The 55,858-nt window shown below is 66.7% G+C and carries 52 protein-coding genes (1 of these 52 cut by a window edge); 29 read left to right on the top strand and 23 right to left on the bottom strand.

The annotated features are described in order from the left end of the window. Positions 1-3,185 carry the 5' portion of a bifunctional proline dehydrogenase/L-glutamate gamma-semialdehyde dehydrogenase PutA gene (gene putA / locus AC0Z6F_RS19690; RefSeq protein WP_041864463.1) on the bottom strand. Its footprint begins 34 nt before the window's first position, so 3,185 of the gene's 3,219 nt are visible here — the first part of the coding sequence; its start codon is at positions 3,183-3,185; its stop codon lies off the left edge, out of view. A gap of 274 nt (positions 3,186-3,459) precedes the next feature. On the opposite strand from putA, the gene AC0Z6F_RS19685 reads away from it, so the two are divergent. Genes AC0Z6F_RS19685 through AC0Z6F_RS19660 form a run of 6 tightly spaced genes read left to right on the top strand, consistent with a single transcriptional unit; the run spans position 3,460 to position 8,296 of the window. Further along, positions 3,460-3,936, top strand: coding sequence for a DUF2244 domain-containing protein (locus AC0Z6F_RS19685; protein ID WP_012509832.1), 477 nt, complete (start codon positions 3,460-3,462; stop codon positions 3,934-3,936). A gap of 11 nt (positions 3,937-3,947) precedes the next feature. After that, positions 3,948-4,910 carry a cytochrome c oxidase subunit II gene (gene coxB, locus AC0Z6F_RS19680; RefSeq protein WP_012509833.1) on the top strand — a complete coding sequence of 321 codons (963 nt, stop codon included), beginning with the start codon at positions 3,948-3,950 and terminating at the stop codon, positions 4,908-4,910. A 59-nt stretch (positions 4,911-4,969) separates the two neighbouring features. After that, a complete protein-coding gene (gene ctaD, locus AC0Z6F_RS19675) occupies positions 4,970-6,577 on the top strand; it encodes a cytochrome c oxidase subunit I (protein ID WP_012509834.1) in 1,608 nt (535 codons plus the stop codon). Positions 6,578-6,585: 8 nt separating this feature from the next. Next, positions 6,586-6,819: a hypothetical protein gene (locus AC0Z6F_RS19670; RefSeq protein ID WP_004138469.1), complete on the top strand. Its 234-nt coding sequence runs from the start codon at positions 6,586-6,588 to the stop codon at positions 6,817-6,819. Further along, a complete protein-coding gene (locus tag AC0Z6F_RS19665; RefSeq protein ID WP_012509835.1) occupies positions 6,816-7,406 on the top strand; it encodes a cytochrome c oxidase assembly protein in 591 nt (196 codons plus the stop codon). The genes AC0Z6F_RS19670 and AC0Z6F_RS19665 overlap by 4 nt, the downstream gene beginning before the upstream one ends. Before the next feature lie 14 nt (positions 7,407-7,420). Then, complete coding sequence (locus tag AC0Z6F_RS19660; RefSeq protein WP_005412024.1) at positions 7,421-8,296, top strand: cytochrome c oxidase subunit 3; 876 nt, start codon at positions 7,421-7,423, stop codon at positions 8,294-8,296. A 20-nt stretch (positions 8,297-8,316) separates the two neighbouring features. Here the strand turns inward: AC0Z6F_RS19660 and AC0Z6F_RS19655 are convergent, their stop codons facing one another. After that, a complete protein-coding gene (locus AC0Z6F_RS19655; protein ID WP_010484233.1) occupies positions 8,317-8,535 on the bottom strand; it encodes a twin transmembrane helix small protein in 219 nt (72 codons plus the stop codon). Positions 8,536-8,592: 57 nt separating this feature from the next. Between AC0Z6F_RS19655 and AC0Z6F_RS19650 the strand changes: the two genes are divergently transcribed. From AC0Z6F_RS19650 to AC0Z6F_RS19630, 5 genes are all read left to right on the top strand, one after another. After that, positions 8,593-9,321 carry an SURF1 family protein gene (locus AC0Z6F_RS19650; RefSeq protein ID WP_012509836.1) on the top strand — a complete coding sequence of 243 codons (729 nt, stop codon included), beginning with the start codon at positions 8,593-8,595 and terminating at the stop codon, positions 9,319-9,321. Between the two features lie 96 nt (positions 9,322-9,417). Continuing rightward, positions 9,418-9,987: a hypothetical protein gene (locus AC0Z6F_RS19645; RefSeq protein WP_012509837.1), complete on the top strand. Its 570-nt coding sequence runs from the start codon at positions 9,418-9,420 to the stop codon at positions 9,985-9,987. A gap of 10 nt (positions 9,988-9,997) precedes the next feature. Continuing rightward, positions 9,998-11,161: a COX15/CtaA family protein gene (locus AC0Z6F_RS19640; RefSeq protein WP_004138484.1), complete on the top strand. Its 1,164-nt coding sequence runs from the start codon at positions 9,998-10,000 to the stop codon at positions 11,159-11,161. A 4-nt stretch (positions 11,162-11,165) separates the two neighbouring features. Then, positions 11,166-12,059 (top strand): heme o synthase, encoded by an 894-nt coding sequence (gene cyoE, locus AC0Z6F_RS19635; RefSeq protein ID WP_004138490.1) that lies wholly within the window; start codon positions 11,166-11,168, stop codon positions 12,057-12,059. A gap of 191 nt (positions 12,060-12,250) precedes the next feature. Further along, entirely contained in the window at positions 12,251-13,072 is an 822-nt protein-coding gene (locus tag AC0Z6F_RS19630) for a hypothetical protein (RefSeq protein ID WP_012509838.1), read from the top strand. A gap of 132 nt (positions 13,073-13,204) precedes the next feature. Here the strand turns inward: AC0Z6F_RS19630 and AC0Z6F_RS19625 are convergent, their stop codons facing one another. The 6 genes from AC0Z6F_RS19625 to rpsU form a co-directional block, all read right to left on the bottom strand. Beyond that, entirely contained in the window at positions 13,205-14,176 is a 972-nt protein-coding gene (locus AC0Z6F_RS19625) for a bile acid:sodium symporter family protein (RefSeq protein ID WP_049449416.1), read from the bottom strand. A 28-nt stretch (positions 14,177-14,204) separates the two neighbouring features. Further along, the gene (locus AC0Z6F_RS19620; RefSeq protein WP_012509840.1) at positions 14,205-14,705 is read right to left on the bottom strand and encodes a protein tyrosine phosphatase family protein; all 501 of its coding nucleotides are present in this window, start codon (positions 14,703-14,705) and stop codon (positions 14,205-14,207) included. 28 nt (positions 14,706-14,733) lie between these two features. Then, positions 14,734-16,473 carry a DNA primase gene (dnaG, locus tag AC0Z6F_RS19615; RefSeq protein ID WP_485618238.1) on the bottom strand — a complete coding sequence of 580 codons (1,740 nt, stop codon included), beginning with the start codon at positions 16,471-16,473 and terminating at the stop codon, positions 14,734-14,736. Between the two features lie 59 nt (positions 16,474-16,532). Further along, positions 16,533-17,477, bottom strand: coding sequence for a YihY/virulence factor BrkB family protein (locus tag AC0Z6F_RS19610; RefSeq protein WP_004138584.1), 945 nt, complete (start codon positions 17,475-17,477; stop codon positions 16,533-16,535). A 103-nt stretch (positions 17,478-17,580) separates the two neighbouring features. After that, a complete protein-coding gene (locus AC0Z6F_RS19605) occupies positions 17,581-18,024 on the bottom strand; it encodes a GatB/YqeY domain-containing protein (RefSeq protein ID WP_485618235.1) in 444 nt (147 codons plus the stop codon). Positions 18,025-18,157: 133 nt separating this feature from the next. Continuing rightward, positions 18,158-18,373, bottom strand: coding sequence for a 30S ribosomal protein S21 (rpsU, locus tag AC0Z6F_RS19600; RefSeq protein WP_002808376.1), 216 nt, complete (start codon positions 18,371-18,373; stop codon positions 18,158-18,160). 166 nt (positions 18,374-18,539) lie between these two features. Between rpsU and tsaD the strand changes: the two genes are divergently transcribed. Continuing rightward, on the top strand, positions 18,540-19,565 hold the full coding sequence (tsaD, locus tag AC0Z6F_RS19595; RefSeq protein ID WP_180838564.1) for a tRNA (adenosine(37)-N6)-threonylcarbamoyltransferase complex transferase subunit TsaD: 1,026 nt from the start codon (positions 18,540-18,542) through the stop codon (positions 19,563-19,565). 41 nt (positions 19,566-19,606) lie between these two features. Here the strand turns inward: tsaD and AC0Z6F_RS19590 are convergent, their stop codons facing one another. Next, positions 19,607-20,260, bottom strand: a complete 654-nt coding sequence (locus AC0Z6F_RS19590; RefSeq protein ID WP_032130383.1) for a hypothetical protein — start codon at positions 20,258-20,260, stop codon at positions 19,607-19,609. A 514-nt stretch (positions 20,261-20,774) separates the two neighbouring features. Here AC0Z6F_RS19590 and folB point away from each other — a divergent pair. From folB to AC0Z6F_RS19570, 4 genes are all read left to right on the top strand, one after another. Next, positions 20,775-21,128 (top strand): dihydroneopterin aldolase, encoded by a 354-nt coding sequence (folB, locus tag AC0Z6F_RS19585; protein ID WP_025878255.1) that lies wholly within the window; start codon positions 20,775-20,777, stop codon positions 21,126-21,128. A 62-nt stretch (positions 21,129-21,190) separates the two neighbouring features. Further along, positions 21,191-22,462 (top strand): mechanosensitive ion channel family protein, encoded by a 1,272-nt coding sequence (locus tag AC0Z6F_RS19580; RefSeq protein WP_485618197.1) that lies wholly within the window; start codon positions 21,191-21,193, stop codon positions 22,460-22,462. Between the two features lie 128 nt (positions 22,463-22,590). Continuing rightward, complete coding sequence (locus tag AC0Z6F_RS19575; RefSeq protein ID WP_485618195.1) at positions 22,591-24,765, top strand: glycoside hydrolase family 3 N-terminal domain-containing protein; 2,175 nt, start codon at positions 22,591-22,593, stop codon at positions 24,763-24,765. A 131-nt stretch (positions 24,766-24,896) separates the two neighbouring features. Then, positions 24,897-25,433, top strand: coding sequence for a hypothetical protein (locus tag AC0Z6F_RS19570; RefSeq protein ID WP_012509849.1), 537 nt, complete (start codon positions 24,897-24,899; stop codon positions 25,431-25,433). 117 nt (positions 25,434-25,550) lie between these two features. Here the strand turns inward: AC0Z6F_RS19570 and AC0Z6F_RS19565 are convergent, their stop codons facing one another. Then, positions 25,551-26,717, bottom strand: a complete 1,167-nt coding sequence (locus AC0Z6F_RS19565; protein ID WP_448122484.1) for a PQQ-dependent sugar dehydrogenase — start codon at positions 26,715-26,717, stop codon at positions 25,551-25,553. A gap of 170 nt (positions 26,718-26,887) precedes the next feature. On the opposite strand from AC0Z6F_RS19565, the gene yiaA reads away from it, so the two are divergent. Beyond that, positions 26,888-27,340 (top strand): inner membrane protein YiaA, encoded by a 453-nt coding sequence (yiaA, locus tag AC0Z6F_RS19560; protein ID WP_012509851.1) that lies wholly within the window; start codon positions 26,888-26,890, stop codon positions 27,338-27,340. Between the two features lie 52 nt (positions 27,341-27,392). On the opposite strand, the gene AC0Z6F_RS19555 is transcribed toward yiaA, so the two are convergent. The 6 genes from AC0Z6F_RS19555 to AC0Z6F_RS19530 all read right to left on the bottom strand — a co-directional run bounded on the left by AC0Z6F_RS19555 (position 27,393) and on the right by AC0Z6F_RS19530 (position 33,808). After that, entirely contained in the window at positions 27,393-27,722 is a 330-nt protein-coding gene (locus tag AC0Z6F_RS19555) for a hypothetical protein (protein WP_485618193.1), read from the bottom strand. A 108-nt stretch (positions 27,723-27,830) separates the two neighbouring features. Then, positions 27,831-29,132 carry an APC family permease gene (locus AC0Z6F_RS19550; protein ID WP_012509853.1) on the bottom strand — a complete coding sequence of 434 codons (1,302 nt, stop codon included), beginning with the start codon at positions 29,130-29,132 and terminating at the stop codon, positions 27,831-27,833. Continuing rightward, complete coding sequence (locus AC0Z6F_RS19545) at positions 29,129-29,890, bottom strand: L,D-transpeptidase family protein (RefSeq protein ID WP_485618191.1); 762 nt, start codon at positions 29,888-29,890, stop codon at positions 29,129-29,131. Before AC0Z6F_RS19545 ends, AC0Z6F_RS19550 begins: the two co-directional genes overlap by 4 nt. A gap of 15 nt (positions 29,891-29,905) precedes the next feature. Continuing rightward, positions 29,906-30,754, bottom strand: coding sequence for a MurR/RpiR family transcriptional regulator (locus tag AC0Z6F_RS19540; RefSeq protein ID WP_197585183.1), 849 nt, complete (start codon positions 30,752-30,754; stop codon positions 29,906-29,908). A gap of 523 nt (positions 30,755-31,277) precedes the next feature. Continuing rightward, complete coding sequence (locus tag AC0Z6F_RS19535; RefSeq protein WP_485618189.1) at positions 31,278-32,372, bottom strand: dipeptide epimerase; 1,095 nt, start codon at positions 32,370-32,372, stop codon at positions 31,278-31,280. Next, the gene (locus AC0Z6F_RS19530; protein WP_485618187.1) at positions 32,369-33,808 is read right to left on the bottom strand and encodes a C40 family peptidase; all 1,440 of its coding nucleotides are present in this window, start codon (positions 33,806-33,808) and stop codon (positions 32,369-32,371) included. The genes AC0Z6F_RS19535 and AC0Z6F_RS19530 overlap by 4 nt, the downstream gene beginning before the upstream one ends. A gap of 132 nt (positions 33,809-33,940) precedes the next feature. On the opposite strand from AC0Z6F_RS19530, the gene AC0Z6F_RS19525 reads away from it, so the two are divergent. The 9 genes from AC0Z6F_RS19525 (at position 33,941) to hglS (ending at position 44,903) form a co-directional block, all read left to right on the top strand. Then, positions 33,941-35,431 (top strand): transglutaminase-like domain-containing protein, encoded by a 1,491-nt coding sequence (locus AC0Z6F_RS19525; protein WP_065724838.1) that lies wholly within the window; start codon positions 33,941-33,943, stop codon positions 35,429-35,431. Positions 35,432-35,482: 51 nt separating this feature from the next. Continuing rightward, the gene (locus AC0Z6F_RS19520; protein ID WP_485618185.1) at positions 35,483-38,506 is read left to right on the top strand and encodes a TonB-dependent receptor; all 3,024 of its coding nucleotides are present in this window, start codon (positions 35,483-35,485) and stop codon (positions 38,504-38,506) included. A gap of 55 nt (positions 38,507-38,561) precedes the next feature. Continuing rightward, complete coding sequence (locus AC0Z6F_RS19515; protein ID WP_485618183.1) at positions 38,562-40,115, top strand: serine hydrolase domain-containing protein; 1,554 nt, start codon at positions 38,562-38,564, stop codon at positions 40,113-40,115. Next, the gene (locus AC0Z6F_RS19510; protein WP_485618182.1) at positions 40,048-40,761 is read left to right on the top strand and encodes a M15 family metallopeptidase; all 714 of its coding nucleotides are present in this window, start codon (positions 40,048-40,050) and stop codon (positions 40,759-40,761) included. Before AC0Z6F_RS19515 ends, AC0Z6F_RS19510 begins: the two co-directional genes overlap by 68 nt. Before the next feature lie 232 nt (positions 40,762-40,993). Then, a complete protein-coding gene (locus tag AC0Z6F_RS19505) occupies positions 40,994-41,365 on the top strand; it encodes a hypothetical protein (protein ID WP_012509861.1) in 372 nt (123 codons plus the stop codon). Positions 41,366-41,597: 232 nt separating this feature from the next. After that, positions 41,598-42,008 carry an EF-hand domain-containing protein gene (locus AC0Z6F_RS19500; RefSeq protein WP_004139214.1) on the top strand — a complete coding sequence of 137 codons (411 nt, stop codon included), beginning with the start codon at positions 41,598-41,600 and terminating at the stop codon, positions 42,006-42,008. A 95-nt stretch (positions 42,009-42,103) separates the two neighbouring features. After that, a complete protein-coding gene (locus tag AC0Z6F_RS19495) occupies positions 42,104-42,856 on the top strand; it encodes an HAD family hydrolase (RefSeq protein WP_004139358.1) in 753 nt (250 codons plus the stop codon). Between the two features lie 31 nt (positions 42,857-42,887). Beyond that, positions 42,888-43,376, top strand: a complete 489-nt coding sequence (locus AC0Z6F_RS19490; RefSeq protein WP_485618179.1) for a hypothetical protein — start codon at positions 42,888-42,890, stop codon at positions 43,374-43,376. A gap of 162 nt (positions 43,377-43,538) precedes the next feature. Beyond that, positions 43,539-44,903 carry a 2-oxoadipate dioxygenase/decarboxylase HglS gene (gene hglS, locus AC0Z6F_RS19485; RefSeq protein ID WP_448122491.1) on the top strand — a complete coding sequence of 455 codons (1,365 nt, stop codon included), beginning with the start codon at positions 43,539-43,541 and terminating at the stop codon, positions 44,901-44,903. A 119-nt stretch (positions 44,904-45,022) separates the two neighbouring features. Here hglS and scpC read toward each other — a convergent pair whose 3' ends face one another. Further along, positions 45,023-46,537 (bottom strand): succinyl-CoA:acetate CoA-transferase ScpC, encoded by a 1,515-nt coding sequence (gene scpC / locus AC0Z6F_RS19480; RefSeq protein ID WP_094000597.1) that lies wholly within the window; start codon positions 46,535-46,537, stop codon positions 45,023-45,025. Between the two features lie 386 nt (positions 46,538-46,923). On the opposite strand from scpC, the gene glnE reads away from it, so the two are divergent. Next, positions 46,924-49,719 carry a bifunctional [glutamate--ammonia ligase]-adenylyl-L-tyrosine phosphorylase/[glutamate--ammonia-ligase] adenylyltransferase gene (gene glnE / locus AC0Z6F_RS19475; RefSeq protein WP_485618175.1) on the top strand — a complete coding sequence of 932 codons (2,796 nt, stop codon included), beginning with the start codon at positions 46,924-46,926 and terminating at the stop codon, positions 49,717-49,719. Between the two features lie 331 nt (positions 49,720-50,050). On the opposite strand, the gene AC0Z6F_RS19470 is transcribed toward glnE, so the two are convergent. From AC0Z6F_RS19470 to AC0Z6F_RS19445, 6 genes are all read right to left on the bottom strand, one after another. Further along, positions 50,051-50,611, bottom strand: coding sequence for a queuosine precursor transporter (locus AC0Z6F_RS19470; RefSeq protein WP_485618173.1), 561 nt, complete (start codon positions 50,609-50,611; stop codon positions 50,051-50,053). Between the two features lie 75 nt (positions 50,612-50,686). Then, positions 50,687-51,202 carry a hypothetical protein gene (locus AC0Z6F_RS19465; protein ID WP_485618171.1) on the bottom strand — a complete coding sequence of 172 codons (516 nt, stop codon included), beginning with the start codon at positions 51,200-51,202 and terminating at the stop codon, positions 50,687-50,689. A gap of 32 nt (positions 51,203-51,234) precedes the next feature. Then, on the bottom strand, positions 51,235-51,738 hold the full coding sequence (locus tag AC0Z6F_RS19460; RefSeq protein ID WP_485618169.1) for a hypothetical protein: 504 nt from the start codon (positions 51,736-51,738) through the stop codon (positions 51,235-51,237). Between the two features lie 19 nt (positions 51,739-51,757). Beyond that, the gene (locus AC0Z6F_RS19455) at positions 51,758-52,609 is read right to left on the bottom strand and encodes a DUF2145 domain-containing protein (RefSeq protein ID WP_485618167.1); all 852 of its coding nucleotides are present in this window, start codon (positions 52,607-52,609) and stop codon (positions 51,758-51,760) included. Positions 52,610-52,657: 48 nt separating this feature from the next. Continuing rightward, positions 52,658-52,885, bottom strand: coding sequence for a hypothetical protein (locus AC0Z6F_RS19450; protein ID WP_004139505.1), 228 nt, complete (start codon positions 52,883-52,885; stop codon positions 52,658-52,660). A gap of 149 nt (positions 52,886-53,034) precedes the next feature. Next, positions 53,035-54,000, bottom strand: a complete 966-nt coding sequence (locus tag AC0Z6F_RS19445) for a mitochondrial fission ELM1 family protein (RefSeq protein ID WP_180838267.1) — start codon at positions 53,998-54,000, stop codon at positions 53,035-53,037. Between the two features lie 120 nt (positions 54,001-54,120). On the opposite strand from AC0Z6F_RS19445, the gene AC0Z6F_RS19440 reads away from it, so the two are divergent. Further along, positions 54,121-54,711, top strand: coding sequence for a malonic semialdehyde reductase (locus AC0Z6F_RS19440; protein WP_346486421.1), 591 nt, complete (start codon positions 54,121-54,123; stop codon positions 54,709-54,711). A gap of 86 nt (positions 54,712-54,797) precedes the next feature. Beyond that, complete coding sequence (locus AC0Z6F_RS19435) at positions 54,798-55,505, top strand: YceI family protein (RefSeq protein ID WP_012509871.1); 708 nt, start codon at positions 54,798-54,800, stop codon at positions 55,503-55,505. The last annotated feature ends 353 nt before the right edge of the window (positions 55,506-55,858 follow it).

Below are 55,858 nucleotides of genomic sequence, written 5' to 3'. Positions count from 1 at the left end.
CCGGCAGCGGTGGTGTTCACCGTTACCGTCTTTTCAGTGGCGAAGCGCAGCAGGTAGTGCGGGCCGCCGGCCTTCGGGCCGGTGCCGGACAGGCCCTGGCCGCCGAACGGCTGCACGCCGACCACCGCACCGATCTGGTTGCGGTTGACGTAGACGTTGCCGACGTGGACGCCGTTGCTGATGCGGTCGACGGTCTCGTCAATGCGCGAATGCACGCCCAGGGTCAGGCCGTAGCCGGTGGCGTTGATCTGGTCGATCACCGCGTCGAGCTGGTCGCCCTTCCAGCGGATCACGTGCAGGACCGGACCGAACACTTCCTTCTGCAGCTGGCCCAGGTCCTTCAGTTCGTACGCACGCGGTGCGAAGAAGGTGCCGTTGGCTGCTTCGACAGACAGCTCGGCGGCAGCAATCAGGCGCGCTTCGCGGTCCATGCGTTCGGCGTGGTCCTGCAGGATCTTCAGCGCGTCGGCGTCGATCACCGGGCCGACGTCGGTGGACAGCAGGCCGGGATTGCCGACCTTCAGTTCCTTCATCGCACCGGCCAGCATGGTCATCACCTTGTCGGCGATGTCGTCCTGCACGAACAGCACGCGCGCAGCCGAGCAGCGCTGGCCGGCCGAGGTGAAGGCCGAGCCGATCGCATCCTTGACCAGCTGTTCCGGCAGCGCCGAGGAGTCGGCGATGAAGGCATTCTGGCCACCGGTCTCGGCAATCAGCACACCGATGGCGGCGTCACGTGCAGCCATCGCGCGGTTGATCGCACGGGCGGTGTCGGTGGAGCCGGTGAAGGCCACGCCAGCCACGCGTGGGTCGGCGGTCAGCGCGGCACCGACGGTCGCGCCGTCGCCAGGCAGGTACTGCACCACGTCGGCCGGCACGCCGGCGTCATGCAGCAGCTTCACCGCGTAGTAGCCGATCAGATTGGTCTGCTCGGCTGGCTTGGCGATGACGCTGTTGCCGGCGGCCAGTGCAGCGGCCACCTGGCCGAGGAAGATCGCCAGCGGGAAGTTCCACGGGCTGATGCAGACGAACACGCCGCGGCCATGCAGCTGCAGCTCGTTGGATTCGCCGGTCGGGCTCGGCAGCTTCTCGGCGTGGCTGAACTGCTCGCGTGCCTGCTTGGCGTAGTAACGCAGGAAGTCCACCGCTTCGCGCACTTCGGCGATGCCGTCGGGCAGGCTCTTGCCGGCTTCCTTCACGCACAGTGCCATGAACTCCGGCATGCGCGCTTCCAGCTGGTCGGCGGCGTGCTCGAGGATGGCGGCGCGGCTGGCGGCCGGGGTGCGGTTCCAGGCCGGCTGCGCGGCCACGGCATTGGCCAGTGCCTTCTGCACGGTGGCGGCATCGGCGGCCTGCCACTGGCCGACCACTTCGCGGGTGTCGGCCGGATTGGTCACCGGCTGCGTGGCGCCGGCTGGGTTGGCACCCGGCACCAGCGGCGCGGCCGACCACGGCTTGACGGCGGTGTTGAGCTGCTCGGCCAGGGCGCGCAGTTCGTTGTCGTTGGCGAGGTTGGCGCCCATGGAGTTCTTCCTGTCGTGGTTCTGGCTGCGCAGCAGGTCAACCGGCAGCGGGATCTTGGGATGCGGAATCGATTCGAACGAAGCAACCATCTCGACCGGATCGCGGATCAGGTCGGCGATCGGTACGCGCTCGTCGGTGATGCGGTTGACGAAGCTGGAGTTGGCGCCGTTTTCCAGCAGGCGGCGCACCAGGTACGGCAGCAGGTCTTCATGCGAACCCACCGGCGCGTACACGCGGCACGGCAGGTTCAAGCGGTCGGCCGGCACCACTTCGGCGTACAGGTCGTCGCCCATGCCGTGCAGCTTCTGGTGCTCGTACACGCCGCCATTGGCGATGCTGCGCACGGCCGCGATGGTGTGTGCGTTGTGCGTGGCGAACATCGGGTAGATCGCGTCGGCATGGGTGAACAGGCGCTTGGCGCAGGCCAGGTAGGAGACATCGGTGTTCTGCTTGCGGGTGAACACCGGGTAGCCCGGATAGCCTTCGATCTGCGCGCGCTTGATCTCGGCGTCCCAGTAGGCGCCCTTGACCAGGCGCACCTGCAGCCGGCGACCGGCGCGGCGCGCCATGTCGGCCAGGTGGTCGATCGTGTACGGCGTACGCTTCTGGTAGGCCTGCACGACCACACCGAAGCCATCCCAGCCGGCCAGCGACGCATCGGAGAACACCTGCTCGATGATGTCCAGCGACAGTTCCAGGCGGTCGGACTCTTCGGCGTCGACGGTGCAGCCGATGCCGTAGCTCCTGGCCAGCTGTGCCAGTTCCAGCACGCCCGGCACCAGGTCCTTCAGCACGCGCTCGCGCTTGGCATGCTCGTAGCGCGGGTACAGCGCCGACAGCTTGATCGAGATGCCCGGGGCGTTGTTGACGTCGCCGTCCGGGCGGCCACCGCGTGCCTTGTGATCGCCACCGATGGCGTGGATCGCACGTCGGTAGTCTTCCAGGTAGCGCAGCGCGTCCTTCATGGTCAGCGCGCCTTCGCCCAGCATGTCGAACGAGTAGCGGTAGCTGGCGTTGTCGCCCTTGTGCGAGCGCGACAGCGCTTCGCTGATGGTGCGGCCCATGACGAACTGGTGGCCCATGATCTTCATCGCCTGGCGCACGGCCAGGCGCACCACCGGCTCACCGACGCGGCCGACCAGGCGCTTGAACGCGCTGGGCGCATCGGCGCGGGTTGCGTCGTTCATCTGCACCAGCTTGCCGGTCAGCATCAGGCCCCAGGTGGAGGCGTTGACCAGCACCGAGTCGCTGCCGCCCAGGTGCTTTTCCCAGTCGGCATCGGCCAGCTTGTCGCGGATCAGCTTGTCGGCGGTGTCCTGGTCCGGAATGCGCAGCAGCGCTTCGGCCACGCACATCAGCAGCACGCCCTCCTCGCTGCCCAGGTCGTACTGGCGCATGAAGGCTTCGATTGCGCCCTGGTCCTTGGCGCGCACGCGCACGCGGCCGACCAGGTCGGCGGCCAGCGCCTGCACCTTGGCCTGTTCCTCGGCGGGAAGGCGCGCCTGTGCCAGCAGTTCACGCACGTGGCTGGCCTCGTCCTTCAACCAGCCATCGGTGATGGCCTGGCGGAACGGGTTGGGGGACGCCGGCAGTTCCGGCGACAGCAGCGCGCCGGGACGCGAAGCGTCGCTGGCGGCAGGGGAGGAGAAGGGTGCGTTCATGCCGGTCCGGCCAATGGAAAACTTGGCGATTTTAATCATTTTTGCGGCTTGGGGAAGTGCCCCGCAGCCACCTTCGTGAAGGGCTGATAGCCCCTAACGGTAGTGGGTTCAGCCTGTTCAGAAAGTCCTGCAGAATTTGTGCCGAATTCGTCATTCGCGTTGCCGGGGTCATGCTGTGTTGCAGCATCGGAAAAAGTGTGAATGCACCCTTGCTACTGGCGAGAGGGCGGGGCTACCATCGAGACGTTTCCCGCGGCAGGAACGCGGTTGCGACATGATCGAGGTGCTTACAGCTCCAGATGGATCAGGTACGCAGCTGCGACTGCGTCCCCCACGGGCGCTCGATGCCCGGCAGTTCGTCCTGTTGTTTGCTGTGTTGTCGGGAGCGATGTGGCTGGTGTCCGCCTTCGGGTGGTTGGCCGGCAATGCATTCGCCCCCCTGTTCGCGCTGCTGTACAGCCTGCTGCTGGCAGCCGCGTTGCGCGCGTTGTGGCGCAGCGGTGAACGGCAGGAGGAGATCCGGGTAGTACCGGCGTGCGTGGAGGTCATCCCCGTACCCGGTGGATCGCCGGTGTTCCGGGCCCACCCGCACTGGGTGCGCCTGCTCACCGACGACGAGAAGGTCCGGCTGGCATCCAGCGGCCGGCAGGTGGAGGTGGGGAGTTTCCTCGCGCCGGCCGAACGTCAAACGCTTGTTGAAACGCTTGAAGATTTGCTCGCCGCCAGCGATGGCGGCAACCGACGACGCTAAGGGTCTAGGCAATGAAGCAAAGCAGAGGGTGGGGCACGAAGTGCGTTGCAATGGTCGCCACGATGGCGGCTCTGCTGTCGATGCCGGGGACGGCACTGGCCCAGGCGGCCGATCCAAAACCGTGGCAGCTGAACATGGGCAAGGGGGTGACCCAGACCTCACGCCTGGCCTGGGAATCGAACAATCTCTCGCTGATCGTCTGTACGGTGATCGGCGTGATCGTGTTCGGCGCCATGGCCTACGCCATGTTCAAGTTCCGCAAGTCGAAGGGCGCGGTGGCCGCCACCTTCAGCCACAACACCAAGGCCGAAATCATCTGGACAGTGATCCCGGTGATCATCCTGGTGGTGATGGCGTGGCCGGCCACGGCCAACCTGATCAAGATGTACGACACCCGCGATGCCGAGATGACGGTGAAGGTCACCGGCTACCAGTGGATGTGGAAGTACGAGTATCTCGGTGAGAACGTCACCTTCACCAGCCGCCTGGACCGCGAGTCCGACCGCGTGCGGCAGAGCGGGGTCGTGCCGACCCGTGAGAGCCATCCGCATTACCTGCTGGATGTCGACAACCGGCTGGTGCTGCCGGTCGATACCAAGGTGCGCTTCGTCATCACCTCCGACGACGTGATCCACGCCTGGTGGGTACCGGCACTGGGCTGGAAGCAGGACGCCATCCCCGGTTTCATCAATGAAGCCTGGACCAGCATCGAGCAGCCCGGCGTCTACCGCGGCCAGTGCGCCGAGCTGTGCGGCAAGGACCATGGCTTCATGCCGATCGTGGTCGAGGCGGTGTCCAAGGAGGAGTTCAAACAGTGGCTGGCGCAGCGCAAGCCGGCGCCGCCCGCTGGGCCGGCAACGCCGGCGGCACCTGCCGAACCGGCTGCACCGGCTGCACCGGCGAGCGAGGCACCGGCTGCGCCTGCTGCTGCAGAAGCGGGCAGCGCACCTGCCACCGCTGCCAGCGGCGCGTGATGTAAAGCCCGCGGCCGCTTGCGGCTGCGGTGACAACCGATTCTGAGAGGTGTTTTGCAATGGCGCACTCGGCAGTTGGGCACGACGATCACCATCACCAGCAGAGTTTCTTCGAGCGTTGGTTCTTCTCGACCAACCACAAGGACATCGGCACGCTGTACCTGGGCTTCAGCTTCATCATGTTCATCATCGGCGCGGCGATGAGCGTGGTGATCCGGGCCGAACTGGCGCAGCCGGGCCTGCAGTTCGTCAAGCCCGAGTTCTTCAACCAGATGACCACCGTGCATGCGCTGGTGATGATCTTCGGTGGCGTGATGCCGGCCTTCGTCGGCCTCGCCAACTGGATGATCCCGCTGCAGATCGGCGCGCCGGACATGGCGCTGCCGCGCATGAACAACTGGTCGTTCTGGCTGCTGCCGGTGGCGTTCAGCCTGCTGCTGCTGACCCTGTTCCTGCCCGGCGGCGCGCCGGCCGGTGGCTGGACGCTGTACCCGCCGCTGTCGCTGCAGGGCGGCTACAACGTCGCCTTCAGCGTGTTCGCCATCCATGTGGCCGGCATCAGTTCGATCATGGGCGCGATCAACATCATCGCCACCGTGCTGAACATGCGTGCGCCGGGCATCGATCTGCTGAAGATGCCGATCTTCTGCTGGGCCTGGCTGATCACCGCGTTCCTGCTGATCGCGGTGATGCCGGTGCTGGCTGGCGCGGTAACCATGCTGCTGACCGACAAGTTCTTCGGCACCAGCTTCTTCAACGCCGCCGGTGGCGGTGACCCGGTGATGTACCAGCACATCTTCTGGTTCTTCGGGCACCCCGAGGTCTACATCATGATCCTGCCCGCCTTCGGCGTGGTCAGCGAGATCATCCCGACCTTCAGCCGCAAGCCGCTGTTCGGCTACCAGGCGATGGTGTACGCCACCGCGGCCATCGCGTTCCTGTCGTTCATCGTCTGGGCCCACCACATGTTCACCGTGGGCATGCCGCTGGGCGGCGAGATCTACTTCATGTTCGCCACCATGCTGATCTCGATCCCGACCGGCGTGAAGGTGTTCAACTGGGTCAGCACCATGTGGCGTGGCTCGCTGACGTTCGAGGCACCGATGCTGTGGTCGGTGGCCTTCGTCATCCTGTTCACCATTGGTGGCTTCTCCGGCCTGATGCTGGCGATCGTCGCCGCCGACTTCCAGTACCACGATACCTACTTCGTGGTCGCGCACTTCCACTACGTGCTGGTGACCGGCGCGGTGTTCGCGCTGATCGCCGCGGTGTACTACTGGTGGCCGAAGTGGACCGGGCGGATGTATAGCGAGAAGTGGGCCAAGGTGCACTTCTGGTGGTCGATCGTGTTCGTCAACCTGCTGTTCTTCCCGCAGCACTTCCTCGGCCTGGCCGGCATGCCGCGGCGTATTCCCGACTACAGCGTGGCCTTCGCCGACTGGAACCTGATCAGCTCGATCGGTGCGTTCGGCATGTTCGCCACGCCGTTCATGATGGCCGCGATCCTGCTGTCCTCGCTGCGCAACGGTGAGAAGGCCGAGGCCCGTTCCTGGGAAGGTGCGCGCGGCCTGGAATGGACGCTGCCGTCGCCGGCGCCGGCGCACACCTTCACCACGCCGCCGACGATCCGCCCGGGCGACCTGGCACACGACGACATCAGTCATTGAGGTGCGCGATGCACAACGAAGGCCCGCTGCAGACCTGTAGAGCCGAGCCATGCTCGGCTGATGCCCTGGGTAGAGTCGAGCCATGCTCGACTGACGAAAAGCAGCCGACCAGCGGTCGGCTCTACCAGGGTGGAAGCATCGAGCAGCAGCGCCAACGCGCCAGGCGCACCGCGCTCTGGGTCGGCGCCATCGCCGTGCTGGTCTACGTCGGCTTCATCCTCAGCGGGGTGATCGGCCGATGAGCGAGGCGCCGGCCAGCACACCGTCACCCAGTGCCGGGCTGCCGCGCCTGATCGGCGTGGCGGTGGCGGTGTTCCTGCTCACGTTCTCGCTGGTGCCGCTGTACCGTATCGCCTGCGAGAAGGTATTCGGCGTGCGCCTGGAGCGCGGTCCCGGCAGCGAGGCCAGTACCGGCGCCGTGACCGGCAAGCGCACCGTGCGCGTGGAATTCGATGGCGGGGTCAACTCACGGCTGCCATGGTCGTTCCATCCCGAGCAGCTGACCATGGACGTGGTGCCCGGCGAACTCAACGAAGCGCTGTACTTCGCCCGCAACGACAGCCAGCAGGCAGTGGTCGGCAGCGCGGTGCCTTCGGTGGCGCCGGCGCGCGCGTCGGGTTTCTTCAGCAAGACCGAGTGCTTCTGCTTCACCGCGCAGACGCTGCAGGCCGGCGAGAAGCGCGACATGCCGGTGCGCTTCATCGTCGATCCGGACCTGCCGCCGGAGATCAAGACGATCACCCTGTCCTACACCTTCTACCGCAACGACGCGCTGTCCGATCGGCTGGCTCCGGCCGCCACCTCGGAAGGCGCGCACGCCGCACCCTGACCCCGGATACCGACATGGCCCAGACACCGACCGACGCCAACGTGTACTTCGTCCCGGCCCAGAGCAAATGGCCGTTCGTGGGTTCCATCGCGATGATGGTGACCATGGTCGGCGTGGCCAGCTGGCTCAACGATGCCAGCTGGGGACGTTGGACGTTCTACATCGGCATCGCGATGCTGGTGCTGACCCTGTTCTGGTGGTTCAGCGATGTGGTGCGCGAATCGCAGGCCGGCAACTACAACCATCAGGTCGATGGCTCGTTCCGGATGGGGATGATCTGGTTCATCTTCTCCGAAGTGATGTTCTTCGGTGCGTTCTTCGGCGCGCTGTTCTACACCCGCAACCTGGGCCTGTCGTGGCTCAGCGGCGAAGGCCGCGGGGTGATGACCAACGAGCTGCTCTGGCAGGGCTACTCGGCGGGTTGGCCCACCAATGGCCCGGCGGCGATCGGTGGTGCGTTCCAGACCATTCCGGCCTGGGGCCTGCCGCTGATCAACACGCTGATCCTGCTCACCTCCGGCGTGACCCTGACCATCGCCCATCACGCGCTGAAAGCCGGCAACCGCCGCCAGCTGCTGATCTGGCTGGGCCTGACCGTGGTGCTCGGCCTCGGCTTTCTGACCCTGCAGGCGGAGGAATACATCCACGCCTACAAGGAACTGAACCTGACGCTCGGTTCGGGCATCTACGGTTCGACGTTCTTCATGCTGACCGGCTTCCACGGCGCGCACGTGCTGCTGGGCACGATCATGCTGATCGTGATGTGGCTGCGTTCGGCGAAGGGGCACTTCACCCGCGACAACCATTTCGGTTTCGAAGCCGCCGCGTGGTACTGGCACTTCGTCGACGTGGTGTGGCTGATGCTCTTCATGTTCGTCTACGTGCTTTGACCGCGCACGTATCGGTGGCCTCAGCCGCCGATACCGTGCGGTTTGATCCAGCCCATGTAGATGCTCACGATCACCAGTACGATCAAGGCCACCGACACCCCGATGCGGCGTGTCAGTGCGTTGACCGTGCGCTTGGTCTGGCCGCGGTCGACCAGCAGGTAATACAGGCCGGCGCCCAGATTCCAGACGATGACGATCAGAAACGCGATTACCAGCAGGGTCTTCAGCGAATCACTCATGCGCGGCTCGAGGGCAGGGTGGATGCGCCTATCTGACCGCGTTTGCGCGGACTTGTCATGATGCGCCAGCACACGCGCGTGATCGGATGGCTGCTGGCGCTGCTGGCGATGGCCGGTTTCAGCGCATTGGGGCTGTGGCAGCTGCAGCGCATGCATGCCAAACAGGCAATGTTGGATGCGCAGGGTCCAGCCGTGGCACAGGCGCTGCCACTGGCGCAGGCTCTGGCGCAGGCTCTGGCGGCGCCCGGCGCGTTGCACGGCGTGGCCGACCACGGCCGCTTCCTGCCCGGCGTGGTGCTGCTGGACAACCAGACCCGGCATGGTCGCGCCGGGGTGAAGATCTATCGTCCGTTCCGCAGTGACGGAGGCAGCGTGCTGCTGGTCGATCTCGGCTGGCGCGCGCTGCCGCCGGATCGCACGCTGCCGGATGTGCCGGCGCCGCCTTCGCCAGTGGCCGTGCGCGGGCTGCTGGCGCCGCCGCCGTCGGCGGGACTGGCACTGGGTCCCGCATTCTCCGCAACCGATGAGGCCGGGCGTTGGCTGGCCAGCCGCTTGCCCGCCGAGGGTCTCGCGCAGGCGCTTGGCCTGCCGGCATTACCCGACCGCGTGCTGCGGCTGGATCCGGCGCTGCCGTTCGGCGACGAACGCGATCTGGACCTGCTGCCGAACACGCTGCCGCCGCAGCGCCACCTGGGCTACGCCGTGCAGTGGTTCGGGCTGGCGCTGACCGTGCTGGTGGTGGCGCTGGTACTGGAATGGCGCAGGAGGCGCCCCATCGCCCGGTAGTGCCGGCCGCTGGCCGGCAATCCCTCGGTTTCCTGGGGGCCGGCCAGCGGCCGGCACTACCGGCATCCCTTTCCCAACCATGAGAAAATGCCCCGCATGAACACTGCTACGTCCCCGCAGGCGCGCGGCTCCGGCCGCCGGACCCTGGTGCTGCTGTTTGCCGTGTTCTTCGGGGCGATGGCGCTGGCCGCCGTGCTGCGCTTCACCGGCTGGCAGCCGACCGGGCACCGCAATGCCGGCCAGCTGCTGAAGCCGCCGGTCGACCTGCGGCAGCAGGCTCCGGCCCTGGCCAATGGCCAACCCTACCCTTGGAACCCCGAGGCGCGTACCTGGCGTCTGCTGGTGGCACCGGCCGGGGCCTGTGATGCGCAGTGCGTCACTTTGTCGCAGGGACTGGGCAAGGTGTGGCAGCTGTTCGGCCATAACGCCGATAATGTCGAGATTCTGTGGCTGGGAACGCCACCGGCGTCGATCGCCTCGCTGCCCGCGTTGCGGCCGCTGGCTCCGTCGCCAGCCCTGCGCGCGGCGTTGCCGGGCGTCGATGATCCGGCGGGCCTGCCGGTCTACGTGATCGATCCGAACGGCTTCGTGATCATGCGTCATGCCCCGGGCAGCGACCTCGGTGGCCTGCGCAAGGACATGGCCACGTTGCTGAAACTGAAGTGAGTCCTGTTTGATGAGCCTTTCCGCGCGTCCGGCGCTGCACCGCAATTTCCACCGCCTGGCGTGGTTCGCCATGATCATGACTGCGAGCACGATCATGTTCGGTGCGTTCGTGCGTCTGTCCGATGCCGGCCTGAGCTGCCCGGACTGGCCGACCTGCTATGGGCAGGCCACCTGGCCGCAGCATGTGGAAGAGACCCTGGGCCACCCGGCGACGGAGATCCGTCCGCTGGAAACGCACAAGGCCTGGCGTGAGCAGGTGCACCGCTTCCTGGCCGGCGCGCTGGGCATCGAGATCCTGACCCTGGCGCTGCTGGCCACGCGCAAGCGGCGATTCGGAAGCACGGCGGTGGTGACCGCCTGCGTGCTGGTGGCCGCCGGCATACCGCTGTACATGATGGGCTGGCATGGCACGGCCAGCGCCCTGGCGCTGATCGGCGAGGCGATCCTGCTGATCGCCGCGCTGCGCTGGAGCAACATCGACCTCGCCCGCGCTGCGTTGCTGACCTTGGCGGTGGTGATCTTCCAGGCCCTGCTGGGCATGTGGACGGTGACCCTGCTGCTGAAGCCGGTGGTGGTGATGGGCCATCTGCTGGGCGGCATGCTGATGTTCGGCCTGCTGGTGTGGATGGCGTGGCGCGCCACGCACATGCCGATCACCCTGGCCGAAGCACCGAAGCTGAAGTGGCTGCTGCGCATCGGCGTGGCGGTGCTGGTCACCCAGATCGCACTGGGCGGTTGGGTCAGCGCCAACTACGCGGCGCTGGCCTGCGGCGGCGGCAGTGCCTCGCTGGACAACTTCCCGCGCTGCGCCAACCAGTGGTGGCCGCAGCACAATTTCGTCGAGGGCTTCACCCTGTGGCGCGGCATCGGCGTGGACTACGAAGGGGGCGTGCTGGATGGCGCCTCGCGTATCGCCATCCAGATGGCGCACCGCATGTTCGCGGTGGTGGTGGCCGTTTACCTGCTGTGGCTGGGCGTGCGCCTGTTCCGGTTGCCGAGCATGCGTGGCTGGGCCAGCGCGCTGATCGCGCTGCTGGTGCTGCAGGTCACCCTCGGCATCCTCAATGTAAAGCTGGCGCTGCCGCTGGAAGTGGCGGTGGCCCACAACGGCGTGGCCGTTGCCCTGTTGTTCGTGCTGGTCAGCCTGCTGGCCCGCCTGCGTGCCCCGGACTGATTCCATGTTTTCCAATTACCGCCAGTACTGGGACCTGACCAAGCCCAAGGTCGTCGCCCTCATTGTTTTCACTGCCCTGGTCGGCATGGTCCTGGCCATCCCCGGCGTGCCCAGCTGGGAGCAGGTGCGCGCCGGCGTGCTCGGCTTCCTCGGCATCTGGCTGGCGGCGTCGGCCGCGGCCGCGATCAACCAGCTGCTGGATGCGCACATCGATGCGCAGATGGCACGTACCTCGTGGCGGCCGCTGGTGGTGGGCAAGGTCAAGCCGTGGCAGGTGCTGGTGTTCGCCAGCGTGCTGATCGTGCTGTCGATGGTGATCCTGGTGCTGTGGGTGAACCTGATCACCGCAGTGCTGACCTTCGCCTCGCTGATCGGTTACGCGGTCATCTACACCGTGTACCTGAAGCGTGCGACCTCGCAGAACATCGTCATCGGTGGCCTGGCCGGCGCGATGCCGCCGATGCTGGGCTGGGCCGCGGTGACCGGCATGCAGGGCTCGTCGGACTGGGCGTACTCGTCGCTGCTGGTGCTGATCATCTTCATCTGGACGCCGCCGCACTTCTGGGCGCTGGCGATCTTCCGCCGCGAGGATTACGCCAAGGCGGAAATTCCGATGCTGCCGGTGACCCACGGCGTGGTGCACACCCGCAAGCAGATCATGGTGTATTCGGTGGTGCTGGCGCTGGTCTGCCTGCTGCCTTACCTGGTGGGCATGAGCGGTGCGTTCTACCTGGGCGGCGCGATCGTGCTCAACGCCGTGTTCCTCTGGTACGCCTGGCGCATGCTGGACCCGCCGGACGAACTGTTCTCGATGAAGATGTTCTATTACTCCATCGTCTACCTGATGGCGCTGTTTGCGTTCCTGCTGGTCGACCACTGGATCCTGCCCTGGTTGTGACCTCGGGGTCGGATCCCCGAAGGGGCTCTGACCCCGTCTGATCCATGGCGCCAATCCACTGTAGAGCCGAGCCCATGCTCGGCTGAGGGTGGGTTGGAAGAGCAGCCGAGCGTGGGCTCGGCTCTACACTTGATCTCTTCCAGTGGCGTCGCCATTGCTGTTCCTGACCCCAAGGAAAGGAGGGAGCAGGGATGCATTCGATCTTCCGCTGGACCACTGCGTTGCTGCTGGCGCTCGGCATGGCCCTTAATGCGCATGCCGATGACACCGCCGCGCAGATCCGCCAGCATGCCGGTGACCATCGCCTGCTGGTGCTGGGTGAGTTCCACGGTACCCGCGAGACGCCGCTGCTGGTACGGGAACTGATGGAGGCCTACGCGGCCGATGGTGCACCGGTGCGGTTGGCTTTGGAGCTGCCGACTGACGAGAACGCCGCGCTGGCGACCTATATGGCGTCTGCCGGCACGGCCCGAGCGCGGGCTGCATTGCGTGGCACGACGTACTGGAACGTCCGCAGCCGGATGCATGACGGCCGCCGCAACGAAGACATGCTCGACCTGATCGAAGCGGTACGCGTACTGCGTAGCCAAGGCCGCGACGTGCAGGTGTTCGGCTTCGACCGCGTGCTTCCCGCCGAAATGGCCGGCACCGGCGCGCGTGACCGGGTGATGGCCGAAGAAGTACGGGCACGAGCGCAGGTGCTGCCGAAGAAAGGGCGGCTGCTGGTGCTGACCGGCAACGTGCATGGCATGCGCACGCAGCCGAAGGCGATTGCGTACCCGCCGATGACCGCGCTGCTGAAGGATCTGGATCTTTACAACGTGCGTATCGAGGCGCGTGGTGGGGAAGGCTGGGGATGTACCGCCGTTCAGCGCTGCGGAGCACGTCAGCTGGGCAGCCATGAAGGTGCATCGCCCAGACTGGATACCGACGCCGACCGTAGTTACGACCTGTGGGTGTGGCTGCCGCGCTTCAGTGTGGCGCGGCTGCTGGACAGCGCTTCGGTCTGGTGATCATCCACGCGCCGTTCAACCGCCAGCCGAGCATGGGCTCGGCTCTACAGTAGATCCACGCCATGCGTGATGTTTTCCCGCAGCGGCCCACGCGTCCAGTAGATCCACGCCATGCGTGGATGGATTTGCGGCTCAGGGCTTGCGCCGCGCGTACCGCTGCGCGATCACGCCGCAGACGATCAGCTGGATCTGGTGGTAGATCATCACCGGCAGCACGATCGCGCCGAGGCTTCCACCGGCGAACAGCACCTTGGCAATCGGCACGCCGGTGGCCAGGCTCTTCTTCGAGCCACAGAACACGATGGCGATCTCGTCCTCGCGGTTGAAGCGCAGGCGGCGGGCGATGAAGGTGATCAGCGGCATGGCGATGCCTAGCAGCACGGCGGCGACCACCGCCACGGCCAGCAGCGACAGCAGCGGTGTCTTGCTCCACAGCCCTTCGGTCACCGCTTCGCCGAACGCGGAGTACACCACCAGCAGGATGGTGGCCTGGTCGGTGTAGCGCAGCAGCGCGCGCTGCTTCTCCACCCAGCCGGCAATCCACGGCCGCAGCAGGTGGCCGGCCACGAACGGCACCAGCAGCTGCAGCATGATGCCGCCGATCGCGTGCAGCGGGTCGTGCACGCCGCCGGAGGTACCGGCCAGCGCGGTCAGCAGCAGCGGCGTCAGGAACACACCGAGGATGCTCGACAGCGACGCGCTGCATACCGCCGCAGGCACGTTGCCGCGTGCCATCGAGGTGAACGCGATGGACGACTGCACGGTGGAGGGCAGGGTGCACAGGAACAGCACGCCCAGGTACAGCTCCGGGGTCAGCAGCCAGCCCGACAGTGGCTTGAACATCAGCCCCAGCAGCGGGAACAGGATGAAGGTGCAGGCCAGGATGGTCAGGTGCAGCCGCCAGTGCAGCATGCCGCCGATGATCGACTCGCGCGGCAGGCGCGCACCATGCAGGAAGAACAGCGCGGCGATGGCGACGGTGGTGACATCATCGAGCACGATGGCGGCGGCGCCCTTCATCGGCAGCAGCGAGGCCAGGCCGACGGTGCACAGCAGGGCGAGGGTGAAGTTGTCCGGTCGCAGGCGCGACCACCAGCGGGTCATGGTGGGCAGAGTCCTTGGTGCGGAGGGTTCAGGGCGAGGTGACCGGCGTGGCCAGGCGCTGGCGGGTGGCGGCTTCCAGCGACTTCAGGCCGGCACGCTGGCCGAGCTGCAGGGCCTGTTCCGGGCTGGCGTGTTCGTAGCGTGCATTGATCAGGCCGAGCACGGCACCGGCGCGGTTGCCGGAGGCGCAGTGCAGCAGCACCGGCCCCTGGCTCTGCTGCAGGGCCTGGTGCACGGCACGGATGTTGGCTGCATCCAGTCCGTCGGCGCCGGCCACCGGAATGCGTACGTAGCGCAGGCCCAGTGATTCGGCCACGCGGGTTTCATCGAAGCCGCGGTCTTCGTCGGGCTGGCGCAGGTCGATCACGGTGCGCACGCCCTGCGCGGCCAGGGCCTGCAGCTGTGTGGCGCTGGGTTGGCCGCCGGCATACAGGCCGGGGCGGACTTCGTTCAGGGGCGCGTCTTCGGCCAGGGCCGTCAGCGGCAGGCAGAGCGACAACAACAGCAGGCAGGTCAGGCGCAGCAGCATGGTCCTCTCCGTGAAAACGTTCTGCCCGCTACAGGCGCAGTCCGGCCCGCGCTTTCAGCAGCTCGCGCAGTTCGTATTTGTCAGTATCGTCCAGACCCTGTTGGCGCTGCTTTGCCAACAACTCCTCCAGACGTTGCACCAGCAGCTGTTTCTCCAGCTGGGCCACGGCATCGTGCAGTTCCTGGGTCCACATCGCGTCGTCGCCGGGCATCGTCTGCGCGGCCAGCGTGTGCAGTGACGCCTGTTCCTCACGCCCGTCGAAGTGCTCCAGCAGTGCGCCGGTGCTGATGTCCGGACGTTGCTCGACCAGGTCCAGCAGCTCCAGCAGCAGCTCTACGCCCGGCAGGCGCAGGCCCTGGAAGTGGTGCTTGCCGCCCAGCGTCAGCGCCAGCGACGGCTGCTGCAGCAGTACGGCGATCGCGCCGCGTACCAGGCTGCGCTTGGCCACGGGTTGGATCGTCCGCTGCGGCTGGCGTTGCGGCATCGGTGCGCGCGCTGCCTGGGCATTGCCGCCAAGGCCGGTCAGCTGCGCCAGCTGCTGCTTCATCAGGTCGCCGAAGGCGCCGTCGGGAATCTGCGCCAGCATCGGCTTTGCGCGCTCGGCCAGGCGCGCCTTGCCGTCCAGCGTGCCCAGGTTGATTTCGCGGGTGAGCTCGTCGAAGAAGAACTGCGACAGCGGCGTGGCCTGTTTCAGGCGTTCGTTGAAGGCCTCGGCGCCTTCCTTGCGCACGATGGTGTCCGGGTCTTCGCCATCGGGCAGGAACAGGAAGAAGGCCTGGCGGCCATCCTTCATGCGCGGCAGCACCGACTCCAGCGCCTTCCAGCCGGCGCGGCGGCCGGCGGCGTCGCCATCGAAGCAGAAGAACACATCCGGTGCGTTGCGGAACAGCAGCTCGGCATGGTCCGGCGTGGTTGCGGTACCCAGCGTTGCCACCGCCTGGGTGACCCCGAACTGGAACAGCGAGACCACGTCCATGTAGCCCTCGACCACGATCAGCCGCTCGATCTTCTGGTTGGCCTGGCGCACCTGCCACAGGCCGTACAGTTCGCGGCCTTTGTGGAACAGCGCGGTCTCGGGTGAGTTGAGGTACTTGGGGCCGTCGTCCTTCTCGAACACGCGGCCACCGAAGGCGATCACCCGGCCACGGCGGTCGAAGATCGGGAACATCACCCGGTCGCGGAACTTGTCGTAGACGTGGCCGCGGTCGTTCTTGGAGAACAGGCCGGCGCGGTCGAGCAGCTTCATGCGCCGCTCGTCCTTGCCCAGCGCATCGCGCAGGCCGCTGTAGCCATCCGGCGCGTAGCCGATCTGGAAGCGCGCGCGGTTCTCTTCATCCACGCCGCGGCCATCCAGGTAGCTGCGTGCCTTGTCGCTGCCTTCCAGGTTGCTCTGGAAGAACTTCGTGGCCGCCTCAAGTGCCGAATACAGCTCGCGGCTGTCGTCCTGTTGCTGCGGGCTGCGCGGGTTCTCGCTGCGCGGCACTTCCATGCCTGCGCGCTTGGCCAGTTCATCCACCGCGTCGAGGAATTCGAGGCGGTCGTAGTTCATCAGGAAGCTGATCGCGGTGCCGTGCGCGCCACAGCCGAAGCAGTGATAGAACTGCTTGGTGGGCGAGACCGTGAACGACGCCGAGCGCTCGTCGTGGAACGGGCAGCGCGCCGCGTATTCCTTGCCCTGGCGCTTCAGCGGCACGCGGCTGCCCACCACCTCGACGATGTCGGAGCGGGCGAGCAGGTCGTCGATGAAAGCGTCGGGGATACGGGCCATGGGCAACAGAACGGGGCGCGGCCGCAGGGCGCGCAGCAGGGGCGGCAGGTTCCCCTAGTTTACTCGCTGGCGGTGCCGGGGCTGGCCTGTTCGGACTCGACCCCGGCCTTGGCCAGCTGCGCCCGTGCATGCTGGCGTTCGTCGATCACCGCGGTCATCAGCGCACCCACGAAGAACACGGCGGTGGCGTAGTAGATCCAGACCAGCGAGATCACCAGCGCGCCCATCGAACCGTAGGCACTGCCCGGGGCCACGGTGGCGATGTAGACGCCGATGCCATAGCGGCCGAGGGTGAACAGCACCGAGGTGATCGCACCGCCAATAAAGGCCTGGCGCCAGGCCACGCGGCGGTCCGGCAGGTAGTGGTAGAGGAAGGCGAAGGCCAGCGTGTACAGCAGCAGCGAGGTCAGGTAGCCGATCGCCGGCAGTACCGAGGGCAGCTGCGCGAACACCACCTGCAGTGCGGTGGTGGCGGTCATCGACAGGATCAGCAGGAAGCCCAGCGCCAGCACCACGCCGAACGAGAACACGCGCTTGCGCAGCCAGGCCTTGACCCCTTCCAGGCGCTGGCCACTGGTATGGAAGATGCGGTTCAGCGCGTTCTGCAGCTGGGCGAACACCGCAGTGGCGCCGACGAACAGCAGCAGCGTGCTCCACAGCCCGGCCAATGAACCGACGCTGGGCTGGCTGTTGGCGTTGTGCAGCACGGTGTCGGCGACGCTGGCCACGCTGCTGCCGGCCACCGAACCGATCTGGCTGATCAGCGTCTGTTGCGCAGGCGGGTACAGCGAGGCGGTCAGCCACAGCAGCAGCACCAGCAGCGGTGCCATCGACAGCAGGGCATAGAAAGAGACCGAGGCGGCCTGGGTCAGCACGTCGATTTCGACGAAGCGCTTGGCCACTGCCATCGGGAAACTGTCCTGCAGGCGGTCAGCGTAGTGGCGAAGCCGTGCGGGGATGCCGTGGGGACGCGTGTCGGCGGGGGAGTGCGATTGCTCGACCATGGGGATGTTGTAGCAGCCGGGGGTCGAAGGTGCGGTGAAGCGGGTGCATCAATGGGGTCAGAGCCCTTCCGCGATGCGAAAGGGATCCGACCCCGGCAATGGCTTACGCCAGCTGCTGCTTGACCAGCTTGGAGACCAGACCCATGTCGGCCTGGCCAGCGAGCTTGGGCTTCAATGCGCCCATCAGCTTGCCCATGTCGGTCGGACCGGAAGCGCCGGTCTCGGCGATGGCGGCCTGGATCGCGGCGACGATCTCGGCTTCGCCCATCTTGGCCGGCAGGTAGGCTTCGATGACCACGATCTCGGCGCGCTCGATCTCGGCCAGGTCCTCGCGGTTGGCGGCTTCGAACTGGCTGACCGAGTCCTTGCGCTGCTTGACCATCTTGTCGAGCACGGCGATCACGGCGGTGTCATCCAGCTCGATGCGCTCGTCCACTTCGCGCTGCTTGATGGCGGCGTTGATCAGGCGGATCACGCCCAGCTTGTGCTTCTCGCCCGCCTTCATGGCGGCCTTCATGTCTTCGGTGAGCTGCTGCTTCATGCTCATGAGGAACCTCGTGGTGGTAGGTGGGGCGGGGCGGATGCCCGAACCCGGAAACGCAAAAAGCCGGCGACGCTCGCGCGTGCCGGCTTCGGCTCCATCGCGACAGGCAAGCCCATCGCAATGAAGATGCGTCCGATCAGTACAGGCGCTGACGCTTGGTAACGTCGCGCGACGAGCGGCGCAGCTGACGCTTCACAGCAGCGGCGGCCTTGCGCTTGCGCTCCTGGGTCGGCTTTTCGTAGAACTCGCGCTTGCGGGTTTCGGCCAGCACACCGGCCTTTTCGCAAGTGCGCTTGAAGCGGCGAAGAGCAAACTCGAAGGGCTCGTTCTCGCGGACTTTGACGCTGGGCATGGAATCTCCGGGACACAGTAGAACCGGGTCACGCCCGGCGAGCCGCACATTATAGCGGCGAATAGACAAACTGCAAGCGGCCAACCCTGAATACGGGCCAGGGGTTCGAAAGCAGTGAGACCTGCACGTCCCCCGAGGGGGCGGCAGGGGCGTCATAATAGCAGGCATGCGAGTCCTTGGCATCGAATCTTCCTGTGATGAGACCGGCGTGGCGGTGTATGACACCGACCTGGCCGGCAGCGCGGCCCTGCGCGCCCATGCGGTCTACAGCCAGATCGCCCTGCACGCCGAATACGGTGGTGTGGTGCCCGAGCTGGCCAGCCGCGACCACGTCCGCAAGTTGCTGCCGCTGGTGCGCCAGACCCTGGCCGAAGCCGGCCTGGGTGTAGGTGATATCGACGGCGTGGCTTACACGGCGGGTCCCGGCCTGGTCGGCGCGCTGCTGGTCGGCGCGGGCGTGGCGCGGTCGCTGGCCTGGGCGCTGGAGGTGCCGGCGGTGGGCGTACACCATATGGAAGGCCACCTGCTGGCCCCGCTGATGGAGGACGACCCGCCGGAAGCGCCGTTCGTGGCGCTGCTGGTGTCCGGTGGCCATACCCAGCTGGTGGCGGTGGACGCGATCGGCCAGTACCGCCTGCTGGGCGAAACTCTGGACGACGCGGCCGGCGAGGCCTTCGACAAGACCGCCAAGATGATGGGCCTGCCCTATCCGGGCGGCCCGCAGCTGGCCAGGCTGGCCGAGCAGGGCACGCCGGGTGTCTACCGCTTCGCGCGGCCGATGACCGACCGCCCGGGGCTGGATTTCAGCTTCTCCGGCCTGAAGACCCAGGTCCTGATGGCCTGGCGCGACAGCGACCAGAGCGAGCAGACCCGCGCCGACATCGCCCGTGGCTTTGAAGATGCAGTGGTCGAGACCCTGTCGATCAAGTGCGAGCGCGCGCTGGAAGCGGCCGGCACCAATGTGATCGTGGTGGCTGGCGGCGTCGGCGCCAACAAGCGCCTGCGCGCACGCCTGCAGCAGATGGCCGAGCGCCTTGGCGGCCGTGCCTGCTTCCCGCGGCCGGCGTTGTGCACCGACAACGGCGCGATGATCGCCTTCGCCGGCGCGCTGCGGCTGCAGGCCGGCCAGCACAGCCCGCCGAAGGTCGAGGTCACCCCGCGCTGGGACATGGCGACCCTGCCTGCGGTGTAAGCCCCGGAACCGGTAGCGCCGGGCCATACCCGGCGGACGCATTACGGACGCCCTGCCAACGGCGACGCCGCCAATACCGTCGTTGCCCGCTCATGGCGTTGCAACCAGCCCAGCGTATGCGGGCAGCGCGCATGGATCAGCCGCCCGATCGCAGCCAGGTCGGCACCGATGTCGCGTTCCAGGATGGGTTCGTGGTGGGCGATCCGATTGCGCAGGAGGCGGATGCGTCCGATGTCTGCGTGGATGCTCGTGCGGACGACGCTGAGAGCATTCTGTGGCGCGTTCGGCAACGCAATCTTCAAGCCCCGCGTCCAGATGGCTCCCTCGAAGCGCCGCGTGAAAAGCTGCTGCCAGAACGCGAAGCGAAGGCTGGCGATGATCTCCTGAGTGTCCATCCGACGACCAGCCTGTCTATGGAGATCCTGCAAGGCCGACAACGCGCCATCTGCTGGCATCCGCTGCAGCAGTGCAGGATGCCAGGGCCAGCGCGGCCCAAAGGCATGCGCCAGCGCCGCGGCCACCGCGTTGCGGATTACGATTTCACAGACGTGCAGGGGGGATAGCAGCGCGCCGCACATCTGCATGTTCCATACGTAAAGCGAGGCGGCATCCAAAGAGTGCCGGTCCGCGATACGTTTGTACGTCGCCCACCGTGGGCGTGACAGCGCTGCCTGCAGGATTCGTTGCTCTCTCATCAAATGCGGGACCACATGGCGGATCATCAGCCTGCGCTGGTTGCCGCTGGCGTGATATCGGGCAATGCCGCCGCGTCAGGCAGCAGAATTCCTGTATTGCCCTTGGCTTCCTCCAGCATGTCGCGATTGACTCTGGACCGTCGAGGGAATGAACGTCATGATCTGCATCGTGTGCTTCGGGACTCGCGGCTGGATTCCAGCTCCCCCCGAGGACGTTGAGAGGTACCAAAGGGCCCCGCTAGCAGGGCCCTTTGTTTTTTGGAAATGCGGGCATAGTCGGAATCGCCTCTTGATCCGCAGACCTCACCCGCTTCAATTTCGACGCCTGCGCCACCGGGACTCGCGGCTGTTCAACAGCTCCCCCCGGGGACAAGCGGTAGTACCAGAGGGCCCTGCTAGCGGGGCTCTTTGTTTTTCCCAGTGCCGCATTCCTGCCGGCCACCCACCGCCCGTTCCGGGCAGGCTCACCGCCGTGCCGTTACCATGGCCCCCTGTACTCGGGCTGGTAAGCGCAATGGACAAGGTTTTCATCGAGGGGCTGACGATCGACGCCCTGATCGGTATCTACGATTGGGAACGACGGATCCGCCAGGACCTGGTGTTCGACCTGGAGATGGGCTTCGACAACCGTCGTCCCGCGGCCTCCGACGACATCGCCCATACCCTGAACTACAAGGCGGTGAGCAAGCGCCTGGAGCAGTTCGTGCGCGAGTCGGAATTCGGCCTAGTGGAAACCCTGGCCGAGCGCTGCGCACAGATCGTGCTGGACGAATTCGACGTGAAGTGGCTGCGTCTGAAACTGAGCAAGCCGGGCGCGGTGCGTGGCGCGCGCGCGGTGGGCGTGATCATCGAGCGCTCGCGGGACTGATCCGGTAGTGCCGGCCGCTGGCCGGCACCCCCAACAACAACGACAACGCAAGGAGACAACTGATGGTGGACGCGGTGGTGGCGGTACAGTGGCTGGAAAAGCTGCAGAACACACTGGAACCCTATCCCGGCGCCTACCTGGCGTTGATGATCACGGCGCTGCTGGTCGCAGCCGGCCTGGCCAACTGGGTGACCAAGCGCATCCTGGTGCGTGGCCTGCGGCGCCTGCTGCAGCGCCTGCCCGGTGCCGAGTCCGGGCGCGGCAGCCATCTGATGCGGGTCATCTCGCGCCTGTCCAACGTGGTGCCCAGCCAGGTGATCGCCTCGGGCATCACCCTCATTCCCGACCTGCCACCCGGCCTGGTCAACGTCATCATCAAGCTGTGCATCGTATGGGCCGTGCTGACGGTGTCGATGGCGTTCTCGCATGCGCTGGACGCGGCCAACAGCCTGTACGAGCGCAAGCCCGATGCGCGCAACAAGCCGATCAAGGGCTACCTGCAGGTGGTCAAGATCGTGGTGTTCGTGGCCGCCGGCTTGTCCATCATCGCCACCCTGCTGGGGGTGAAGCTGGGCCCGCTGGTGACCGGCCTGGGCGCGGCCACCGCAGTGCTGATGCTGATTTTCCAGGACACCATCCTGTCGCTGGTGGCCAGTGTGCAGATCAGTGGCGATGGCCGTGTGCGCATCGGCGACTGGATCGAAATGCCCAGCCAGAATGCCGACGGTGACGTCATCGATATCGCGCTGCACACCGTCACCGTGCAGAACTTCGACAAGACCATCACCACCATCCCGACCAAGAAACTGGTGACCGAGTCGTTCAAGAACTGGCGCGGCATGCAGGAGGCCGGCGGCCGCCGCATCAAGCGTGCGCTGTATCTGGACCAGCACAGTGTCGGCTTCCTGGACGAGGGCGACCTGGCCTTCCTTGGCCAGTTCGCGCTGCTGCGTGATTACCTGCAGGAGAAGGAGCAGGAGCTTGGCCAGTGGAACGGGCGCCTGCGCGAACAGGGCGTGGCCGAGGTCAACAGCCGCCGGGTGACCAACCTGGGTACCTTCCGGGCCTATGTGGAGCGCTACCTGCGCAACCACCCGGGCATCCATACCGACATGACCCTGCTGGTACGGCAGCTGCAGCCGACCACCGAGGGCCTGCCGCTGGAGCTGTACTGCTTCACCCGCAGCACCGCCTGGGGCGAGTACGAGGCGGTGCAGTCGGACATCTTCGACCACCTGCTGGCGATCCTGCCGGCCTTCGGCCTGCGCGTGTTCCAGGCCTCCAGTGACGCCATGTTGATGGCCGGGCAGCGCCAGTTGGCCGGCTCGGAGTAAGCTGCGATGCCTCCGGCGGGGCCATACGGACCCCGCTGGTGGCTGAAACTGAATGAAAAAACCTCTCGCCAAATCGCCCGGGATCGCTAGAATGCCGGGCTTGTAAACGTTTTCATCAAGGACTGCCGGTGGCCTCCGATCGCATCGAATCCCTCATTGCCCAGATGACCGTCGAGGAAAAGGTCGGCCAGCTGGGTGTCTTCGCGGACATGGTCCGCCCGTTCGCCCCGGACGTGAACCCGGAAGCCAACGTGCGCAATGCCGACCAGGTGCTGCAGCAGGTGCGCGAGGGCAAGGTCGGTTCCCTGTTCAACGGCGTGGGCGCCGAGCTGGGCCGCCGCATCCAGCAGGTCGCCACCGAAGAGAGCCGCCTGGGCATCCCGGTGATCCTGGCCGCCGACGTCATCCACGGCATGCGCACCGTGTTCCCGATTCCGCTGGGCGAGGCCGCCAGCTTCGAGCCGGAGCTGGCCGAGCGCACCGCCCGTGCCACCGCCGTCGAGGCCACCGCTGCCGGCCTGCACTGGACCTATGCGCCGGCGGTGGACATCGCCCGCGACCAGCGCTGGGGCCGTGGCGCCGAAGGTGCCGGTGAGGACGTGGTGCTGGGGTGTGCGTTCGCCGCCGCCCGCGTGCGCGGCTTCCAGGGCAGCGACCTGCGCGCTGCCGATTCGCTGCTGGCCACGCCCAAGCACTTCGCCGCCTATGGCGCGGTGATGGCCGGCATGGAATACAACATGGTGGACATCTCGCCGCAGACCCTGCGCGACGTGCACCTGCCGCCGTTCAAGGCTGCGTTCGACGCCGGCGCGATCACCGTGATGTCCTCGTTCAATGACATCAACGGCGTGCCGGCCAGTGCCAACGCCGAACTGCTGACCGACATCCTGCGCGGTGAGTGGAAGTTCCCGGGCGTGGTGATCTCCGATTACACCGCCGACATGGAACTGGTCGCGCACGGTTATGCCGCCGACGACCGCGATGCCACCGCCAAGGCGTTCACCGCCGGCCTCGACCTGAGCATGCAGAGTGGCTTCTACGCCGAGCACCTGCCGGGCCTGGTCGAGAGCGGCGACGTGCCGATGGCGGTGCTGGATGAAGGCGTGCGCCGCATCCTGTGGTTGAAGGAAACCATCGGCCTGTTCGACGACCCGTACCGTTCGCTGGACCCGGCGCGCGAAGCCGATACCTCGCATATCGCCGACCATGACGAACTCTCGCGCGATGCCGCGCGCCGCTCGATCGTGCTGCTGAACAACCGCGACAACGTGCTGCCGTTGCAGAAGACCGGGCAGAAGATCGCACTGATCGGCCCGTTCGTGCAGGACCGCGAGAACATCGAAGGCTGCTGGACGCTGTTTGGCGACAAGCAGCGCTACGTGGACCTGGAAACCGGCGTGCGCGCCGCCATCGGCGATGAATCGCTGCTGGAAATCGTGCCTGGCTGCGAACTGGAAGTGGCCATCCCCGGTGGCACCGAAGCGGCCGTGGCCGCCGCGCTGCGCGCCGACGTGGTGGTGCTGGCGCTGGGCGAACCGCAGCGTTACAGCGGCGAAGCGCAGTCGCGCGTGGAGATCACCCTGCCGCCGGCACAGCAGGCGCTGGCCGAAGCGGTGGCGATGACCGGCAAGCCGCTGGTGGTGCTGCTGCGCAATGGTCGCGCGCTGGCCATGCAGGGCGCCGTGCGTAATGCGCAGGCGGTGGCGGTGACCTGGTACCTGGGCACGCAGACCGGCCATGCCGTGGCCGATGTGCTGTTCGGCGATTACAGCCCGTCGGGCCGCCTGCCGGTCAGCTTCCCGCAGGTGTCCGGCCAGCAGCCGTACTTCTACAACCACCCGCGCACCGGCCGGCCGGAACTGCCGACCATGTCGGAGTTCAAGGCGCGCTGGCGCGAGATTCCGAACGAGCCGCTGTATCCGTTCGGGCATGGCATCGGCTACACCAGCTTCGCCTACGGCGTGCCGCAACTGAGCGCAGCCCAGCTTGGCTGGGACGACACCCTGACCATCACCACCACGCTGACCAACAGCGGTGACGTGGCCGGTGAAGAAGTGGTGCAGCTGTATATCCACGACCGCGTGGCCAGCCGCGTGCGTCCGGTGCGCGAGCTGAAGGACTTCCGCAAGGTGGCGCTGCAGCCGGGCGAGTCCACCGAGGTGGTGTTCACCCTGAGCCACGAGCAGTTGGCGTTTACCGGCCGCGACGGCGTGCTGCGTGCCGAGCCGGGCCAGTTCGATGTGTGGGTGTGCGCATCTTCGGCCGTGGGCGAGGCCGTGCAGTTCGAGCTGCTGAAGGCCTGATCGAGAAAAAGGGGACGGAGGGGATTAAGTCGTTTGTGCCACAAACGACTTAATCCCCTCCGTCCCCTTTTTTGTTGTCCTCACTGCGGCGGCGCTACCATCGGCATCCTTGAACCGATGGATGCCCGCGCATGCGCATGATCGCTGTGTTGATTCCCGCCCTGTTTCTGGCGGCCTGTTCGCAGCCGCCGGCCGAGCCTGCGGTGGATGCACCGCCACCGATGGAGGCCAGTGCCGCGGCGACGCCTGCGGCTGAACCGGCGAAGGCTGCTGCCGAGCCGGCCGGCGCCGCACCGACGGATGCGCCCGCGGAAGACGCGCGTGCGCGCATTGAAAGCCTGCTCGGCGATGCCGCGCAGTACGAAAAGGTGTTCAACGCCTTCAGGACTGCGGTGGTCGGTGGTGATCGCGCTGCGGTGGTGGAAGAGGTGCGCTTCCCGCTGAATATCGCTAACGGAAAGAAGATCACCGGCCCCGGTGAGTTCCAGCGCAGCTACGAGAAGATCATCACGCCGGCGGTGGTCAAGGCGGTGTCCGAACAGGACTTCGGCAAGGTGTTCGTCAACCAGCAGGGCGTGATGATCGGCGATGGCCAGGTGTGGCTGAACGGGCAGTGCCTGGACCAGGCCTGCACGAAGACCGAGGTGAAGGTCATCACCATCCAGTGAATGCGAACGGCCCCGCATACGGGGCCGTTTCGTATGGGTAGTGCCGGCCGCTGGCCGGCAACCGCAGGATGCCGGAAGAACCCAGGGTGCCGGCCAGCGGCCGGCACTACCAGGACATCAGGTCTTCGGGGTGAGCTTCAGCAGGCGCGCCTTGTTGCCGTCTTCCAGCAGCCACAGTGCGCCATCCGGGCCCTGTTCCACTTCACGGATGCGTTCGCCCATGTTGAAGCGTTCGGCTTCGCGCGCGCTGTCGCCATCGAAGGCCACACGCACCAGCGAGGTGGATGACAGGCCGCCGATGAAGCCGCTGCCCTTCCACTGCGGGAACAGGTTACCGCTGTAGATGACGAAGCCGGCCGGCGAGATCACCGGCGTCCAGGTCACCTTCGGGGCGGCGAATTCCGGGCGGGTGCTGTGGTCGGGAATCGGGCGGCCGTCGTAATGGTCACCATTGGAGACGATCGGGTAGCCATAGTTGGCGCCGCGGACGATCAGGTTCAGCTCGTCGCCGCCGGCCGGGCCCATCTCGTGCGCCCACAGCTTGCCGTTGGCGTCGAAGGCCATGCCGAGGATGTTGCGGTGGCCCAGCGACCACACCTGCGCGGCAACACCGCCCTGCGAGGCGAACGGGTTGTCGGCGGGCAGGCTGCCGTCGTCGTTGAGGCGGATGATCTTGCCGAGATTGCCGCCCATGTCCTGTGCCGGATCGAACTTCTGCCGTTCACTGGAACTGATCCACAGCTTGCCGTCCGGGCCGAAGACGAGGCGGTGGCCGTAGTGGCCCTCGCCGCTGACCTTGGGCGTCTGTCGCCAGATCACCTTCAGGTCCTTCAGCTCACCGCCACCCTTGGCATCCAGCGCCAGCGTGGCGCGTGCGACGGCAGCGCCACGGGTGTCCAGCGTGCCCTCTTCGGCATAGCTGACGTAAATGACGTGGTTGCGGGCGAACTGCGGATGCAGGATCACATCGCCGAAACCGCCCTGGCCACCGTAGGCGACCTTGGGCACACCGGTGATTTCATGCTTCTGGCCACTGGCCAGGTCCAGATGCTGCAGCTTGCCGCGCTTCTCGGTCACCAGCAGGCTGCCATCGGGCAGGAAGGTCATTGCCCACGGCTGGTCGAAACGACTGATTTCGGTTGCGGTGAACGGTCGCTGGTCGGCGGCGTCTGTGCTTGCAGCGGAAGCTTTCTGCCCGCTGGCATCGGGGCCGGCGGCACTGCAGGCCGTGGTGGCGAGGATCGGCAACAGGCCGAGGGCGAGCAGCAGGGGCGTGCGGGTCATGGGTATCTCCAGCGGAAGGGGATGCGGATGGCCAGGCTCTCCCTTGTATACCACCGGGGCGGTGACGGTCCTGGCCCGAAGGTCCTGTTTCCCCCTGTGCGGCGGCGGCGGGATCGTCTAGGGTGGGTTCGCCCGGGCAAAGCATGCCCGCCTGACTGCAAGGAACCGCAATGAACGCACCAATCATCCATCGACCCTCGCCGGCCTTCATTGCCGCCTCCTGGGTGGCCCTGCTGCTCGGCGCGGTGGCCTACCTGGTAGGCCTGTTCAATGCGGAGATGCCGCTGAACGAGAAGGGCTACTACCTCACCCTGCTGCTGTTTGGCCTGTTCGCAGCGGTGTCGCTGCAGAAGAGCGTGCGCGACCGTGTCGAGGGCATTCCTGTGAGTGGCCTGTATTACGCGCTGTGCTGGTTCGCCTTGCTGTCTGCGCTGTTGTTGCTGCTGGTTGGCCTGTGGAACGCCACCCTGGTTCTGAGCGAGAAGGGCTTCTACGGCATGGCCTATGCGCTGTCGCTGTTCGGCGCGGTGGCGGTGCAGAAGAACACCCGTGACCTGATCGCCGCCGGTGGCGGTGAAAGCAAGCGCAGTGCAGGCGTGCCGCCGCTGCCGGAGCAGGAGTGATGCAGCAACGGTAGCGCCGGGCCATGCCCGGCGCTGCCGCATATCGGGTCCGTCAGGGGCCGCGTGCCAGGCGCGGTTCCACCTGCTGCGCTTCCTCCCAGCCACGGCGCACGGCATTGCGCGCCTGCGCCCACTCCAGCCGGCTCTTGCCACGTTCGCTGGCCCAGCGTGATTCCAGTTCGCCCTCCATTTCCTCGTAGGCGCGGATCATGTCCTGCGCGCGGGCCGAGTGGCCGATGCGGTAGGCCGGTTCGTAGTCGTCGAAGAACAGCTGATCGTCATAGTACGGTTCAGACGCATAGCGCTCGCGCCAGTAGTTGGAGATTGCATCACGCGGCGTGCTGTCATCCGGCACGCGGCCGGGGATCTGGTATTCGGCCATGGAAGGGCTCCGTTGTTGACGAAGCCTGATCGTGCCTGCGTGGCGGTTAACGGCCGGGGCCGGCAGCGTGATCGTCAGATCAATCTGCCGGTCAGGGCGCGCCACCGCTCACCCGGCGTCGGCATCCTTGCGCGGCAGTTTGTAGATCACTGCACCGATGGCGAACGCCACCAGCGCGGCGGCGATGTTCTGCCAGCTGGCACTGGCGAACAGGGCCAGGCACAGCAACAGCGCCAGTACCGGAATCAGCGGGCCACCGGGCAGCTTCAGCGCACCGGGGCGGTCGGCGTAGCGCTTGGCCAGTACCAGGACTGCGGCGGCAGTACCGATGTAGGCGAACAGGCGCGTGGTCATCGACAGCAGCGCCAGCTGCACGAATGACCCCGACAGCGCCAGGCCGAGCGCGATCAGGCCCTGGCACAGGATCGATGCGGCCGGTGTATGGAAGCGCGGATGCACCTGCGCCAGGATCTTCGGCCCGTAGCCATCGCGCGCGAGCGCGAACAGGAAGCGCGGGCCCATCATCATCGTGTTGCTGTTGGTGCCGAGGATGGAAATGGTCGCGCCCACGGTCAGGATCAGCGCGAGTGCCTCACCACCGAAGCCTGCGGCGGCGTCGGCCAGCGGCGTGGCCGAGCTGGACAGCCCGGCCAGCGTGCCCTGCGCCACCACCTGCACCGCTCCATAGATGACGGTGACGGTGATGATCATGGTGATCAGTGCGAACGGAATATCGCGGCGCGGATTGCGGTACTCGCCCGCTGCTGCCGGGATGTTCTCGAAGCCGGCGTAGGCGTACAGCAGCAGCAAGGCGGCTTCGCCCATGCGCTGCAGGTCGTGCGGGTCCGGGCGCTGGCCGGAGAACACCAGCTGCGGATCGATGTAGAACGCGCCGATGGCCACGAACAGCAGCAGCGGCAGCATCTTGCCGATCACCAGCACCACGCCGGTCCGCGCGGCCGAGCGCACGCCGATGATGTTGACGCCGGTGAGGAAGCCCAGCGACACCACGATCACCGCGATGCGGCCCATGCCGGCGCCGGCCCAGGGCCAGAAGCGTGCCACCGCATCGGCCAGCGCATTGCTGAGCGCGGCCGCCGAGCTGATGCGGGTCAGCCAGATCATCCAGCCGATCTCGAACCCGGCAAAACGGCCGAACGCCTCGCGGGCATACAGGTAGCTGCCGCCGGGTTCATCGAAGTAGCTGGCGGCCTGTGCGTAGCACAGCACCAGCAGCGCGACGACGATGCCGGCGGCGACCACGCCCCACAGGCTGAAGGGGCCGAGCAGGGCGACGGTGGCGGCCGGCAGCAGGTAGATGCCGCTGCCGATCACGTCGTTGATCGACAGGCCGACGATCTGCCAGCGGCTGACCGCGCGCTGCAGCTGCGGTTCGTCCTGCGCGCTCAACGGGCGTCTCCGCTCAGTGCGGGCAGTTGCCACTGTGCCTGCAGGCGCTTGTACTCGGCGCGCGGCAGCAGCACGAAGCGCGGCGTATCCTGCGGCCGCAGCCAGTCCAGCAGCGCCTGCATGCGTGGCTGCGGCATGGCGGTGCAGCCGGCGGTGGCCTCACCCGGCTGGCGCCACAGATGGGCGAAGATGCAGCTACCCTTGCCGGGCTGGTTGTCCGGGTTGTGGGCAATCACGAAGCCTTCCTGGTAGCGCACGTCGCCCTGGTTGTGCAGGTCCAGCCGCATCGGCTCGGTGGAGCCCTTGACCGCGGCGCTGCCGACCTTCCTCGCATCGACGATGCGGTTGTAGAACGGTGAACCGGGCACATCCATGCAGTAGCTGCTTTCAAGCATGGGCTGGTAGGCCATCGCAGTTCGGGGGCGGGTGATGGCATAGCCGAAGGCGCTGCCGAGCGCGAACACGCCGGCCGGGCTGCGGCCATCGCCTTCCTGCTTCTGCGGGCCTTCGCCCTGTGCCGGATGCAGGCCCAGGCCCCACGCGCTGCCGGTACGGCCGAGCGCGACCGGGAAGGCCTGCCCGTGCGCGCGCCAGCCCTTGCCGTCGCGTACATAGGCCTGCAGCTGCCCCTGGGTGCTGTTCCAGTTGTCGCTGGTGACCACGATCAACTGGCGTGCACCATCGAGCGGCGCAGCGTGGGCGGACATCGCAGCGGCAAGCAGCAGCGCAGTGGTGGCGAGACGGGCCAGCGAATTCATCAACGTGCGCTCCGGTCAGGAATCCAGCAGGTGGTCGATCCGCTCCAGATTCACCGCCAGTTGCTGCTGGCGGTCCGGATTGGCGTGGCAGAGCAGCACGAACAGGAAATCGAGCAGCGCGTGCATGGCGCTACGGTACAGCAGCTGCGCGACCTGCGGCGTGCGGTCGTGCGCGCACACTGCCAGCGCGGCATCAGCATGCGCGCGCAGCGGGTTGGCGGTGTGGCGGGTAATGGAAATCACCTTGCCGCCCATGTCCTGGAACTGCCGCGACAGCTGCGAGAGCTGGGGCAGGTTGCCGAACTCGGAGAACATCAACAGCGCGTCACCGGGGCGCGCGGCCGACAGGTTGGCCAGCATCAGGATCGGATCGGTATGCGGCACCACCAGCAGCCCGAGCAGCGACAGCCGCATGGCGAACTCACGCGCGTAGAGGCCGTCATCACCCAGTCCGTACACGAACAGCTTCGGTGCCCCATCGAGCAGCTGCACGATGCGCTCGATCTCCTCGCGCGGATTGGCCTGGCGGGTTTCCTCCTCGGCCTGTGCCTTGCTGCGGCGCAGGGCCTCGCCCAGGCGCAGGTAGTCGTCACCGCTGTCTGGTTCACTCGGCGCCTGTTGCGGATCGGCACCGGCGCGGGCCACGTCCTGGCCGATCGAATACTTCAGGTCCGGATAGCCCTTGAAGCCGAGCTTCTGGCTGAACTTCACCACGCTGGACTGGCTGATGCCCAACGCGCTGGCCAGCTGCTGGGACGAGTAGTCGCGCAGCAGGTGGGCGTTGTCGAGGATGAAGTCGGCGATGCGGCGCTCGATGGCCGACATCTGCCCGCGCTCGGAGCGGATCTTCAGCAGGGGCGGCATGCGGGGAGTCCGGGTATGTGTAGGCGCGTTGCGGTTGGCAGCGTAGAGCAGATTATGTGGTGGGTCGGGCGGGCGGGGTTTGCGGGGGACGCCGCAAGTACGTCCGTGTAGGCTTGGCCGCCGCATCCATGCGGCGGACACCCCCGCAAGCCCCACCCGCCCGACCTCGGACAGATCGCGCGCGTGCCAGCCGCGAAGGGGGTACGGGGTAGGGCAGAAGCAAGAGCAGGAGCATCCACGCATGGCGTGGATCTACGGGGTGCAGTTGTTGCCTTTGACGTTGAGTCCGCCTTCAAGCGAGCCGAGCACCGCAGGTCCGGCGAGGGCGAAGAGGCGCGGGTGTCCGAGCGTAGCGAGTTCCGCGCCGTCCCTCGGCGGGCCGAGGAGCGCAGGGCACCGACGTGCGCAGCACGTCGGCTCGCGGCCGGCGGAGCGCTTCTTTTGGTTACTTTTCTTTCCGCAGAAAGAAAAGTAACGCCCGACCCAAAGTCAGTTATACGCCAGGCCAGCCGCAAGGCAGAGATCAACCCAGCATCTCCAGCCCGCGCACTTCGGTGATGCCCAATCCTGGTACGTCGCTGATGCTGATCTCCGACTCGTTGAAATGCACGCCGCCGCTGACCGGGTCGAACTGGCCCAGCGAGGGACCGTCCAGGTCGACCTTGGTGATCACATCGCTCTTGGCCACGGCCAGATGCACGGCGGCGGCCACGCTGATGCTGGACTCGATCATGCAGCCGATCATGCAGGGCACACCGTAGATACCGGCGATGTCGGCGATGCGGATCGCGTTGGACAGGCCGCCGGTCTTCATCAGCTTGATGTTGATGATGTCGGCCGCGCGCTGCTGGATCAGGTCCATCACCTGGCTCGGGCTGAACACGCTTTCGTCGGCCATCACCGGCGTGTTGACGCGGTCGGTCACGTACTTCAGGCCACTGATGTCGGCCGCCTTCACCGGCTGCTCCAGCAGTTCCAGCACCACGCCGGCCTCTTCCAGTGTGCGCATCGCATGCACCGCCTGCTTGGCGGTCCAGCCCTGGTTGGCATCCAGCCGAAGCAGGGCGCGGCCTTCCACGGCGGCGTGGATTGCCTTGACCCGTTCGATGTCCAGACCGATGTCCTTGCCGACCTTGATCTTCAGCGACTCGAAGCCGCGCTCGATCGCTGACAGCGAGTCGGCCACCATCTTGTCGATGTAGTCCACGCTGATGGTGATGTCGGTGGTGATCACCGGGTCGCCGCCGCCCAGCATCTGGTACAGCGGCGCGCCATGCAGCTGTGCCCACAGGTCGTACAGCGCGATCTCCACCGCCGCCTTGGCACTGCTGTTGCGCTCCATCGCGGTCTGCACCAGCGTGCACAGATGGTTGAGGTTGACCACGTCCTGGCCGATCAGGCGCGGCGCGATGAAGTGGCGGATCGCCTCGATGATCGAGCCGTGGGTATCACCGGTGATCACCGCGGTGGCCGGCGCTTCGCCATAGCCGGTGTGGCCGCTATCGGTGCGGATCAGCACCACCACGTCTTCCACGGTTTCCACCGTGCGCAGGGCGGTCTTGAACGGTGTTTTCAGCGGCACGCGCAGCATGCCCAGTTCGATGGCAGTGATCTTCATTCAGGAGTCTTGGCACGCAGGCGTTGGATGTTGGTGATGCGATCGATGTAGCGGACGCTGTCGCTGGCCATCATCGGCTCCAGCGGGGTGACCGAAACACCATTGAGATGGGCCTGCACACGCTTGCCGTCGGCACCGAACCAGCTGCCGCCCGCCGTATCGTGGATGACCCAGGTGCGGCCGTCGACATGGCCGATGGCCATCATCACGTGGCCGGGGATGTAGACCAGATCGCCCACCTGCAGATCGGTGACGGCGCTGTCGCGCACGGCCTTGCCGTCCTTGCCGGTGAACGGTACGCGGTCCAGCGCCGGGCTGACCGCCTGCGCGCTGGTATTGCGCGGCAGCAGTACGCCGAAGCTGCGGTAGATCTCGGAAACGAAACCGCTGCAGTCGCGGGTGTCGTAGTCGTGGCCCCAACCGTAGCGCTCGCCGAGGAACTTGAAGGCCTGCTGCAGCAGCAGGCGTGGGGTCAGCGGCAGGTAGTCGGCGGCGGTGTCCTGCGAGCGCGGCAGCAGCGCCGGCACCAGCTTCAGGCGACCGTCGGCCTCGCGGACCGGCAACTGCACCACCCACGATGCATGCGCCTGCTGGCCGTTCACCGGCTCGGCAGCCGGCCAGTCGGCCAGCACCGGCAGGCGCACGCCCATGTCCAGCTGCAGGCGCGAGACACGCGGTTCTTCCGGTGTGTAGGCGGTCTGTGCGGTGGCGCCGGTGACGATGCGGTACGGCCCCTTCGCGCCGTAGCCGAGCACGGTGGCCTTGTCGCCGCTGGCGATGGCGTCGGCCTCGATCCATGCGCTGTAGCGTTCGCTGTGCACGAACAGCCAGCGGCCATCGGCGCTGCGATGGACCACGGCGACCTTGTCGCCGGGGAACAGAGCCGATTCCTGGAAGCGGTCGATGTCGGTGTCGCCGACGGTGCTGAAGACGCGCTCGCGGGTGGGGAAGGTGCGCAGCGCGGCGCGCTTCACCACCAGCCCGTATTGCGGTGTCGTCTGCGCGGGAATGGCATCAAGACCGAGATTGGCTTCGATCGCGCTGCGCAGTGCCGGGGTGATGGCCTGGCCCTCGTCGTTGTACAGCGTGCGGGTGGGCCAGCTCGACAGTGCGGTGATGCTGCCGCGCACTGCCGCCGCATCAAGCTGTGCGGGCAGCACGGCGATGTCCTGGATGTGTCTGTCCTGCGCCCGCATGCGCGCGTTCTGCGCGTCGATCTGCGTGCGGTCGAGGATCGGGGTGTCGGCGTTCTCGAGCCGTGCTGCCCAGTAGCCCGGCGTGAGGTAGGCCTCGTGCAGGCCGATCACATACGGCAGCGGTGCGCCGGGATCGGGCGCCGGGGTGGCCTGTGCAAAGGCCGGTGCGGCCAGCAGGCACAGGGCCAGGGTCAACCGGCGCGGCCAGTGCCGGCGCGGTTCGCGGGAAGCCAGGATCATGCGCTGCACACCCTCCTCGAATGCCTGTAGGAATATTTATTCCTTTCGGTGTCGAAAGCAAGAATAAATTATTGACCGGTCCCCCGGCCCGTGTTACACAGCCGTTACCACCCGCGCTTGGGAAGTGTCGCTGTGGATCCTGCCGTTCGCAAACTGCGTCTGCCTGCTGCTGCCGGCCTGAGTGCTGCGCTGCTGCTGTGCGCGTGGTCGGCGGGAGCGGAGCCGCCACCCTCGGCCATCCAGTTCGCGCGGGTCGTGCAGATGATCGATGCGGGACGGTTCTCCGAAGCGGGAAGTGCGCTGAACACGTGGTCGGCAGCGGATGCGGCGGAACCTGGCGTCAGCGAACAGGACATCGGCTTCCAGCAGGAGCGCATGCGGCGGATCCGCCTGGATTTCTCCCTGGACCAAGCCGCTGCCAAGGCGGCCGTACGCCGCTGGATTCCCGATCTGACCGATGAAGAGTTCGCGCGCTGGGACCAGCTCGGCCTGATCGAACGTCTCGATATCGACGGCACGCGCTGGTACTTCAAGCGCGCACCGTCGAACCTGTTCCTGCTCAGCGACGAAGCGCGCGCACGCCGCCGCGCGGATGCGCCGCTGCCGGCGCCCGGCCCGAACGAAGTGCTCAATGCACACCATGCGCGCGTGATCGCGGCGGCAGAACAGAGCGGCCAGGCCTCGGTGCTGCCGCAGCGCATCGAATTCACCCAGTCGCTGACGGTCAAGGCCGATGCCGTGCCTGCCGGCGAAATGGTTCGTGCGTGGATTCCATACCCGCGCGAGATCCAGAGCCAGCAGGAACGCGTGCAGTGGCTGGGCAGCACCCCCGGCAGGGCGCGCGTGGCACCGGCCAGCACGCTGCAGCGCACCGCTTATCTGGAAGCAAAGGCGGTGGCTGGGCAGCCGACGCGCTTCGAGATCCGCTACGCGGTGACGATCCTCGCCCGCCATACCGCGATCGATCGGGCCAAAGTGCAGGCCACGCCGGCCGATGCGGCACTGAAACCCTACCTGGCCGAACAATTGCCGCATGTGCGCTTCACTCCGGCACTGAAGCTGTTCTCCGACCAGGTGCTGCAGGGCGAGACGCGTCCGTATGAAATCGTGCGAAAGCTGTTCACCGCCGTTGATCGCATTCCGTGGGCCGGCGCGCGCGAATACTCCACGATCAGCAACATCAGTGATTACGCATTGCGCGCCGGCCATGCCGATTGCGGGCAGCAGACCCTGTTGCTGATCGCGCTGCTGCGCATGAACGGCATTCCCGCGCGCTGGCAATCGGGCATGGTGTTCTCCGACGATGGCAGCGGCTACAACAACCTGCATGACTGGGGGCAGGTCTACCTGGCGCCGTATGGCTGGCTGCCGATGGACGTGACCACTGGTGCGCTGGCCAGCGATACGCCCGCGCTGCGTGATTTCTACCTCGGTGGCCTCGACGGCTACCGCATCGCCTTCAACGACGATTTCGGCCAGGCCCTGGTGCCGGCCAAACAGCACCACCGCTCGGAAACGGTCGACTCGCAGCGCGGCGAGGCCGAGTGGGCAGGCGGCAACCTGTACTTCGACCAATGGAACTACGACTTCCAGTGGCGGGTACTGCCAGCCGGGCAACGCTAGCGCGATACACCACCCACACCACCATTCAATTCTTGCAGGAGAGAGCAGGGGATGAAGGCTTACACCATCAAGCGGGCGGCGTTGTGCGTCGCCCTCGGGGCGTGCCTGGGCGCGATGCTGCCCAGCATCGCGTTGGCACAGAATGTCAGTGGTGCCGTGGCCGGCCGTGCCACCGCCGGCGACCAGGTCACCGTGGTCAGCAGCAGTACCGGCCTGACCCGCACCGTCACCGTCGGTGCCGATGGCAGTTACCGCCTGGGTCAATTGCCGGTAGGCGACTACCAGCTGCAGCTCAGCCGTGAGGGCCAGGCGCTGGGCGATCAGGTCGCGGTCAGCGTCGCCGTCGGTGGCACCACCACGGTCAACCTGGCAAGTGGTGGCGGTGTCACCAATCTCGATGCACTGCAGGTGCGCGGCACCCGCGTGATCAACCGCGTGGATGTCTACTCCACCGAAACCTCGTTCAACATCAATCGCCAGGAGATCTCACGGCTGCCGGTAGCGCAGGACCTGTCCGCGGTCGCGCTGATGGCACCGGGCGTGGTGGGGGGCAATTCGTCGTTTGGTGGCCTGTCGTTCGCCGGTTCCTCGGTGGCCGAGAATGCTGTCTTCATCAACGGCCTCAATGTCACCGACATGTACACCCGGCGCGGCTTCAGTACCGCGCCATTCGCCTTCTTCAACGAGTTCCAGGTCAAGACCGGTGGCTACTCGGTGGAGTTCGGCCGCTCCACCGGTGGCGTGATCAATGCGGTGACCCGTTCGGGCAGCAACGTGTTCGAAGGCGGCGTGGAAGTGACCGCTGAACCGAGCGCGTGGCGTTCCAGTGGCGGCGATCATTTCCACCGTGACGGTACGCCGCATTCCTACGGAAGCCGCGACAACAATTCGTTCCTGAAGACCAACGTCTGGGGTTCCGGCCCGATCATCAAGGACAAGCTGTTCCTGTTCGCCATGTACGAGGACCGCAGTGACAAGGGACACAACACATCGTCCGATGGCAGTACCTGGTTCAAGAATGATTCCGGCAACGGCTTCTGGGGCACAAAGCTGGACTGGAACATCAACGACAACCACAGCCTGGCACTGCTGGCGTTCTCCGACGAGGGTGACGTCACCAATGCCTCGTATGGCTACAACTGGAACAACGACCGGCTTGGCGCCTGGGGGGGGGACTCGATCACCGAGACCGGCGGCCGCAACTGGTCGGCGACCTACACCGGTCATTTCGGGCAGAACTTCACTGCCCGCGCCATGGTTGGCCAGAACAAGCAGCGTGCGTTCACCAACTCGTCGCTGGACCAGGCCTGCAGCCCGGTGTTCACCGACAGCACCTACGGTCCGCGCCTGGGCAAGCTGCAGGGCCTGCGCGCCGGCTGCCATCCCACCGGCACGGCGGTGGCCGAGCGCGATGACACCCGCGACGTGGCCCGCCTGGACTTCGAGTGGCAGCTGGGCGACCACCTGCTGCGCTTCGGCGTGGACCGCGAGCTGATGACCACCGACCAGTCCACCCGCTACCCGGGACCGACCGCACTGAGCTATACCGCCTACGTCGCGCGGCCCGGCGATGAAGTGTGGGACGGCGCCAACGCCTATGTTCCGGCCGGCGTCACCGAGATGCTGCGCGCACGCAACCGCCAGTCCGGCGGCAAGTTCGAGACCGAGGCCAACGCGTTCTACCTGGAAGACATCTGGAACATCACCCCGAACCTGATGCTCAACCTCGGTGTGCGCTGGGACCGTTTCGAGAACCGCACCGCCGCCGGCAAGGCGTTCATCAAGATGGACGACCTGATCGCACCGCGCGTCGGCTTCTCGTGGGACATGCGCGGTGATGGCAGCACCAAGCTGTTCGGCAACGCAGGCCGCTACTACCTGCCGGTGACCAACAACATCAACGTGAACTTCGCCGGTGGCCTGACCGACGAGTACAGCTACTACGTGCTCAACGGCTGGGAGCAGAAGACCTCGCCGACCGGCTCGCCGTACATGGCACCGATCGTCGGCCAGCAGATCGGGCCGACCGACACCCGCATGAACACCGGTGGTGCCGATCTGCGCCAGAGCGTGGACCGCGACCTGAAGGCGGTCTACCAGGATGAGTACATCCTCGGCTTCCAGAACATGATCAACCAGGCCTGGTCGTGGGGCGTCAATGCTACCTATCGGCGCATGACCCGCGCGCTGGATGACATCCGCATCAACTACACCCCCTGTGGCCCGACCCCGAGCACGCTGTGGCCGATCGCCAACCCGGGCGAGAGCCTGACGATCTGGGGCGACAAGAGCATCGGCTGCGCCAATGAAGGCTGGATCACCATCGATACCGCCAACAGTGGCTACCGCAAGGGCGGCAGTGGCGAGGTGATCGGTTACTCCAAGCCCAAGCGCACCTACAAGGCGCTGGAGTTCCAGATCGACCGTGCATGGGACGAGAAGTGGATGCTCAACGCGTCCTACCTGTGGTCGAAGAGCGAGGGCAACTTCGAGGGCCCGGTCAACTCCGATACCAACTACGGCGACACCGGCATGGTCCAGTTCTGGGATCATCCGGCCACCAACGAGCGCTACGGCGTGCTGTTCAACGACTTCCGCCATCAGTTCAAGCTGCGTGCCGCCTACGCACTGAACAAGCAATGGTCGTTCGGCACCACGCTGCAGGTGCAGTCCGGTGGCCCGATCACTGCGTACGGCGTGATGTGGCCGAACGATTCCATCGCCGGTGGTAGTACCTCCAGCGAAGGCAGCGGCGGTGGCACCGGCTGGCTGTGCGTGGCCAACTGCTCGGGCCCGTACGACAAGCGCCAGTTCGAGTACAGCCCGCGCGGCGCGTTCGGTCGCCTGCCGTGGACCTGGACCATGGGTGCCAATGTGACCTGGCGCCTGCCGGTGGAGGGCATCGACCTCAGCGCGCGGCTGTCGGTGTACAACCTGTTCAACAACCAGAAGACCATCAACGTGCATCAGCGCTATGAAGCGCAGCCGGGACAGTACCGCGAAGCCACCTACGCAACCGGCACGCGTTGGCAGGCACCGCGCTACACCCAGCTGGTGGTGACCTGGAACTTCTGAGGCCGTGATCCGCGCCGTCCACCGTGACGGCGCGGGCAATGGAGGCGCTGCCCGCATGCACCATCTGCTGATCCTCGCAGCGGCACTGACCGCTCCTTCCGCTTCGGCGGCCGATACCGCATCCATCGATGCGGATGTCGCCGCCGTGGTCCGCGTCGAGCATCTGCCCGGGTTGGCCATGGCGGTGGTCGAGAACGGTCAGGTGGTCCATCGCCATGTGGAAGGTACGCGTGGTGATGGAGGTCGCATCGATGAGGACACGCTGTTCAAGATTGCCTCCAACAGCAAGGCGATGACCGCCGCGCTGCTGGCACGGCTGGTGCAACAGGGCAAGCTGCGCTGGGACGATCCAGTGCAGCGGCATCTGCCAGGCTTCCGCATGCATGACGCGTGGGTCGGCCGGCAGATGCAGGTGCGCGATCTGCTGATCCACAACAGTGGGCTCGGCCTGGGTGCCGGTGATCTGATGCTGTGGCCGGAACCGAATGCGTTCACCCGCGCCGACATCATTGCCGGACTGGCGCACCTGAAGCCGGTCAGCAGCTTCCGCAGCCACTATGCCTACGACAACCTGATGTACGTGGTGGCCGGCGAAGTGGCCGCTGTTGCCGGTGGCAAGCCGTACGACCAACTGATGCGCGAGCAGGTGTTTGAACCACTCGGCATGACGCGCTGCCAGGTGGGGGCGTGGTCGGTGAAGCGCGTGGGCAACGTGGCGCAGCCGCATGCCTGGCGCGGAGATCGCAATGAGGTGGTGAACGCCGACGGTGAGACCAGCCCTGACCTGCCGTCGATGGCAGCCGGCGGCATCCGCTGTTCCCTGCGTGACATGACGCGTTGGATGCAGGTGCTGCTGGATCCTGCGCTGGTACCGGATTGGCTGGGCAGAGAGCAGCGGCGCACGCTGTGGACCCTGCACATGCCGATGCCATTGGGTGAGCGCCAGCGGCGCTGGGACAACGCGCACTTCTACGGCTACGGCTATGGCTGGCGCGTGTCTGACATGGATGGGCAGTGGAAGGTGGCGCACACCGGCACGCTGTCGGGCATGTACTCGTCGCTGGCGCTGCTGCCCGACCGCAAGGTGGGCGTGGTGATGCTGATCAATGGCGAAGGCGAGGATGCGCGTGTCGCGTTGATGCAGGCCGCGCTGAAGCGCTTCACCGCGCCAGATGAAGCGCGGCCTGCGATGGAGTACCTGGCCGAATTGAAGGCGGACCAGGCAACGCGGGCGGCGACCGGCCATTCGCGGCCGTCCACCGTTGCGGCGCAGGAGACGAGCCGCACGGATCTGCCACGCTGGCAGGGCCGTTACCGCGATCCGTGGCTGGGTCCGGCCTCACTGTGCCCGGGCGCGGACGGCCTGCGCTTCAGCGTGGACAAGTCGCCAAAGCTGCGGGCCACGGTGCTGCAGTTGCAGGGGCGTTGGCTGCTGCGCTGGGATACGCTGGGCGAAGACGCACAGGCCTGGCTGCAGCCCGGTGCCGGTGCGCCGCCCACGCTGGACCTGCGTGCCATCGACCCGGACATCGACTTCAGCTATGACTTCCAGGATCTGCATTTCACTCGTACTGGCGACTGCGCTGGCAGCGACCACCCGCGCCGCTGAGCCACCGCGCGTTTCACCGGCCACTGATGCCGCCAGCGCCGGATTGGTGGAGATCCGCACGTTGTCGCCAGGCATCAACATGGACATCCGCTACGCCGGCGCCAACAACTTCACCGGTGCGCGCGTGCCGGGCTACGAGGCGCCGTCCTGCTATCTGCTGGCGCCGGTGGCGAAGGCGCTGGCGCAGGTGGAACAGGACCTGCGCGCGGATGGCTTTGGCCTGCGCCTCTACGACTGCTACCGGCCGGTACGTTCGGTGCAGGCCTTCATGGCCTGGGTGAACGACCCCAGCGAGCTTTCGCGGAAGGCGCTGCAGTACCCGGATCTGGACAAGCCACGGTTGCTGGCCGACGGCTACATCGCCGAGCGCTCCGGCCATAGCCGCGGCGCCACGGTCGATCTCGGTCTGCTGGACTGCCGCAACGGCCGCTGCAAGCCGATCGACATGGGTACCGACTTCGATTTCTTCGGCCCACGTGCGCATACGCAGGCGAGCGGACTGAGCGATGCACAGCAGGCCAATCGGCAGCAGCTGGTAAGCGCGATGGCCCGGCGAGGCTTCGCCAACTACCCGAAGGAGTGGTGGCACTACACCCTGCAGCCCGAACCGGACCCCGGCACCGCATACGACGTCCCCGTGCGGTAGGGACATCGGCAGAGGGGCGCCGCTGTTGGTAGGTGTCGACCTTGGTCGACACGGTAGATCCACGCCATGCGTGGACGCCTTTCGTTCAATCATCGGAGTACTCGATTTCGATGGAGATTTCGTCCACGCATGGCGTGGATCTACCAGAAACCGGATTGGCGCGATGGCGCGCAGCAGGGCGCCGCCCTGCCGATACCCTTACACTGGCCGCCATCCCACCGTTGCCCACCCGATGAACCTTCCCCTGCACTTCGGCCTGCTCGGTACCCTCGAAGCGGGCGCCATCGCCCTGCTGGTCGGGCTGCTGGTGTACTTCCTGTGGTCGCAGCTGTGCCGGCTGCTGCACTGGACGGTCGGCCACGCCATCGGCTGGTCGTGTGTCATCGCCGTGATCATCTCCGCCGGCATCGATGCCTGGAAGCTGTTCTACATGGGCATCGTGCGTCTGGAGTCGCCCCTGTATGCGCGCCTTTTCCTCGCCACCATCCACGATCCGAACGAACTCGGCAGCCGCGTAGTGCTGGAAATCGCCGGTGCGCTTGCCGGTGTTGCCCTCGGCTGGGTGATGTTCAGTTCGCGGTCATCGGCGCAGAACGTCGACTGACGCAGGTTTTTCGTTCGCTGCCGGTTAAATCAGGCAGCGCTGAATGCGCAGCTTATGAGCCACTCACTTCGTGCTAACCACCGCGCTAAAGCATGCGCGTAGGCCAGTGGTTAATCGTGCGTGTTGACGCCGGTCGCGAGGCAAAATCGATTCAGAAACGCGGTGGCAGGGTAGGTGCCGTGCGGAGACAACACGCCGCGCAACACCACCCAATTGGTAGGAGACACCCCTGATGACTATTCGCAACCGCAAGCCCCTGATCGCCCTGATCGTCGCCGCCGGCAGCGTGCTGGCCATTCCGGCGATGGCCCAGTCGGCCAAGCAGCAGGCCGCGCAGGCACAGAACGAGGCTGCACAGGCGCAGCAGTCGGCGGCACAGGCAGGGCAGGCGGCTGACCAGGCGACCAATGCGGCCGCAGCGGCTTCGGCACAGGCCAATGGCGGTGGCCAGACCTGGGCCAGCATCGATACCGATGGCAACGGCACCATCAGCAAGACCGAGGCGCAGGTGAACGCCGGCCTCGCCCAGGTGTTCGACCAGGCCGATACCAACAAGGACGGCGAGCTGAGCGCCGATGAGTACAAGGCCTACGTGGCCGCCCAGCAGGCCGGTGCAGGTGCCGGCGCGGCGCAGGGCCGCTGATCCACGCCTGATTCGGGAAGACCGGTGCATGGGGACCCGGGCGGCTGCGGCCGCCCGGGTTTTTCTCGTCAACGCCGCCCCTGTATCCTTGGCCGATGAATACCCCCACGCCTGCGCCGTCGCGCGCCATCGGCCTGGTCGGTTTTGACGGTGACGATACGCTGTGGAAGAGCGAGGACTACTACCGCAAGGCCGAGCAGGATTATCTTGACCTGCTGTCGCGCTATGTCGACGTGCATGACACCCAGACCGCGCGTCACCTGCTGGAAGTGCAGCAGCGCCATCTGGGTACCTTCGGCTACGGCGTGAAGAGCATGACGCTGTCGATGATCGAAGCGGCCATCGACATCACCGGCCAGCGCATCGAGGCCAAGGACATCCAGCGCATCCTGGAGATCGGCCACGACACCCTGCGCCACCCGGTCGAGCTGATCGACGGCGTGCGTGAAGCAGTGGCTGCGATCGCCGAAGATTATCCGGTGGTGCTGATCACCAAGGGCGACCTGTTCCACCAGGAAGCCAAGATCAAGGTCGCCAATCTCGCCGAGCTGTTCCCGCGCATCGAGATCGTCTCGGAGAAGGACCCGGAAACCTACGCCCGCGTGCTGGCCGAATTCGACCTGCCGATGCAGCGCTTCGTGATGGTCGGCAACTCGCTGCGTTCGGACATCGAACCAGTGGTGACCCTGGGCGGCTGGGGCGTGCATACCCCGTACGCAGTGACCTGGGCCCACGAGACCCAGCACGGCGTGGCCGACGACGAACCGCGCATGGTCACCGCCGACACCGCCCACGATTGGCCGGCCGCACTGGCGGCGATCGAGGCCAAGGCCTCGGCGGCGGCCTGACAGGGCGCGGCGGCTGCGGCAGAATCGGGGCATGAACGTCCGACTGCGCGCACTGTTGTTGTCCCTGCTGCTGGCGCCGGCCACCGTGCTGGCCCAGCAGACCGCCGAGCGTTCGGCCGTCTACGAGGTGGAAACCGGTGACCGCTGGGTCGATGCCCAGCTGCAGGACATCAATCACTACGCCGAACGCTACCCGGACGCCTTCCTCGATGAAGTGTCGCGCTATGCCGGCGTGCCGCGCGGCTACATCAGCGCGCTGTTCACCACCCATGGCTGGCAGGCCGGGGACATCTACTTCGCCTGCTTCTGGGCCAAGGCCAGCGGCCAGACCTGCCGCGACAGCGTGCGCGCCTTCAGCCAGGACCCGGAGGGCGGCTGGGAGACGGTGGTGAAGCGCATGCCGACCAAGCCGGACAACCTGCATTACCGCGCCGTGCGCCATGCCATCGTGGCCAGCTACCAGCACTGGGACCGGCCAATCACCCTGGATGCCACGCTGAGGCGTCAGTTGAAGCGGTAGCGCCGGGCCACGCCCGGCGAGCGCGCAGCGCGGCCCTGGAATCCGCCGGGCATGGCCCGGCGCTACCCATATTTCTCATGTTGCTCTGCATATCGCCGCGGCCCCGCGCTCCGGCGACAATAGGGATTCTCGCTGTTCCCCGTTCCCGTAATCGAGTGACTGATGAGCGCCTCTTTCGTTTCGCCTGATGTGATCCGCCGCCTGTTCGCGCAGGCCATGTCCCGCATGTACCGCACCGAAGTGCCGCTGTACGGCACGCTGGTGGAACTGGTGGAGCGGATCAACGCGCAGGTGCTGGAGCAGGATCCGGCACTGGCCGCACAGCTGCAGCGCAACGACGAGCGTGCGCGCCTGGATGAAGAGCGCCACGGCGCGATCCGGGTCGGCACCGTGCAGGAACTGGCCACGCTGCGCCGCCTGTTCGCGGTGATGGGCATGTACCCGGTGGGCTACTACGATCTGTCCGTGGCCGGCGTCCCGGTGCACTCCACCGCGTTCCGCCCGCTCACCGGTGCCGCGCTGGCGCAGAACCCGTTCCGCGTGTTCACCTCGCTGCTGCGCCTGGAGCTGATCGAAGACGAAACCCTGCGTGCCGAGTCGGCAAAGATCCTGGCACGTCGCCGCATCTTCACCGACGGCGCGCTGGCGCTGATCGACCAGGCCGAGCGTGACGGCGGGCTGTCGCAGGCCGACGCCGAGCGCTTTGTCGATGAAGCCTTGGAAACCTTCCGTTGGCACGGCGATGCCACCGTCGATCTGCCGACCTACCACGCGCTGCACAACGCGCACCGGCTGGTGGCCGACGTGGTCAGCTTCCGCGGCCCGCACATCAACCACCTGACCCCGCGCACGCTGGACATCGATGCCGCGCAGGCCGCGATGATCGAATACGGCATGGCCGCCAAGGCGGTGATCGAAGGCCCGCCGCGCCGCGCCTGCCCGATCCTGCTGCGGCAGACCAGTTTCAAGGCACTGGAAGAAGCCGTGCAGTTCCCGGACAGCGAAGGTGGCGATGCCGGTACGCATACCGCGCGCTTCGGCGAGATCGAACAGCGTGGCCTTGCGCTGACCCCGAAGGGCCGCGCGCTGTACGACCAGCTGCTGTCGCAGGCACGCGATGCCGGTGGCGAAGGCAGCACTGGTGGCGACTACGGCCAGCGCCTGCAGGCGGTGTTCGCCAGCTTCCCGGATGACCATGACACGCTGCGCCAGGAAGGCCTGGGCTATTACCGCTACCAGCTGACCGACGCTGGCCGCGCTGCGCCGGAACGCGTGGCTGATCTGCCAGCTGAAGTGCTGGTGGCCGCGGGCCTGGCCACCGCCGACCCGATCGTCTACGAGGATTTCCTGCCGGTCAGTGCCGCAGGCATCTTCCAATCGAACCTGGGCGGTGAAGAACAGCGCGCCTATGCCGCACATGCCAACCGCGAAGCCTTCGAGCAGGCGCTGGGCGTGGCGGTGAATGACGAGTTCGAGATCTACGAGCGGCTGCAGGCCGAATCGCTGGCGGCGCTGCGCACCGCGTGAAGGTAGAGCCGGCCGCTGGCCGGCTGTTCTGGGGAGCCGGCCAGCGGCCGGCTCTACCCGATTTCCGTACCTGGGGTCAGAGCCCTTTCCAATGGAAAGGGATCCGACCCCGACGGCGATCAGCCCTTCATCGTGCCGGTATCCAGCCAACGCTGGTGCCACGACAACGCTTCCGGCAGCAGGTGCGGGGTGTGCTTGCCGTAGCTCTCGCGGCTGGCACGGTCGAAGTAGTCCTGCAGCTGCGGGCGGAAATCCGGATGCGCGCAGTTGTCGATCAGCACCTGTGCGCGCTTGCGCGGGGTCAGGCCACGCAGGTCGGCCAGGCCCTGTTCGGTCACGATCACCGACACATCGTGCTCGGTGTGGTCCACATGGCTGGCCATCGGCACGATCGCCGAGATGGTGCCGTTCTTGGCGGTGGACGGGCTCAGGAACGCCGACAGGAAGCCGTTGCGGGCGAAGTCACCGGAACCGCCGATGCCGTTCATGATCCGCGTGCCCATCACGTGCGTCGAATTGACGTTGCCGTAGATGTCCACCTCGATCATGCCGTTCATGCCGATGCAGCCGAGGCGGCGCACCAGTTCCGGATGGTTGGAGATTTCCTGCGTGCGCATGATGATGCGCTCGCGGTAGAAATCGATGTTTTCCTTGAACGTCTCGTTGGCCTGCGGGCTCAGCGCGAAGCCGGTGCACGAGGCGTAGCTCAGCACGCCGTCGCGCAGCAGGTCGAGCATGCCGTCCTGGATCACTTCGGTGAACGCGGCCAGGTCGCGGAAACCGCTCTTGGCCAGGCCGGCCAGCACCGCGTTCGGGATGTTGCCCACGCCCGATTGCAGCGGCAGCAGGTTCGGCGGCAGGCGGCCCTTCTTCACTTCGTGCTGCAGGAACTCGATCAGGTGCGATGCGATCTGCTCGCTGGTCGCATCGATCGGGCTGAACGGGCTGTTGCGGTCCGGGCCGTTGGTACGCACCACGGCCACGATCTTGTCCGGGTCGCAGCGCAGCGCGGTGTCACCGATGCGGTCGTTGGCGTTCACCAGCGGAATCGGCTTGCGGTGCGGTGGCAGCGCCGTGCCGTAGTAGATGTCATGCATGCCGTCGACGCCGGCCGGCTGCCATTCGTTGACCTCGACGATCACCTTCTTCGCCAGGTCCAGCCAGGTCTTGTTGTTGCCGACCGAGGTGGAGGGCACCAACGAGCCATCTTCGCGGATGGCCGAGACTTCGATCACCGCGGTATCGATCTCGCCATAGAAACCGAACCACACGTGCTGGGCAACGTGGCTGAGGTGGATGTCGATGTAATCCAGCTTGCCCTCGTTGATGCGGTTGCGCGCATCCGGGTCGCTCTGGAAAGGCATGCGCATGGCGATGCCATCGGCCTTGGCCAGCGCGCCATCGAGTTCCGGCGCAGTGGAGGCGCCGGTCATCAGGCTGATCTGGAAGGGCAGGCCCTGGGCGTGCACCGCTTCGATGCGGCGGGCCAGTTCGACGGGAACGGCCTTGGGGTAACCAGAGCCGGTAAAGCCGCTCATGGCCACGGTTTCACCGGGCTGGATCAGCGCGGCTGCGGCCTCGGCGGAGACCACGCGGTCACGAAGACGCGCGTTGGCGATGCGATCAACAGACATGACGACACGTGTTGCTGGGGGGAATCCCGATTATCGGCCATCCCCCGCCGTACGGGGGGTTCTACCTTCGTGGAATGGTTTTTCCCCGGGGGCTCACCCAAACCCGTCGGTTTTGTTTTGCAGTGCAGCGTGCAAAGTGCTTTCGCAGCCCGCACGATGGACCTGCATCCCGACGTGGGGGAGGGAGCAGAGCCCGCTGGCAGTTCGCTGCAAGCGGGCTTTTTTATTGCCTGTCGTCCAGTATGAATGCGCGGTTCCCATCGGGGGTCGGATCCTTTTGCCACAGGCAAAAGGCTCTGACCCCACCAGGGGCATCAACCGGCGGCATCTCGGGGTCAGAGCCCTTCGCCGTTGGCAAAGGGATCCGACCCCGCGAGAATCAGCCCATGACCCTCGCCCCCGCTGACCTGCCCGCCTCCCTGCAGCCTCTTGTCGACCGCGCTCTGGCGCGCCTGGCCCAGGTCCTGCCCGAGCCCGTTCCGACCGATCTGTTGCCGCTGCTGACCCGGCTGGCGGTGACCAGTGACTTCGCGCTGGACACCCTGGTGCGGCAACCGGCCTTGCTGGCGCAGCTGGCCGCCCCAGGCTGCCCGCCGATCCCGGCGCCGGTGCTCGATCCGCTGCAGCCCAGCGACTGGCCGGCGCAGATCCGGCGCTGGCGCACCGCGATGTCCACACGGCTGATCTGGCGCGACCTGGCCGGCCTCGACGACGTGCCGCAGACCCTCGCAGGTGCCACCACGCTGGCCGAGGACTGCCTGCGGCTGGCACTGGACGCCCTGCAGCAGGAATTCGCCCAGCGCCACGGTGTGATCGCCGATGAACACGGCATCCCGCAGCAGCTGGTGGTGTTCGGCCTCGGCAAGCTCGGCGGTGGCGAGCTCAACTTCAGTTCCGATGTGGATCTGGTCTACGCCTACCCGCAGGGCGGCGAATCGGACGGCCCGCGCCCGCTGGCCGCCGAAGAATATTTCGCCCGCCTCGGCCAGCGCCTGGCCAAGCTGCTGGACGAAACCACCGTCGATGGCTTCAGCCACCGCGTCGATCTGCGCCTGCGCCCGTTCGGCAGCGCCGGTCGGGTCGCGCTGTCGTTCGCGGCGATGGACCAGTATTTCCAGCGCGAGGGCCGCGACTGGGAACGCTATGCTTGGCTGAAGGCGCGCGCGGTGGCCGGTGACATCGATGCCGGCGAGGCGTGGCTGCAGACCCTGCGCCCGTTCGTGTACCGCCGCTACCTGGATTTCACCGCGCTCGATGGCCTGCGCGAAATGAAGGCGGCCATCACCGCCGAAGTCGCACGCCGCGAACTGCACGACGACATCAAGCGCGGCGCCGGTGGCATCCGCGAGATCGAATTCCTGTGCCAGGCGCTGCAGCTGATCCGCGGTGGTCGCGAACCGGCATTGCGCGAGCGTCGGCTGCTGGTGGCGCTGGAGGCACTGGTGGCCGCCGGGCAGATCGCGACTGAGGATGGCAACGCGCTGCGCGAGGCCTACCTGTTCCTGCGCCGGCTGGAAAACCGCCTGCAGATGCTGCGTGACGCGCAGACCCACGTGCTGCCCAGCGACGCGCTTGACCGCGAACGCATCGCTGTTGGGCTCGGGTATCCGGACTGGGAGGTGCTGCGCGCGGCGCTGGCCGTGCAGCAGCAACGGGTCAGTACCGAATTCGCCGCACTGCTGGCACCGCGCAAGGGCCAGGCCGCGCCCGATGCACTGGCCAACTATTGGCGCAGCCTGCCCGAAGGCAGCAATGCACCACTGCTGGCCGAAGCCGGTTTCCTCGATGCCAACGGCGCCGACCAGTCGCTGCGCGACTTCGCCCAAGGCACCGGCGTGAAGTCGTTGTCCGATGCCGCGCGTGCGCGGCTGGATCGCGTGCTGCCCGCGCTGCTGCATGCGGCCACGCGCTCGCCACAGCCCGATGCCGCGCTCAAGCGCGTGCTTGGCCTGCTGCAGGCGGTGCTGCGCCGGACGAGCTATCTCGCCTTGCTGGACGAACAGCCCAGCGCACTGGCGCGGCTGGTGGACGTGCTGGCGCGCAGCGCGCTGCTGGCCGAACGGTTGGCGGCGTATCCGCTGCTGCTGGACGAACTGCTGGACGTGCGCGTGTCCGGGCCGATGCCGGATGCCGCCAGCATGCTGGCCGAGTGCCAGCAGGTGCTGGCGGTGGAAGATCCCGAATCCGCGCTGCGCTGGCTCAATGAAACGCGGCTGGCACTCAGCTTCCGCATGGCGATGGCCACGCTGGATGGCCGCCAGGGTGCGGTGGACAGCACCCGGCAACTGGCCGAGCTGGCGCAGGCCGTGGTGGTCACCGTGTTGGCGATGGCCGAAGCGGACATGCATGCCGCACACGGCGAGATTCCCGGCGGGCGTTTTGCGATCATCGGCTACGGCAGCCTTGGTGGGCTTGAACTGGGCTTCGGTTCCGATCTGGACCTGGTGTTCCTGCACGACAACCCGGCCGGCGTGGATGCCAGTGATGGCGCGCGTCCGCTGGAGCCGGGGCGCTGGTATGCACGCCTGGCGCAGAAGGTGATGGCGCTGCTCGGTGCGGTGACCGCCGCCGGGCGCCTGTACGACATCGACGTGCGCCTGCGCCCTGATGGTGGCAAGGGTTCGCTGGTGTCTTCGTTGGCCAGTTACACCGAATACCAGCGCGAACGCGCGTGGACCTGGGAACACCAGGCGCTGGTGCGCGCGCGTGGCGTGGCCGGCGATGCCAGCCTGCTGGCCGACTTCGAGCAGGTGCGTGCGCAGACGCTTGGGCGTGAGCGCGACACGGGTGTGCTGTACGCGGACGTGCTGAAGATGCGCGGCCGCATGCGCACCGAACTGGACCGCAGCGATGCCGCGCGGCTGGACCTGAAGCAGGGCGCGGGTGGCGTGGTGGACCTGGAGTTCCTGCTGCAGACCGGCGTGTTGGCGCGTAGCGCGCAGCATGCAGCGCTGCTGCAGCCGCGCGACACGCCGTCGTTGATCGATGCGCTGGCCGTTGCCGGTTTCCTGCCGGAAGACACCGCGCAGGCGCTGCACGGAGCACATGCCACGCTGCTGGATGTTGGGCTGGCCTGCACGCTGGATCGACGTCCACGACTGGCACCGACCACGCCCGCGATTGAAGAGGCATGTGCCGCGATTACCGCCGCGTGCATCGCCGCGGAGCTGCCGTTCGCCTGAGTGGGTGCAAATGCTGCAACAACTTTGGGTGGGTGCCGACCGTTGGTCGGCACAATCTGTCGGCAGCGATGGGTTCTGCAGGGCGTGCCGACCAACGGTCGGCACCCACCGGATCAATGGTCCTGCGGATGGCCCACCGGATCAATGGCCCTGCGATGGCCCGCCGGATCAATGATCTGAGCGTTGGCCCGCTGTTGGTAGGTGCCGACCGTTGGTCGGCACAATCTGTCGGCAGCGATGAACTCTGATGGAACGTGCCGACCAACGGTCGGCACCCACCGGGTTCAAGGTGTGTGCCAACCAAGGTTGGCAGCTACCAGAGCAACGGCGGTCAGCTGGTGGTGCGCAGCGGCGCCATCTTCCACAACAGCGCGCGGAACGGGGCCAGCAGGCAGACGCCAATCGCCAGCTTCACCGCCAGGTCGCCGGCAGCCCAGCTCACCCACGGCAGGGTCGAACCGGCAAACGCGATCGACCAGAAAATGGTGGTATCCACCGTCGCACTGCAGGTGGTGGCCACCATCGGTGCGCGCCACCAGCTGCCACGGCGCAGGCGGTCGAACACGGTGATGTCCAGCAGCTGGGCCACGATGAAGGCCGAGCACGAGGCAATGGCGATGCGCGGGGTGGCCACCCAGATCGACAGCAGCACCGCCACCGCGAAACCAATCCACGCCACGCGGCGGGCAGGGCCCGGGCCGAAGCGGCGGTTGATCAGGTTGCTGACCAGGAACGCGACCGGGTAACTGAAAGCACCCCACGTCAGCCAATCGTTGATCGGGTACTGCACCAGTACGTTGGACAGCAGCACCACCGCGCCCATGGCCAGCACCGCCAGCACCAGGGCGCGCGGGGTCAGCGAGGCAAACACAGGGGCAGGACGCACGGACATGGCGAGCCAGGGGGACAAAGGGGATCGCCCATTATCCGCCCGGCCCGCGGCAATGCCAAAACCGGCCGTTCAGCTTTACAGCGTTTCGCTCATCACATCGCCGGCGGCATAGGCGGTCGGCACATAGGCCAGCGCCTGGCCCTGCGCGCTCTTCACGGTCCAGCCGGCACCCGCGTCGGTCGGGTCGAAGCGCACCTGCTGGCCGACGACGAAACCGGCAATCGGGTCATCGCCTGCAGCCGCCGGCCATTGCAGCGTTGCGGTCTGGTCGGCCTTGCCGGGCACCTGCAGGTGCACCTGGCGATCACCGGCTGGCGTGGTGGCGACCTGCTTCACTTCCATCGGTGGCAGCGGCACCGCCGGCGTGCGTGCGGCGACCTTGCCGTTGCGCTCGCTGGCCTTGAACGGGGCCTTGGACAGTTCGGCCAGTCCCATCGACGTGGCCAACGGAATCGACAGCACGATCAGCGACGTGACCAGCACGCTGGTCTGGCCGCTGTTCAACTGCGGCGCGGCGCCGGCATGGACGGTGGGCACCGCCAGCGCCGAAAGCAGCAGGGCAGTGGCGGGAACGCGCAGGCAACGGAACATGGAGACCTCCTGGTCAGGGTGGGGACGGCGGCTCAGCGCCGGGTATCGAAGATGTCGCGCGGGCCGGTGGCCTCGGGTAGATATTCCAGTGGACGGCCCTGGTTGTCCTTCAGCTGCCAGCCCTGGTCGGCGCCGGTCGGTTCGAAGTTCACGGTCTGGCCCACGGTGAACTGCACGGCGGGATCGCCGATGCCGCGCGGGTACTGCATCGATGCGGTGTTCTGCGGGTCGTTGGCATCGCGCAGCAGCACTTCGCGGCGGCCATCCACGGTGGTGGCGATCGCACTCACCTGCATCTGCGGCAGCTTGATCTGCTGCGGGCGGGCCAGCGGCTGGCCAGCGTCGGCGGCATCCTGGGCTTCCTTCGCCGCCGCCGCGCGGGCCGACGTCACCATCTGTGTGGACATCTCCAGGCTCGGTCCCTGCGGGCCCGGGTCGTGGATGATCACGATGCGGCGCTCTGCATGAGCGGCCGTGGACCAGGCCAGGCTTGCGACGATCAGCATCGACATCAGGACGGCGGGCAGGGTACGCATGTCGTTCTCCTTGCTGGATTCAGGGCGTGGCGGCGGCAGCACCAGCTACCGGCACGTGAGGGATCACCAGTTCCTGCTGCAGCTGGCTGCGCTGGTGCAGGAAATCGAACACCGATTCCACCGTCACCACCGAATAGTTGCCGGAGATGCGTTCGCCGGCCGGATGGTCAGTGGTGGTGGCGTTGGCCACGAACAGGCGCGCACCCACGCGCTTGCCGAGGCCGATATGCAGCACGCTGGGCTGGTACTTCTGCTGGCGCAGCCACTGCTGCGCCTGTTCGCGCTTGACGATGGCCGGCGCGCCTTCGGTCTGCGCCATCGCCGCGGCCAGCACTTCCAGCACCCACTGGTTGGAGTTCTGGTAGTCGGTGGCAAACGGGTAGGCAACCACGTTGTATTTGGTTTCGTGCAGCGCCTTCGGCTGGATCGACGGCGACACCAGCATCGCTTTCAACGCGGCACGCAGCGGCGCCGAGGGCACGCCGATGCGCAGGTCGGTATGGCCGCCGCTCTCGCCGACGAAGTTGCCCAGGCCCTCGTGGTACAGCTGCGAGCTGTCGGTCTTGCAGCGGTTGAGCAGGTGCATCGCGCGCCAGCGGCCGTCGTCCTCGCGCAGCAGGAAGGCCAGGTGGCTGTGGCGCAGGCCGTAGCGGCTCAGGTCCTGGCCACCGCGCGCGGCGACCACCACGTCCACATCGGGCAGCGCATCGAGACGCTCAGCGGTGGTCCAGGCCACGTCCAGCATCGCCGCCTGCGCGGCCACGCTCGGGTAGCGCTCGCGGCATTCGGTGCTGTTGGCCCAGGCCGGTGCGGTCGCCAGCAGGCTGGCGATCAGCAGCGCGGCGCGCGGCAGGTGGGAGAAACGATCCATGTCGATACCTTCAACGGCGGGCAGGCCCGCGCGCCGATCATACGCTGCTCAGCGCAGGGGACGATCCACGCCCTTGCGCTGGAGCTCCTTGTCGCAGGCATCGCTGATCGGGGCCACCGGCAGCGGTGGGCGCTGGCCCTTCGGATCGCGCAGCGCCGGTTGTTCGCGGTACGCGTCCAACTGCTGCTGGCATTGATACGAAATCGGATCCAGCTCGGTGGGCGTGGTGGAACAGGCAGCGAGCAGGGCCAGGGGCAGCAGGAGCAGGGTGCGCATGAAGACGTTCAGAGTGATGGGGGACGCTGGACTCTAACCGCGTAGCCGGATCGAAATGTTCAGAAATCGCTGCGCGGTCGGGTAGTGCCGGCCAGCGGCCGGCACTACCGTGATGCCAGGCGCCGAGGGTTGCCGGCCAGCGGCCGGCACTACCCCAATGCCAGGCGCTGCTTCACCTCTGCCGCCACCCGCGCGGTCTCGCGCAGCGGCTCGATACGGTCGTACTGCCAGTCCAGCCAGTGCGCCTGCAACCGCCCACGCTCGCGCAGCTGCTGCTGGAAACGCGCCAGCCGGCCCTGCACGGTATCGGCCAGCGCCACCATCACCGGCATGCGCGTGGCGCAGGCTTCAGACAGCAGGTTCACCGAATCGGGCGAGACCACCACGCGGTTGGCCCAGCCGAGCAGGCCGCCATAAGGATTCGTACCGTCGCCGCCGTCGCCCCAGATCACGTGCGGCAGGTCGGCGAACGTCGCGCGCAGGATCTCGGCCAAGGCCGGTGGCGTGCGCCGCGAGGTGGTGGCCAGTAGGCTGCCGCCCTCGCTGCGGATCTGCTCGGCCAACGCCTGGAACACGCCCACCATCGCGGTCTCGTCCCAGGGCGCCAGCGGTGTCGGCCCGCCCACCAGCAGCGCGGTGCGCGGGCCGGGCAGGGTACTGAAGCCGGCGAACGCGGCGCGGCCCCAGGCCAGCCAGTCATCGTCCACCGGGTTGAGGCTGCCGAGCAGGGTCAGTACGTTGCTGCCACGCAGGGCATCGTGTTCGGGCACCACCACCATGTCCCAGTGGCGGGCATTGATGCGCGGGTCGAGGATCTGCACCACCTGGCTGCCACGTGCGCGCAGCACGCGCAGTGCGCCGGCGGCCTGGCGGCCACAGCCGATCGCCAGCGGCGGTGCATCCGCGGCCAGCGTTGCGAATGCCTCGCCGTAGCCGTTCACATCACCAGGCAGCCGCCGCGGCGACAGCCAGCGCCAGGGTGCGCGGGGCTGCAGGACCAGCGGGCGATGGGTGCCCTGGCGCAGCGCAGAGGCCAGCGCGACCGCCTGGCGGACATTGCCGGCACGGCCGTCCGTGACCGTCCAAGGCGCACTCGATCGTTTCACCTGTGGCATTAATTCGTTTCAGCCCTGCTGGGTGTTGCAACAGTCGCGACACTCTACACTGCGGCTCGTCGTTTCGCCCCGCGCCGCCCGCGGGCACTGACTTCCCTTAGCCGCCCTGGAGATCCACCGATGTCCCACGCGCTCGACGCTGCTGCCCTCGACCAGCTGTTCCGTACTGCCCGCACCCAGAACGCCTTCCTCGACAAGCCGGTCCCGGCCAGCCTGTTGCAGGAACTGTACGACCTGGTGAAGTGGGGCCCGACCGCCGCCAACACCACGCCGGCCCGCTTCGTCTTCGTCACCTCGAAGGAAGCGAAGGCCAAGCTGGCCCCGGCCCTGTCCGAAGGCAACCACGACAAGACCATGGCCGCCCCGGTCACCGTCATCATCGGCTTCGACCTGGACTTCCACGAGAAGCTGCCGTACCTGTTCCCGCACACCGATGCCAAGGCCTGGTTCGACGGCCCGCGGGAAGGCCGCCACGAAGCCGCCATCCGCAACGGCAGCCTGCAGGGCGCCTACCTGATCCTGGCCGCACGCGCGCTGGGCCTGGATGCCGGCCCGATGTCCGGCTTCGATGCGGCCAAGGTGGATGAAGCCTTCTTCGCCGGCACCTCCATCAAGTCGAATTTCCTGGTCAACCTGGGTTACGGTGACTCGGCGGGCCTGTTCCCGCGTCTGCCGCGCCTGTCGTTCGACGAAGCGGCGCGCATCGCGTAAGTCGTTGTATCGGTTTCGGGCCTGCCGTCCCGTGGCAGGCTCTTGCTGCACCGTGTACCCACCCTACGATCCGGAGAGTTCCTCAGATGAGCGCCACCCGTAAACTGCTGCTGCCGCTGGCCCTGACCCTGGCCATCGCCGCCTGCTCCAAGCCGGCCGACACCGCTGCCCCGGCTGCTGACGCTGCCGCCCCGGCCACCACCGAACAGGCTGCCACCCCGGCTGCCGATGCCGCTGCCGCCGCGCCGGCCGCCGAAGCGATCCAGATCGCCTCGGGCACCTACAAGCTGGACCCGACCCACACCGACGTGCTGGCCCAGTGGAGCCACTTCGGCTTCTCCAACCCGAGCGCGCACTTCGGCAACGTTGAAGGCACCCTGGTGTACAACGCCGAAGACGTGACCAAGTCCACCGTGGAAGTGAAGCTGCCGCTGAGCGGCCTGAACAGCTTCACCGCCAAGTTCGACGAGCACCTGAAGAGCGCCGACTTCTTCGACGCCGCCAAGTTCGCCGATGCCACCTTCAAGAGCACCAAGGTGGAAGCCGCTGGCACCAACAAGCTGACCGTCACCGGCGACCTGACCATCAAGGGCATCACCAAGCCGGTCACCCTGGACGTCACCGTCAACGGCGGCGGCGAGCACCCGATGGCCAAGGTTCCGGCCGCCGGCTTCGATGCCACCACCACCCTGAAGCGCAGCGATTTCGGCGTCGGCGCGTATGCCCCGAACGTCAGCGATGAAGTGAAGATCCGCATCACCACCGAAGCCACCGGCGAAAAGCCGGCGGCTTGATGCACCGCACTCACTCGTCGTGAGAAGGCAGAAGGCCCGCTGAAAAGCGGGCCTTCTTTTTGGGGCGTGGGGGACGCCTTGGTAGGTGCCAACCTTGGTTGGCACACGAGCATTTCGCGGGCCAACCAAGGTTGGCCACTACCGGTTCGTGCAGGGCCGGAGAGTGCTTTGGAAGGTGCCAACCTTGGTTGGCACACGAGCACTCCGCGGGCCAACCAAGGTTGGCCACTACCGGTTCATGCAGGGCCGGAGAGTGCTTTGGTAGGTGCCAACCTTGGTTGGCACACGAGCATTTCGCGGGCCAACCAAGGTTGGCCACTACCGGTTCGTGCAGGGCCGGAGAGTGCTTTGGA

This window comes from Stenotrophomonas sp. 1L-E-5-B-C3 (genome assembly GCF_057292075.1).
This window is presented reverse-complemented; position numbering and strand designations above follow the sequence as displayed.

Excerpts from the sequence above, each read along its gene's own strand:
- AC0Z6F_RS19685 (WP_012509832.1), top strand. The coding sequence starts at position 3,460 with ATGATCGAGGTGCTTACAGCTCCAGATGGATCAGGTACGCAGCTGCGA.
- coxB (WP_012509833.1), top strand. The coding sequence starts at position 3,948 with ATGAAGCAAAGCAGAGGGTGGGGCACGAAGTGCGTTGCAATGGTCGCC.
- ctaD (WP_012509834.1), top strand. The coding sequence starts at position 4,970 with ATGGCGCACTCGGCAGTTGGGCACGACGATCACCATCACCAGCAGAGT.
- AC0Z6F_RS19670 (WP_004138469.1), top strand. The coding sequence starts at position 6,586 with ATGCACAACGAAGGCCCGCTGCAGACCTGTAGAGCCGAGCCATGCTCG.
- AC0Z6F_RS19665 (WP_012509835.1), top strand. The coding sequence starts at position 6,816 with ATGAGCGAGGCGCCGGCCAGCACACCGTCACCCAGTGCCGGGCTGCCG.
- AC0Z6F_RS19660 (WP_005412024.1), top strand. The coding sequence starts at position 7,421 with ATGGCCCAGACACCGACCGACGCCAACGTGTACTTCGTCCCGGCCCAG.
- AC0Z6F_RS19655 (WP_010484233.1), bottom strand. The coding sequence starts at position 8,535 with ATGAGTGATTCGCTGAAGACCCTGCTGGTAATCGCGTTTCTGATCGTC.
- AC0Z6F_RS19650 (WP_012509836.1), top strand. The coding sequence starts at position 8,593 with ATGATGCGCCAGCACACGCGCGTGATCGGATGGCTGCTGGCGCTGCTG.
- AC0Z6F_RS19645 (WP_012509837.1), top strand. The coding sequence starts at position 9,418 with ATGAACACTGCTACGTCCCCGCAGGCGCGCGGCTCCGGCCGCCGGACC.
- AC0Z6F_RS19640 (WP_004138484.1), top strand. The coding sequence starts at position 9,998 with ATGAGCCTTTCCGCGCGTCCGGCGCTGCACCGCAATTTCCACCGCCTG.
- cyoE (WP_004138490.1), top strand. The coding sequence starts at position 11,166 with ATGTTTTCCAATTACCGCCAGTACTGGGACCTGACCAAGCCCAAGGTC.
- AC0Z6F_RS19630 (WP_012509838.1), top strand. The coding sequence starts at position 12,251 with ATGCATTCGATCTTCCGCTGGACCACTGCGTTGCTGCTGGCGCTCGGC.
- AC0Z6F_RS19625 (WP_049449416.1), bottom strand. The coding sequence starts at position 14,176 with ATGACCCGCTGGTGGTCGCGCCTGCGACCGGACAACTTCACCCTCGCC.
- AC0Z6F_RS19620 (WP_012509840.1), bottom strand. The coding sequence starts at position 14,705 with ATGCTGCTGCGCCTGACCTGCCTGCTGTTGTTGTCGCTCTGCCTGCCG.
- dnaG (WP_485618238.1), bottom strand. The coding sequence starts at position 16,473 with ATGGCCCGTATCCCCGACGCTTTCATCGACGACCTGCTCGCCCGCTCC.
- AC0Z6F_RS19610 (WP_004138584.1), bottom strand. The coding sequence starts at position 17,477 with ATGGTCGAGCAATCGCACTCCCCCGCCGACACGCGTCCCCACGGCATC.
- AC0Z6F_RS19605 (WP_485618235.1), bottom strand. The coding sequence starts at position 18,024 with ATGAGCATGAAGCAGCAGCTCACCGAAGACATGAAGGCCGCCATGAAG.
- rpsU (WP_002808376.1), bottom strand. The coding sequence starts at position 18,373 with ATGCCCAGCGTCAAAGTCCGCGAGAACGAGCCCTTCGAGTTTGCTCTT.
- tsaD (WP_180838564.1), top strand. The coding sequence starts at position 18,540 with ATGCGAGTCCTTGGCATCGAATCTTCCTGTGATGAGACCGGCGTGGCG.
- AC0Z6F_RS19590 (WP_032130383.1), bottom strand. The coding sequence starts at position 20,260 with ATGAGAGAGCAACGAATCCTGCAGGCAGCGCTGTCACGCCCACGGTGG.
- folB (WP_025878255.1), top strand. The coding sequence starts at position 20,775 with ATGGACAAGGTTTTCATCGAGGGGCTGACGATCGACGCCCTGATCGGT.
- AC0Z6F_RS19580 (WP_485618197.1), top strand. The coding sequence starts at position 21,191 with ATGGTGGACGCGGTGGTGGCGGTACAGTGGCTGGAAAAGCTGCAGAAC.
- AC0Z6F_RS19570 (WP_012509849.1), top strand. The coding sequence starts at position 24,897 with ATGCGCATGATCGCTGTGTTGATTCCCGCCCTGTTTCTGGCGGCCTGT.
- AC0Z6F_RS19565 (WP_448122484.1), bottom strand. The coding sequence starts at position 26,717 with ATGACCCGCACGCCCCTGCTGCTCGCCCTCGGCCTGTTGCCGATCCTC.
- yiaA (WP_012509851.1), top strand. The coding sequence starts at position 26,888 with ATGAACGCACCAATCATCCATCGACCCTCGCCGGCCTTCATTGCCGCC.
- AC0Z6F_RS19555 (WP_485618193.1), bottom strand. The coding sequence starts at position 27,722 with ATGGCCGAATACCAGATCCCCGGCCGCGTGCCGGATGACAGCACGCCG.
- AC0Z6F_RS19545 (WP_485618191.1), bottom strand. The coding sequence starts at position 29,890 with ATGAATTCGCTGGCCCGTCTCGCCACCACTGCGCTGCTGCTTGCCGCT.
- AC0Z6F_RS19540 (WP_197585183.1), bottom strand. The coding sequence starts at position 30,754 with ATGCCGCCCCTGCTGAAGATCCGCTCCGAGCGCGGGCAGATGTCGGCC.
- AC0Z6F_RS19535 (WP_485618189.1), bottom strand. The coding sequence starts at position 32,372 with ATGAAGATCACTGCCATCGAACTGGGCATGCTGCGCGTGCCGCTGAAA.
- AC0Z6F_RS19530 (WP_485618187.1), bottom strand. The coding sequence starts at position 33,808 with ATGATCCTGGCTTCCCGCGAACCGCGCCGGCACTGGCCGCGCCGGTTG.
- AC0Z6F_RS19520 (WP_485618185.1), top strand. The coding sequence starts at position 35,483 with ATGAAGGCTTACACCATCAAGCGGGCGGCGTTGTGCGTCGCCCTCGGG.
- AC0Z6F_RS19515 (WP_485618183.1), top strand. The coding sequence starts at position 38,562 with ATGCACCATCTGCTGATCCTCGCAGCGGCACTGACCGCTCCTTCCGCT.
- AC0Z6F_RS19510 (WP_485618182.1), top strand. The coding sequence starts at position 40,048 with ATGACTTCCAGGATCTGCATTTCACTCGTACTGGCGACTGCGCTGGCA.
- AC0Z6F_RS19505 (WP_012509861.1), top strand. The coding sequence starts at position 40,994 with ATGAACCTTCCCCTGCACTTCGGCCTGCTCGGTACCCTCGAAGCGGGC.
- AC0Z6F_RS19500 (WP_004139214.1), top strand. The coding sequence starts at position 41,598 with ATGACTATTCGCAACCGCAAGCCCCTGATCGCCCTGATCGTCGCCGCC.
- AC0Z6F_RS19495 (WP_004139358.1), top strand. The coding sequence starts at position 42,104 with ATGAATACCCCCACGCCTGCGCCGTCGCGCGCCATCGGCCTGGTCGGT.
- AC0Z6F_RS19490 (WP_485618179.1), top strand. The coding sequence starts at position 42,888 with ATGAACGTCCGACTGCGCGCACTGTTGTTGTCCCTGCTGCTGGCGCCG.
- hglS (WP_448122491.1), top strand. The coding sequence starts at position 43,539 with ATGAGCGCCTCTTTCGTTTCGCCTGATGTGATCCGCCGCCTGTTCGCG.
- scpC (WP_094000597.1), bottom strand. The coding sequence starts at position 46,537 with ATGTCTGTTGATCGCATCGCCAACGCGCGTCTTCGTGACCGCGTGGTC.
- glnE (WP_485618175.1), top strand. The coding sequence starts at position 46,924 with ATGACCCTCGCCCCCGCTGACCTGCCCGCCTCCCTGCAGCCTCTTGTC.
- AC0Z6F_RS19470 (WP_485618173.1), bottom strand. The coding sequence starts at position 50,611 with ATGTCCGTGCGTCCTGCCCCTGTGTTTGCCTCGCTGACCCCGCGCGCC.
- AC0Z6F_RS19465 (WP_485618171.1), bottom strand. The coding sequence starts at position 51,202 with ATGTTCCGTTGCCTGCGCGTTCCCGCCACTGCCCTGCTGCTTTCGGCG.
- AC0Z6F_RS19460 (WP_485618169.1), bottom strand. The coding sequence starts at position 51,738 with ATGCGTACCCTGCCCGCCGTCCTGATGTCGATGCTGATCGTCGCAAGC.
- AC0Z6F_RS19455 (WP_485618167.1), bottom strand. The coding sequence starts at position 52,609 with ATGGATCGTTTCTCCCACCTGCCGCGCGCCGCGCTGCTGATCGCCAGC.
- AC0Z6F_RS19450 (WP_004139505.1), bottom strand. The coding sequence starts at position 52,885 with ATGCGCACCCTGCTCCTGCTGCCCCTGGCCCTGCTCGCTGCCTGTTCC.
- AC0Z6F_RS19445 (WP_180838267.1), bottom strand. The coding sequence starts at position 54,000 with ATGCCACAGGTGAAACGATCGAGTGCGCCTTGGACGGTCACGGACGGC.
- AC0Z6F_RS19440 (WP_346486421.1), top strand. The coding sequence starts at position 54,121 with ATGTCCCACGCGCTCGACGCTGCTGCCCTCGACCAGCTGTTCCGTACT.
- AC0Z6F_RS19435 (WP_012509871.1), top strand. The coding sequence starts at position 54,798 with ATGAGCGCCACCCGTAAACTGCTGCTGCCGCTGGCCCTGACCCTGGCC.